Here is a 57,671-nt window from a genome sequence, read left to right on the forward strand (position 1 = left end):
ATTTGCGGGTGTTTGCGGTGGTTCGGGGGTTGGTGTTTTATGCGGCTGGGAGGACTTTTGAATAAGCCTCTATATTTCAGCCTTATTTAGCAGCAGAAAGCAGAATGCTTCAGATTGGTGCTGCTCTTGAGGCGTTGGGATACGCTATTTGGCTCTATGACGAAAATGGAGGAGAGGCTCCTACTTGCGGTAAAAGATTTTGCAAGGGAACTCTGTCTAGTTGTCAGATGCCAGGTTGCAATAAACCGAATGCTGCCAAGTATTTTGAGAGAGTATCAGAAGATATTCCCTTGACGGAGTTAGGTATTGCCCCAGAAGAGTCTGCTGAGACTTGGTCGCAGGCCTTCAACAAAGTTTACAAAGGGTGTAAGCATGCAGATAATTCCTTGCCAGATGGAGAGGAAGCTTATTTTCGAGCAAAACAGGGATTGCAAGTTATTCGTTGTTGGTTGGCGAAGAGGCTTGGTGTCTCAGATATAACGCTAGTTTCAAATAAAAAATTCTTATAATTGAATGTGGGTGTATTCGAGGTCTTCAGATACGCCCACATTCAACTTAAAATAGTATTATCTCAGCTTAGGATTAGGCTTAAAAATGATCATGTTCAAATCCTCAGAGGAGTAACCAGCAGGTCCCCGTTCTGAATTAGCAACTTTAATCATCCGGCGCAAGGGTTTCCCTTGCAAATCTTTACCATCTAAATTAAAAAAATTAATTTGCTCTCCATATTTTGATTTTCCCATAACCATTAGTGAATAATTATCTACCCCCTTCAACACATTGCGCACTGTTGGCAACAAGGAGACTAAGTCTCGGATCGTTAATCTACGCACAACAGAATCAGGTACTAGATCACCATGAGTTAAAGTAATATATAAATATTCCCTTTGTTGAGCATAGCCTTTTGCAATATTATCGAGCTTTGCCTGTTTCTTTCTTCTCAGAAATTTCTCTGCTCTCCACATTGCCCCTAAATAACCTGCGACTTCAAAAGCATTTCTAATCAGTTCGATAATATCTGGTGTCGGTCCACCTGCAGCGGCACCCATTCCAGGCATCTGTATATGAACAACTGGGTATGATGAGGTAGCCTGAATTTCTTTTATTAGTCGTTCTTCCCAAATCTGAGAGGCATCATTTCTAGTGGAAGATACGTGAACCCCTATATGCCCATCGGGAGTAATTTTAGTTGTCACCATACGCTCCTTATAAATTTCGTATTACTCGATCAATAGGTTGGATACGCATCCAATTATCATTCCAAGTATCTGGGAAATCTGCACTCAGCCTGTAGACCCCCTCCACCCAGGCCTCTCTCAAGTCCGTAAGGTCTCCAGGATAGTTATCTATTTCTGCCAAATTGATATCCCGAAACAAGTTTGGAATCCCTTCAATCATTCGCATTTTCAAATGATCTATAGAATTCGATCCGTCATGAATTTCTGCAGACTCGCCAGCAAGATATATTATTTCCGTCGCAATTCTCGTGGTCTCAAATATGCTGGATAACCCCAAGTCAAATATATTTCTATACGATTGAGCATTAATGAAATCAGCTAATGGTTGCGTTAAAGCGGTTGTAACTATTTCCTTATCCTTAGGAATACCTCGATGCACCATCCTATATAAAGAATCTACTACAGTAATAATCGTTTGGCTATTCTTTTTAACGGGCCAATTTAGAGTGTACTGCAGTACGTATTCAACCATATTAGGAAATTGATGCAAAAAATTTTTAACCCCTCTTCGAGCCTCCCATGTATTAGGTATATTTACAGCAAAGAGAGATTGAGCAATTTTTTGATACTCACTTATAGATAAATCGTTTTGAACAGCCTCAAGAAAATTCCCAATTTCATAGATGCTATTCTCATAATTATTCTGAACCCTCTGCGGGAAAGAATCTATATAGTGCAAAACTGCTAAATAATCAAGTTCCTCAGTCTTCTCTAATGAATCGGGATTACCAGGAAGAGGGATACTTAATTGACTTCTAATTTTCTGCAAGGCAAGGTCTTTAAGTGGACTGTTCTCCCACTTGTCTACTAATAATAAATATTTACGTGTTGTTTCCAAATCAAGTTCGGCAGACAATCCTTCAACGAAACTTTGATGCGCGGCTTGATCCACAGTTCTTGAAGCGGCTTTCGAAATATCCTTAATTTCATGTAAAACACTAAGCTGTGTAAGCTGTAATTCCTTGAAAGAATTCTCGTTTTTCTTGGAAAACAAAAATAAGGCGACGGGAATTGCTATTGTAGCGAGAAGTGTCCAAGCCATTAAAGCAGTATCTGAATTGGCACTAAAAAGTTGATTTGGGAAAGTGCAGAAAAAGTTAATTATTGACCCCCAGAAGTTATTCCAAACTTCTTTAATCACGACTTCGACCAATTAACTCAGAAATCAATATACTACGAACTTGAGATAGATTCTGATTTTCTCTTATTAAACTACTTGCAAAATCAGATAATAAATCTAGAGAAGATTCGCGATGGGAGAACTCATATGAGTTTAAATCTGACCATTTTGTGCGGGGCATGCGGGTTCCGTTTGAAGAATTTGTAGCATGCGCAATCAATGAGTCACTCGAAAGAACCTGTAACGCTAGTTGTTCATATCCCGGCTTGGGTCTAATAACGATGATGTCTGTAGAGCAAATCCCGTCCACAGGAGCAACTACAACCTTGTGAAAATATGGACGAAGTTTCCCAAATAAGATATCTCCCCTTCTAAACCGAGACTTATTACTAGTAACTTCAGCGCCGGTGCCCCATTGAGAAAGCCACACATTCCGGCGTGGCAGGTGTTCAAGACCCACGTAGTTCTCGTTATCGCTTATCTGAGAAGAAGTGACGCTCTCGCGAATTTCTGTGGCAATATCTGAAATATATAACGATTTATTTCTCTTCAACGAGTTTCGAAGAAAATCTAAACGTAGAATTTGATTTAAAGAATTTAGGAGTGCATTATTGGCTTCGATTTTGTCATCAAGAGAACCAAGAATATTTGCAATCCGTTTTTGATCCTCTACGGGAGGTAGTTCAAATTCAAAATCAAGTATTTTCTTTGGGCTCGTGTGTTTTACAGTAGAACCTGTCGAATTATTCAATATAAAATCATGATAATCTTTTTGAAATAAACGATAATAAATATATTTAGGAATAACATAACTCAAATCTTTGAAATGAAACCTACCAATTCTTTGATTATGTAAATAAGTTTTGTTATTTTTTGGAACGATTCCAGGATACCCAAGAGTATCTCCAGATTTGCTTAGATCTGTCATTGTAATTACGACATCACCAGCAGACAAGATATATCTAGGGGGGATTTCGCCTGAGTAAGTTTTTATTTTTGCTTCCCTAAACCCGCCTCCAACTTTGAAATTTCCCGGAGTCATAACAATAGGTAATACGGGATTATCTGAAAAATTTTCGCCCTTGAATGCATACCCGTGAGAGATGGAAAGAATATCTCCTAACTTCACTCGCATAATCTTATTCTCCCTCGTTCAAGATATTTTCAACAGGAACCTCAGGCAAATTCAACGACGCCAAATTCTCCTTCACCACCTGTGCCAAACGCTCAGACTCAGCAAACTGCACCAGCAACTGCTCACGCAGGCGAGCAATCTGAATATCAAGTGGCTCGCCGTCGTCCTCAACTTCAGCCGAACCCACATAGCGCCCGGGAGTCAATGCCCAGTCCTGCGCCGCAATCTCCTCAACAGATACGCTCTTGCAGAAGCCTGCAACATCCTCGAACTCACCAGTATTCAAATCAGAATCTGTGCCCCGCCAAGAGTGCCAAGCACCGGCAATCTGAGCCACATCTTCATCTGAAAACACGCGCTCCGTGCGGTTAATCATGTGCCCCATGTTGCGCGCATCAATAAAGAGAACCTCGCCCTTGCGATCATTCTTACCGCGAACGCCAGCGCCCTTATCCTTAGCCAAAATCCACACGCATACCGGAATCGCCGTGCCGTGGAAAAGATTGGCAGGCAGCGCCAACATAGCCGCCACGGCGCCACCCTCAACCATCGCCTGGCGAATGGTATTCTCGCCGCCAGTGTTGGAACTCATCGAACCGTTAGCCAGCACCACAGCGGCAGTACCACCCGCATTCAACTTATGCCAAATATGCTGCAACCACGCATAGTTAGCATTCCGAGCAGGAGGAACCCCAAAACTCCACCGCGGATCATCACTACGGCGATCCCACTCCTTCAAGTTAAAGGGAGGATTAGCCAGCACATAATCAAAATTCACACCAGCATGCTTATCCGTGGAAAAGGTGTCAGCCCAACGATCACCAAGATCACCAAAAATACCGTGAATCGCCAAGTTCAAACGCGCCAACCGCCAGGTTTGATCGTTCAGCTCCTGACCATAAACCATTAGGGCTGGTTCAAAACCCTTCTCCTCTTTAAAGTTTTTACCATGCGCCTCAACAAAACGCTCAGACTGCACAAACATGCCGCCTGAACCACAGCAAGGGTCATATAGCTTGCCATTGACCGGTGCCAAAATATCAACCAGCGTACGCACTACCGAACGAGGAGTATAAAACTCACCGCCCCGCTGCCCCTGCTTAGACGCAAACTTGCCTAAGAAGTACTCGTAGACTTCACCGAGCACGTCCAAAGACGAACGACCGGTCTGTTCCCGCATACCTTTGAAATCTGCATTTGAAAACAAGTCAATCAAACCGGCAAGACGGCGCTGGTCCACATTTTCCTTATTGTAGATTTCAGCGAGCGCACCTCGCAGTCGATCGTTCTGTTCCATAATGGCACGCATCGCAGCATCCAGAACCGCACCGATACTGTCTGTCTTTGCGAAATCAGCGATATAGTTCCAGCGGGCTTGTTGAGGAACAAAATAAACGCTCTCACCATAAAACTCATCAGGATCATTAAGGCGCTCAGCCAGTTCTTCGTCGAAAGCGTCGCCTTCAAATCCTTCTTCACGAACTTCTGCTGTAATCGCTTCTGAGCGCTCATCAAAACTATCGCTCACATATTTCAAGAAAATTAGACCCAGAACAAAGTTCATGTAGTCAGATGCGTTCATGGAACCACGAAGTTTATCCGCAGCTTTCCACATTAAATCGCGCAATTCCTCCGGAGAAGAAGCTGTAGTCTTAGTAGACTTTTTAGTAGCCACAACAAATTCCTTTCAGGTGTAGTAGCCGTAAAGGGCTACTTGGATTACATCTAGATTCCCACCTAAAAGAGAGCTATACAATCACCAATGTTGATACGGGGGCGTATCACTATCCCTTGGTATTAATTTCTAAAGTTCCTTCTGCAAAGCCTTTAAGTGTATTGCTTTCTATAGCATTTAAAGCATCAATTTGAGCTTGCAGAACTTGTCGGTGAGCCCGGATTTCATTCAGTTCTTTCTCCACCTCTGCCCATTCTGAAGCATGGTGCTCAAATATGGCTGAATAAGCGGAAGCTCCCAACCTCACCCTCAGCCAGGAAGCTCTAGGGCCCAAAGAGGTATTCTGAACTTGTAGCTCCGATAAAACGATTCCAGCAAATATCTCTGCTAAATGCGTAGAAGAAGGCAGAGATTCATATCTTCGACGAAGCGTGAAAACCGGGCTTTGTGGCACAACCAACCCGTGATGCTCCGATACCACCAAGACAGAAGGCTGTTCACCCTCATACACTAGAAGGTCACCCACCTGAGCAGGCTCAGCCCGCCCAATCGAGCTTAAATCCGATACGCTCACTTCAAAGTACTCAGCAGGTAAAGAACCTGTCTCTCGCACCCGTTGCATGGCTTCGACATCGATAATCCGAATGCCTAAAGAATCAGCTTCTTCTTCCGTGGGTTGAGCAAAATCAGCTAGCTTTTCCCTTGCTGCTCCGGGGATCCGCTTTACCTTGCCGTTTTCTCGAGCTTCCTGCAAAGTCAGAATATTCTCGCCCTGTCCCGCTTTCACAGGCCAGTCCAACCGAGCAGGAGAGTAATCCACAGTATTTACTACTCGCAAACTTTCATTAATTGTGACCATCAATCGATTCGCGCTCTGCCGTTGCATGGAAGAAATCCACGCAGACGAGAACCCGCTCTCAGCTAATTGACGAGAACGGGCTCTTACACCGCTCGTCAAAATGTGCTCGCCAGAAACCACATGAACCGAATCCAATCGATTTTCAACAAGCACAGTATGTAAATCATGAAGAACCGGGGCTGAGGCGTTACCCGGTTCAACTTTCGTAGCCGAGGATGCGTCCAACAGAGCCGTGTAAGGGACTAGCCCTTCATCAATACGGCGGTTCTCAAAAATGCCCAGCATCAGCTGAACACCAGACTCCCCCAAAACATGCTTGGTTCCGAGATCTACAAGAGCTATTAGGTGACCATATTCTGCTAAATAGCTGTGGTCCGAACCAGGTTCTGCCTTGGTACCCAGCACATCCGCCCGGCCCACTACAAATATTGGCCGGCCCACCGGTGAATCAGAAACGACAGAATTAATCTCTGCCCACTGACCTATCGAATCAGTGTAAGAAGCATGAAGAGGAAGGTGCACCCACACCGAAGTCAATTCGATATCATCTTCCAGTGTCGCCACCGGAGAATGATCCTCCAGTAGCTGCTCCTCATTCGACAGCAAAACAATCAATCGAAGTAACACAGCAGTTCTGTCATTAGAACTACTAACGTGGATACGCCGCTTTTCGTCAACATCTCCTACCAAAGTTTGAAGAAGTTGCACCGTCACGAGTTGTCCAAACGGTGCACCCCCACGCATATGCATACGCTCTGCAAAAGGAGATGCGACCCGTGCAAGAAACTCCAACAGGCTTACAGAAAGCTGTTCCTGCCCACGATCTTGGGATGCCAACAAATAGGTTACCCGTTGAAGATCGCTCAAATAATCGGAGGAATACTCGGCAACCGCCCCAGCGACTCTTCCCAGCACTCTAAATTGTTCATCTGACATACCTAAAAGCTCAGATTCTATGTGCTTCAAGAGAGGTCTTGCAGCTACCGAGCCAGCGCATCTGCGCAACAGCCCAAGAGGGCGTTCATCTTGCCTATACTCAACACTGCGGTACATCAAAATTAATGTTGAGAAGCGAATAAGAATCTCCTGAATAGGCAGGTTCAAACCCTTACATGCTTCAACATTTCCTTCAATTGCAGCTAAATACACCATTTCATCTACCGAACGAGTCACCGTGTCTCGTGCCGAAGCCCATTCGATGAGCTTCGCTGCCTGATAGTACGTATGGTTGTTCCGGTGTTTATCGATGGGCTGAGGAAAATCTGTATGCCGACTCACCCATGTAGAGATAACCGGACGCTGCACACCGAGCACGCGCGCTGCTTGCGTTGAGTTTAAGGAAATGTCCTGCAACAGCGATATAGCTAACGGGGATAGTGCAGAGTGATTCTCGCGCAAGGGTGATGACATGCCCCTATCTTATGCGAGAAGATAAACAATCGACTGGGGTCTTCTCATAATGAAATCCCAACCTTCTCCCTCCCCCATCCTGGTAAAGCTCCGCCGTCCTGAGTGAGAACCCAGGACGGCGGATTTGTGTGCAGAGAACTAAGAGGATCCTCACAATGACGTTGGGGCCTTCATACGGTCCCCAGTCAGCGCTTTACGCTGAGATGTTCCCCGCTCGCGTGCGTTTTTCAGGAATCTCGATTGGTTACGCCATTGGGTCGATTTTTGGCGGCGCATTTGCCCCCATGATCGCCGAGATGCTTCTGACCGAGACAGGAAAATCCTGGTCAATCGGTGCATATATCGCCATCGCCGCCGTTATCTCACTGGTAGCTGTCAGCATGGTTCCTCGATCGATTCAGGACATCAATCTTCACCCCGAGAAGGCACGCTAGCAACTCCCTGCCCCCACAAAGTACACCGTTTCCGCAAAAGTACAACCTAGAGCATGTATTTTTGCGGAAACGGTGTACTTTTCTTACCCTTACCCTTACCCCAAGATATTGACTCACATCACATTTATTTGAGATTATTTATTGAACGACCATTCAGTAAATCAGCGTAGTCACTCGGCGAAAGCATGTGAGCTGCATTCCAACAAAGGAGTTTGGATGAGTACCCCTGAAGCATTCCTCATCGGCGGATCACGCACCCCCGTTGGGCGGTACGGCGGAGCTCTCTCCTCGGTACGACCCGACGATCTTGCAGCGCTCTGCATCAAAGACGTCATCGAGAAAAGCGGACTCGACCCCGCGGTAGTAGACGAAGTCATTCTGGGCAACGCTAACGGCGCCGGTGAAGAAAACCGCAACGTTGCGCGTATGGCGTGGTTACTCAATGACTACCCCGACACCGTTCCCGGCATCACGGTCAACCGCCTGTGCGCTTCAGGCATGTCCGCTATTACCCTGGCAGCACAAATGGTTAAATCCGGCGCAGCAGATATCGTGATTGCAGGCGGCGTGGAATCCATGTCACGCGCCCCCTGGGTGACCGAAAAACCCACCAAAGCATTCGCCAAGCCCGGGGAAACTTTTGACACCTCTATCGGCTGGCGCTTTGTAAACCCCGAATTTAAAAAGCGCGACAAGTTCACCTACTCCATGCCTGAAACCGCTGAGGAAGTAGCAAAGCTAGACGGCATCACCCGAGAGGAGGCCGATGCCTTCGCCGTCCGCTCACACGAACTAGCATTGGCGGCTATCGAGGCAGGCAGGTTCAAAGATGAAATCGTGCCGGTCACCATTCGAGACCGCAAGGGTAACGAGACCGTGGTGGACACCGATGAAGGCCCCCGACCCGGAACTACCACAGAAGTTCTCGCTAAGCTGCGCCCCGTCGTCGGCGGAGGTTCGGTAGTAACGGCGGGTAATTCGTCGTCGCTCAATGACGGCGCCTCGGCAATCATTGTCGCTTCAGAAGCTGCAGTGAAGAAATACGGACTAAAAGCTCGTGCACGATTTGTGGATGGCGCTTCCGCCGGTCTTGCCCCTGAGATTATGGGCTTAGGCCCGGTTCCTGCAACCGAGAAAGTGCTAGAACGCTCCGGCTGGTCAATAGATGACATTGGCGCGGTAGAACTCAACGAAGCCTTTGCCACCCAGTCGCTGGCGTCCATGCGGCGTTTGGGAATTAACCCGGACATCGTGAACCGCGACGGCGGCGCGATTGCTTTGGGCCACCCACTCGGTTCGTCGGGCTCCCGCCTCTTGATTACCCTCCTTGGTCGCATGGAACGCGAAAACGTAGATAAAGGTCTAGCTACCATGTGCGTTGGTGTGGGTCAGGGCGCGGCAACCCTGGTGGAGCTTGTCTAATGCTCACCACCGACCACTTTCAAGCCTTAACCGTAGACGAGCGCGAAGACCGACTGCTGGTGCGCATGAACCGGCCCGAGGTGCGCAACGCCATCGACGCCGCCATGGTGAGTGAACTACACGAGGTATGCCACTATCTAGAACGCACTCCTAAAATCATGATTTTGACCGGGTGCGAGGCTAATGGGCGCGGTATTTTTGCCTCCGGCGCCAATATAGCCCAGTTGCGTGAACGTCGTCGAGAAGATGCCCTCCTCGGCGTCAATTCGCAGATTTTTGACCGCATCCATAAGTTGCCCATGCCGGTGATTGCGGCGATTGACGGGTATGCCCTCGGCGGAGGCGCCGAACTTGCCTACGCCGCAGATTTTCGGCTGGGAACCCCTTATATCAAGATGGGTCAGCCCGAAACCGGGCTAGGTATTATTGCCGCAGCCGGCGCACTGTGGCGGCTCAAAGAGCTGGTAGGTGAACCCGTAGCGCTGGAAATTCTCATGGCGGGGCGCATTCTCAACGCCGAGGAAGCGTTGGAACTCAAACTCGTCACCGAAATTCACGAACCGGCAGAGCTACTCGACGCCGCCCACGCATTAGCAGACCGCATTGGCGAACAGGATCCGCTCGCCGTGCGCATTACCAAGCGCGTGTTCTCGGCACCGCCGTCGGCACATCCTCATATTGACGAGCTTGCCCAGGCAATTCTGTTTGAATCAGAAGCTAAGTTCGATCGCATGCAAGCATTTCTTGACCGCAAAAAGAAGTAGGTAAAACTTATGACTGAAAAGACGGCTCTTCCCTCCAAAGTAGGTGTACTGGGCGGCGGACGCATGGGCGCAGGTATAGCCCATGCCTTCCTCATTTCGGGGTCGCAAGTGACCGTGGTGGAACGCGATGCCCAGTCGGCTCAAGCTGCCCGCGAGCGCGTGGAATCTGATTTAGCAAAGTCTCTGGAACGTGGAAAGATTGATGGAAATCTGGACGTATGGGTAGAAAGCCTGACGGTGACTACTAGCTACTCCGATTTTGCCGGGTGCGAGTTAGTGGTTGAGGCAGTTCCTGAGATATGGGATGTAAAGGTTGAGGCACTCACCGCAGTAGAAGCTGAACTCGGCGAGGAAGCCTGGTTAGCTTCAAATACGTCCTCGCTTTCTATTGACGGGCTGGCAGAGGAACTTCAGCGGCCCGAGCGCTTCTTGGGGCTGCACTTTTTCAACCCGGTTCCGGCATCCAAACTGGTGGAAGTCGTTCAATCGAAGCATACGGGCGAGGAGCTTCGTGCCCTAGCACCACAGTGGGTTGAGAGTCTCGGCAAGACGCCGGTAGTGGTCAATGATGCCCCGGGCTTCGCGTCGTCCCGACTCGGCGTTGCGATTGCACTTGAGGCTATTCGTATGGTGGAGGAAGGTGTAGCTTCGCCTCAGGATATTGATAACGCGATGGTGCTGGGCTACAAGTTCCCTATCGGCCCTCTGGCGCTGACTGACGTTGTGGGGCTGGATGTGCGTCTGGGAATTGCTGAATATTTGGAGTCCCAACTGGGCGAGCGATTCGCCCCTCCCCAGCTGATGCGCGAGATGGTAGAGCGCGGTGAGCTCGGCAGAAAGTCGGGCAAGGGTTTCTACGACTACAGCTAAGGTTTCAGCAGGGTATACGAAAAGGGCGGTTGGATTGAATCATTTCGTTCCAATCGCCCTTTCCCGTTTCTCAGTTAACGAGTTATCAACTTAATATTTTGAAGGTTTTAGAGCAGATCAGCCTCTTTAAGGAGCTTAAGAATCTCGGTATTTTTAAGTTTCTTATCTATCAGTAAATTACTTAGTGCTCCTCCTGGAAGCTTTGTTCGCTCACCGTCAGCAAGGCTATGGGCTGCATCTAGTAAGACTCGAACATCGTAGGTTGAGTTATACACTTCGGGGATTCCTCGTTCTATCCCCAGGAGAGCATATACAGACTCCATAGCAGTTCGCACCGAATACTCGGTAGTGAAGATACAGTCTCGAGTAGCAGATTGGGCGAACTGACCGATAAAGGCGAAATTCTGGGAACCTTCCGGAACTACAGCTGGACGGTCTGTGTGCTTACGCGGCATAAAGAACGAAGTGACATACGGCATCATAACTGGGACGCACTTAGCTCCCGTAGCGGCCAGCTCCTCAATTTCATCAGTAGGAACACCGAGGTGATAGAGCCATTCCTGGACTATTTCCTCCCCGGTGCATTCCTGCAAAGATTTCTTAACATAGTCTCCGGGTACATCGCTAAATAGACCATAGACCCATACAACCACCTGATCCTTAGGCTGTTTTTTGAAATGTGGTTGACGGTTGACTGTCCAGGACATTAACCAGCTTGAATCTTGTGCAGTGACGATTCCACCCGTTACTACACGGCCACTCAGAGGGTTACGGTGAGAAATCTGCTCAATATAACGCGGGATACGCTCATCCAGTGTGGTAACGGTAGCAGACTCCCATTTAGTTTCCTCAATATTGGAGCAAAAAACTTCTGGTTTACCGAAAGCAGGATCCTTCTTCGCAATTTTTTTCCATAAGTCCCAGGCTGGAGCAGGACCTTCATTGAGTTGTGCCGCAGTATGATGATCGCCCTCATCAGAATTATCTACGAGGGAACCGATAGTTATGAAGAGCAAATCATTGTCGGTAAGGGGAATATTTTCTTCTTTCCCCTCCCGAATTACATGGATAGCCGTGGCGCGCTTAATCCCTTGGGGTCGATTATCCTCAAAATCTATATCTGTAACTTCAGAATCATAGGAAAATTGAACGCCGTGATCTTGCAACCATTTGACGAGAGGTAGAGTCAGCGATTCATACTGGTTATACTTGGTAAACTTAAGGGCAGAGAAATCCGGTAAGCCATCAATGTGGTGAACAAATCGATGCAGATATAGCTTCATCTCAAGAGCAGAGTGCCATTCTTCAAAGGCGAACATCGTGCGCCAATACATCCAGAAATTGCTCTTTAGAAATTCATCAGAAAAAACTTCATTGATTCGTACATCTTGAAGCGAATCGGCGTCTCGCAAGAAAAGGCTCATCAATTCTTTCTGCGCCTTTTTGCTGAGGGTAAATTTGCCGTTAGTTGGCCATTCCTTACCCTGTTGGTAAGTAGCGCGGCACAAGGAGTAGTTAGGGTCGTCTTTATTGAGCCAGTAAAACTCATCAAGCACGCTAGCATCTTCGATTTCAAGCGAAGGTACGGATCGAAAGAGATCCCATAGAGTTTCAAAATGATTTTCCATTTCGCGACCGCCGCGTATTACGAACCCTTTGTCAGGTTCTTCAATTCCGTCTAGAGCACCGCCCGCAATCATGGACTTTTCGTAGATGGTGATTTTGGAGCCATCCATATGCCCATCTCTTATAAGGAACCCCGCAACAGCTAAACCTGCTAATCCGCCACCCACAATATGAGCGGTTTTATGGTCGATGTCCTTAGGCTTCCGCGACCTTGCGAAAGCTTCGTAGTTCCCTGCAGTATACTGCACGGTAATCATCTTCTTTCAATCTACTCTTATTTGATTATAAGCTTGATTACTTTAATGATAGTACCCCTTGGAAGCGCAAGAGACAGTAATAGTTGCATATTACGGTTTATGAAAATCGTAAGAAATCTCCACTCTTAGCAACTAAAGTTATTTGATGAAGTTAGTAATTCTCATGGTGCACAGACGCGCGCCGTCGTCATTGTGGGTAATAACTACTTCGTGGGTAGTGAGGGAACGTCCTAGGTGGATTGCCGAGGATGTCGCCGTCACACTTCCATCTTTCGAAGATTTATGATGCGTGGCGTTCACGTCTACCCCGACTGCAACCTTCCCCATCGAAGAAGCATGGATGACCGCGCCCCATGATCCCACTGCCTCCCCCAGCGCCAGCATTGCCCCACCATGAAGCAGCCCCAGCGACTGGCGGTTTCCTGCAACCGGCATGGTTGCCACTACACGTGTAGCAGATTCTTCCAGCACTTTTACGCCTAATTTTTCATCTAGCTCACCCAGCGTAATTTTCCAGAGTTCGCGCTGGGTAGATGATTCTTGTGCTTCGTTCATGAAAACCCTTCAGAGGAATAAGTGACGTGCGTTATAGTAAGAATAATAACTGAACGAACGGTCGGAAAGTTTGTTTTGTTCAATCTTCGGAAGGATACTCATGACTAGCCCCGCGCTCATTCCCAGCTTCGTCAAAGGCAACTGGTGGACGCCATCCAACCCGCAGAAGCTCTCAGAAATCCAAGATACCTCAACCGAAGAAGTCATCTTCACCGCTAGTACCGAGGGAATCGATACTGCGGGAGCAATCGAGTACGCGCGCATCGCTGGGCAGAAGAATCTGGGTGAGCTCACCATTCACGAGCGCGCTTTGAAGCTCAAAGAGTTGGCTATTTACCTCAACGAGCATAAGCAAGAACTCTACGATATTTCGTTCGCCAGCGGTTCCACTCAGCGCGATCACTATATCGATATTGATGGTGGCATCGGTACCCTCTTCACTTTTTCTTCCAAAGGACGGCGCGAGCTCCCCAACTCGAACGTGATTATTGACGGCGCAACCGAGCCGCTTTCAAAGGACGGTAGCTTTGCCGGTGAGCACATTTACACCCGGCTGCCCGGAGTCGCAGTAGAGATTAATGCCTTTAATTTTCCAGTTTGGGGCATGCTGGAAAAGTTTGCACCGGCGTTTATTGCGGGCATGCCTTCGATTGTGAAACCAGCGACGGCAACCGGTTACGTGACCGAGGCATGTGTACGCCTCATGCTAGAAGCAGGCGTTTTACCCGAAGGCTCCATTCAGCTCATTTCCGGCTCTGCTCGCGACCTTCTGGATTACCTGGATTACCGAGACCATGTGGCATTCACAGGCTCCGCTAGCACCGCACAAACCCTGCGCGCCCATCCCAATATACAAACCAAAGGTGTGCGCTTTACCGCAGAAACCGACTCTCTCAACGCAGCAATTCTTGGTCCCGATGCTGAAGTTGGCACACCTGAATTTAATGCTTTCATCAAGTCTGTATTTGTGGAGATTACCGCTAAGGCAGGTCAAAAATGTACGGCAATTCGCCGTGTCATTGTGCCGGCGGGTCGCCGTGACGACGTCATCAAGGCGCTGGCAGAAACAATCTCCAGCAAGGTGAAGATAGGGGACCCTCGGACAGAGGGAAGCACCACTGGTGCTTTGGCATCTTTGGAACAAAAGGGCGAAGTGTCCTCCTCAGTTGAAAAACTCACCGCTGCCGGAGGCACTATCGCTTTCCAGAGCGAAGCTCCCAGCGAAGGCGCCTTTTACCCCGTCACAATTTTGACCTTTGATGACCCCCGCAATGAGGCCGTCCATTCGGTTGAAGCATTCGGGCCAGTAACCTCGGTCATTGAATACAGCGACTTTGGAGAGGCTATTGAACTGGCGAACCTCGGCGAAGGCTCACTAGTAGCTACCGTGTGCACTAACGACCGCGAAATTGCCCAGCAGGCAGTTTTAGGTATCGCTGCTCATCACGGTCGCGTTTTGGTCTTGAATAGGGAAGACGCAAAAACTTCCACCGGACACGGCTCCCCGGTTCCGCATCTAGTGCACGGTGGCCCCGGACGCGCAGGCGGCGGCGAAGAACTTGGCGGTGTGCGCGCTGTCAAGCACTATATGCAACGCACTGCCATTCAAGGTTCCCCCAATATGCTTACCGCCATTACCGGCGTGTGGCATCAAGGAGCTGATGCGCGCACCGTAACGCGCGAATCGGTAGATATCGGCGAAGGCGTCCACCCCTTCCGGAAGTCACTGGCTGAGCTAAAAATTGGTGACCAGTTCGTCTCTCCCCTGCGTAAAGTAACCTTAGAGGACATCACCGCTTTCGCAGATTCCACAGGAGATCAGTTCTACGCCCATACCGATGAAGAGGCCGCCGCCGCCAACCCATTCTTCCCCCGTCGGGTTGCCCACGGTTACCTGCTGGTCTCCTGGGCTGCAGGTCTGTTTGTGGATGCCGCCCCTGGGCCAGTACTTGCAAACTATGGATTAGAAAATCTGCGATTCATCACTCCGGTAACCTACGACGATTCGATTCGAGTCACCCTCACCGCAAAGAAGATTACCCCGCGCGTGACTGATGAATACGGTGAAGTCGCTTGGGACGCCGTACTACATAACCAGAACGACGAAATTGTGGCGACGTACGACGTTCTGACTCTAGTAGAAAAGAAGTAAGCGGCTGCCCCACCCCAAGTTTGTATCAGATTTCGCACTCTATGCCACGAGGCACCCAGTAAAGAACGCAAAGTTTGATACAAACTGGCCAGGGGGGTATTTCATGGCGATAGGCTACATTGAAAGTGCATTTTTCTAGGAGTTGCCATGGTTCGCTATAACGAGTTTGAACAGCCTATTGGCCATGAGGTTTCCGGATGGGCGCCACGCCCACGCCCCGAACGAGTTACGCTCAACGGTCGTTTTTGCACTATTGAACCGCTCTCTACCGAAAAACACGGAGCTGATCTCATCGAAACGCTTTTGCAGCGTTCTGAGAACAGCATTTGGACGTACATGCCCGCCGGCCCTTTTGAGACCACAGAAGACTTTATGGAGTTTCTTCGGGTTCAAGAAAGTTCAGCAGATCCTCTGCATTTCACGATTATTGACCACGAACTAGGCAAAGCAGTCGGCACTTTCTCGCTCATGCGCATGACTCCTGAGCATGGCACTATTGAGGTTGGGTGGGTCATATATTCACAGCTTCTCAAACGCACTGCAACCGCTACCGAAGCGCAGTATCTCCTCATGAAATACGCCCTGGAAGATTTGGGGTATCGGCGTTACGAGTGGAAGTGCGATGCTCTCAATGAGCCTTCCCGACGTGCTGCACGTCGCCTGGGCTTCCGGTTTGAAGGAATTTTCCGCAACGCTCTCATCTACAAAAATCGCTCCCGTGATACCGCCTGGTTCGCTCTCACCGACGAGGATTGGCCGCATCAAAAGCAAGCTTTCGAGAAATGGCTGCGCCCAGAGAATTTTGATAATCGGGGGCAGCAAAAAGAAGCTCTAGAGCGACCTAGCGAGCTGTAGCTGAAGTAGCCGTCGAATCGGCCATACCATCAAAAGCCATTTGGACGACGGCGTCGGCGAGCTTTTCAACGTTCTCCCCGCGCTCCGGGCGATACCAGGTTGCGAGTGAGTTAATCATGCCAAAAATCAGTCGAGCGATAGTTCTGTCTGAAATATCTTGCCGGATTTCTTTTGCCTCCTGTGCCGTTTTGACCAGCGCGGATAACCTGTTGGTAAGTTCCCGACGTCGTTCTAACGCCTCGGTTTCTACCTGCGAGTTACCCCTGAGCCGCAAGAGGAGAGTTACATTATCAAACTGTTCTACCAGCGCATAGACAGTCTGGCGAGTCACGAATTCCACCGCTTCAGCAGGGTTAGAATCCTCTAAGGATTCAGCGGCATCAAAGACTTCTTCAAGGGACACCAGCGCCCGGTTAAGGGCATATTCCAAAATTTCCTCTTTGGACTTTACGTGATGGTAGATTGCCGATTTAGTAATTCCGAGGGCATCTGCCAGCACCCCCATTGAAGTGGCTTCATACCCATATTCATTAAAAGCACGAACGCAGATACTGAGAAGTTCTTCTCTCTCGTAGCCCGGTCTGCCGCGCTTAGTAGAGGCGGTATGTGATTGATTAGCCATGAGATCCTCAGAAAATGGTTCGCAATAAAATGAGCTGAGATACCCTGTCGTTGGGGCATCTCAGCTCATTTTATGCTGTCTGGGCGAGAAGAGTCTGATTTATAGCAACGTGAGACTCAACGCGATGTCTTAGCTCTCGGTATTCTTGGGGCGGTGATCGTAAATACGACGAATCTTTCCCATCGAGCGGGGCAGAACATCAGGGTCAAGTACCTCAATACGGCAGGAAGAGCCAATCTTAGTTTTAATGTCATGTTGCAAACGCTTAGCTGCATCCTCAGCCTGTTCAAGAGTGACGTCCTCTCGACGTTCGATGCGAACGGTCATTTCATCCATACGATGGGGGCGAGTAATCTCCAGCGCAAAGTGCGGGGAGAGTTCGGCGTGACGAAGTGCAAGTTCTTCCACCTGGGTGGGGAAGAGATTGACGCCGCGCAAGATAATCATGTCATCGCTTCGACCGGTAATTTTACCCATGCGGCGGTGCCCTGGACGCGCGGTACCCGGTAGAAGACGGGTGAGGTCATGCGTGCGGTAGCGAATAATGGGTAGTGCCTCTTTGGTAAGCGCCGTGAAGACAAGTTCACCAGGGTGACCCAAAGGCATGATGGAGTCATCGAAGGGATCAATGATTTCGGGGCGGAAGTGGTCTTCCCAAATATGCGAGCCATCCTGCGATTCAAACGACTCGCCTGCCACACCGGGACCCATTACTTCGGACAGTCCGTAAATATCACAGGCTTTGAGGGTGCCAAAGGTCTGTTCAATTTCGTGGCGCATTTCAGCCGTCCACGGTTCTGCACCCAGAATTGCGGTGCGCAGCGAGGTCTCTTTGGGATCCACGCCCAGCTTGCGGAACCCATCTGCAATGGTGAGCAGGTAAGTGGGGGTAGAGAGAATTGCCTGAGGTTCAAAATCTTTAATCATCTGAACCTGCTTTTCGGTTTGACCGCCGGACATCGGAATGACGGCGCAACCGAGACGTTCAGCGCCGTAGTGCGCGCCCAGTCCGCCGGTAAAGAGACCGTACCCGTAGGCGTTGTGCACCTTATCACCGGGCTTAATGCCGGAGAAGCGGAAGCAACGAGCCACCAAGGTTGCCCAGGTCTGCAAATCGTTTTCTGTATAAGTCACCACGGTGGGCTGACCGGTGGTACCAGAAGAGGCGTGGATTCGGCGTATCTCGCTCATCGGTACTGCATTCGCTTTGAAAGGGTACGCCTTACGGAGAAATTCTTTATCGGTGTATGGGAAAATCTTCAGGTCGTCGAGCTCTTTGAAGTCACCAGGATGTACCCCCGCCTCATCGTAGAGCTCTTTATAGGCAGGTACATTTTCATAGGCGTAATGGAGGGTCCAGCGCAGTCGCTCGAACTGGAGCGATTCGATTTGATCACGGCTCATCAGCTCTTCGGGGTCCGGTTGGGAACGGTCTGCGGCGACAGGAGCCACGCTGTAGGGATTTTTTACACTGCAAGAAGTACTACTCTGTACTGTCATTTTTCTTCCTTTGGTTAGTGCAAATGTTTATTTACTGGGCAGTTGGACGGGCGATGGTGCGGGAGCGACCGCGAAATTCTGCGATAGTGCGCCCGTCCTCGCCAGTGACTTTGATGTCGTAGAGACCGCTACGGCCATACTGTTCACGGACCTCTGCGGTGGCTGTTAGTTTTTCGCCTGCTTGCCCTGAGGAGACAAAGTTGATGTCTGCGCCCGATGCCACGGTGATGGTTTCAGGGTCACCTTCTGGCTTATTGCAGGCGAGCGCGAAGGCAGTATCGGCAAAGGCAAAAATCATGCCACCGTGGGCTATTCCGAAGCCGTTGAGCATTTCTTCACGCAGTCTCATGGTAATGGTTGCGTACCCGTATTCCGCATGAAGAATTTTGATTCCCATCCATTCGGTGGCGGGGTCGTTTTTAAGAATGACGTGAGCTAATGTCATAATTCCCCTCACGATTTACTGACCGAATGTTCGGTCAAACTATGCAGTCACAGCCACTTTGCCACAAATTTTGTGAACTGCGCAACATCTTGACTGAAATTTAGGTACAATCTTATACTGAACGAACGGTCAGTAAATCATGCGTCGGTTTCTCATCCCTACCGGCTTCACGCAAGGAAATTCTCATGAACGCACCTCAAGCAGACCATCTGAAAGCAGTATCAGATGCCGCGCTCGGCGAGGACGAGCAGGCAGCCCAAAACTACTTTGACCAGCTCATTAGCGAAGACTCCCGCGTGGAGCCTCGTGACTGGATGCCCGAAGGCTACCGCAAGACCCTCACCCGCCAGGTGTCTCAGCACGCTCACTCTGAAATTATCGGCATGCAACCCGAAGCCAACTGGATTACTCGTGCCCCTTCTCTCAAGCGCAAAGCGATCCTCATGGCAAAGGTTCAAGACGAAGCAGGTCACGGCCTCTACCTCTACTCCGCCGCCGAAACCCTCGGCACACCCCGCGACGTCCTCAACCAGCAGTTGCTCGATGGCAAGGCAAAATACTCCTCCATCTTCAACTACCCAGCACGCACCTGGGCAGACATTGGTGCCATCGGCTGGCTGGTCGACGGCGCAGCTATCTGCAACCAGGTTCCGCTATGCCGCGCATCCTATGGTCCCTATGGTCGGGCTATGGTTCGTATCTGTAAAGAAGAATCATTCCACCAGCGCCAGGGTTGGGAAATTCTCTATGAGCTCTCCCACGGAACACCCGAGCAGAAGCAGATGGCACAAGACGCCGTCAACCGCTTCTACGGTCCCGCGCTACAGATGTTTGGTCCGCCCGATGAAGACTCCCCCAACTCCAAGCAGTCGATGGCGTGGAACATCAAACGGTTCTCCAACGACGAGTTGCGCCAGCGTTTCGTTGACATGATGGTTCCCCAGGCAGAAGCACTCGGGCTCACCCTGCCTGATCCTGATTTGAAGTGGAACGAAGAACGCGGCCACTACGACTACGGCAAACTCGACTGGAACGAATTCAAGTCCGTCATTTCCGGTCACGGCCCCTGCAACGTCCAGCGTATGCAACGCCGTCGCGCCGCCCACTCCGAAGGTGCCTGGGTTCGCGAAGCCGCCGCAGAATACGCCCGCAAGATGGAAGCCCACAACGCAGAACTCATTGGAGCATAAACATGTCTGACACCACCCAAAACACCCGCGAATGGCCCCTCTGGGAAGTTTTCGTACGCTCATCCCGCGGGCTCTCCCATGTACACGCTGGATCACTTCATGCGCCCGATGCCACCATGGCTCTGCGCAACGCACGCGACCTCTACACCCGCCGCAACGAAGGAACCAGCGTGTGGGTAGTGCCCTCCGATGCCATCCTCTCTTCTGACCCCGACCATAAAGGCGGGTTTTTCGAATCGGCGCAGGGCAAGAGCTTTCGCCACGCAACCTACTACACCAAGAGTGAAGGGGTGAAGCACCTATGAGTTTTGCATCCAACGACTCCGCCACCAAGCAGAGCGCCGGCATCGCAATTACCGCCGAAGAAATCGCCGAAAAAGGCATCACAGCGAGCGAAGACGTAGCCCGCTACGCCCTCTACCTCGGCGACGATGCCCTCATGCTCGGCCAGCGACTCTCCCACTGGATTTCCCGTGCGCCCGAGCTAGAAGAAGATATCGCGTTGGGCAACATCGCCCTCGATTTGGTCGGACACGCACGATTCTTCCTCACCTACGCAGGAACCGCCTGGGGCAAAACCGAGGACGACCTCGCCTACTTCCGCGACGAAGAAGAATTCCGCTCCTGCCGCCTCGTCGAACAGGAAAACGGTGACTTCGGGCAAACCATCGCCCGTCAACTCATCTTCTCCTACTACCAGCACGAACTCTACTCAAAGCTCGTGGAGTCGCAGGACGAAACCCTGGCAGCCATCGCCGCCAAAGCGCTCAAAGAAATCCAATACCACCAGGACCACGCCGCCCAGTGGCTACTGCGCTTAGGCATCGGCACCGAAGAATCCCACCGCCGCATCCAAGAAGGGCTCTACTACATGTGGCCCTACATCGACGAGCTCTTTCACGACGACGACGTCACCGCCGCTCTACCCGGCATCGCCGTCCAACCCTCCAGCTTGCGCGAAAACTTCGACCGCCGCATCGCTGAGATTATCTCCGAAGCAACCCTCGAACTACCCCAGGTAGATCAAGCCTGGGGAGGGGACCGCTCCGGCGAATTCTCCGAAGCCCGCGGGCATATTCTCGCGGAAATGCAGGTTCTGGCGCGGCAGTTCCCCGGAGCCACCTGGTAAAAACACCTTTTCTCATAATCAGCCCTTACAGGCCAAGGAGGTGACCCATGAAATTCGGGTTCGATGACATGCAGCGCGAAATGCTCAAAGACATGCCTGAGCAGAAGTTTCAGCGTCTCAGCGCTGAAGAACTCGCCGAGCAGGCTCCGCCTGCCCCCAAGGGTTCTGATATTGCCATGTGGCAGGTCGCCTCCACGGTCTGTGATCCGGAAATTCCCGTATTGACCGTAGCTGACCTAGGGATTCTTCGAACGGTAGAAAATGTGAACGGCACCCCCGTCGTCACGATTACACCCACCTATTCGGGATGCCCTGCGATGGAAACTATCACTGCTGACCTGCGCACAGCGTTTGTAGAGGCAGGCTACCCGGAACCGCGCGTCGAGCTGGTGCTCACCCCGGCGTGGAGCACCGACTGGATGAGCGAGATTGGCAAACAGAAACTGGACGAATACGGCATCGCCCCGCCCACCGGCAAAGCAGCCGCCGGCCCGGTAAGTGTGGGGTTAGCCGTCAAATGCCCTCACTGCCACTCTCTCAAGACTCAAGAGATGACCCGGTTCGGTTCCACCTCTTGTAAAGCTCTGTACCAGTGCAAAAACTGCAAAGAACCCTTTGACTACTTCAAAGTTCATTAGATTTTTAGACACAGACCCACGAGATTCAAGGTTTAATCATGACTGAAGCAACAACAAACCGCCGTCGCGCGACCTTCAACACCTTGAAGGTCAAACAGGTTCGCAAACTTACCGCCGATTCGGTAGAGGTGGTCTTTGAGGTCCCCACTGATCTCGTGGATGACTACAACTACGTTCCGGGACAGTACGTTGCCCTCCGCGCAACTATCGATGGGCAAGAAGTTCGCCGCTCTTACTCCATCTGTTCTGAACCTATCCCCGGTGAAGTTCATGTCGCTATCAAAAAAGACTTCGGCGGCCTGTTCTCTACCTGGGCGAATACAGAACTTAAAGAGGGTGACGAAATTGACGTCATGAATCCCCAAGGTGCGTTTGTTTCCAAAAAGAACATCACCTCCATGAACAACCCGGAAGAGGTAGCAAAGGACGCTGTCGCTGAAGGCAACCTTAACCTGGTGGCCTTCGCCGCCGGCTCGGGCATTACCCCCATCATGTCGATTGCACGGTCAGTTTTGCGCCAGTCTACCGATTCCACTTTCGATTTGGTCTATGCCAACAAGTCAGCCATGGACGTCATGTTTGCCGAAGAAATTGGCGACCTCAAAGACAAGTACCCGCAGCGCTTTGCCGTCCACCATGTGCTCTCTCGTGAACAGCGTGTTTCCCCGCTCATGAGCGGTCGTATTGACGAAGAAAAACTCAATGAGCTTCTTGACCGGGTTATCCGCACCGAGGCTACCGATGAGTGGTTCCTGTGTGGCCCCTTCGAGCTGGTTCAGCTGTGCCGCGACACCCTCAAGGAACGCGGTGTCGCTGAAGACGACGTCCGCTTCGAACTCTTTACCACCGGTAAGCCTGAACGCCCTGCTGGTCAGCAAGGGCGCGCAATCGAGGTTGATCCCAGTGGGAACAATTTCGTGATCTCCTTCAACCTAGACGGCACCTCATCCCGGGTTGAGTCCCCCGCCTCTGCCCATGAGACGCTCCTCAACGCGGCTCTGCGTGTACGCTCAGATGTCCCCTTTGCCTGTGCCGGTGGAGTGTGCGGAACCTGCCGTGCCAAGGTGATTCAGGGCGATACCGAAATGGATGAAAACTATGCGCTCGAGAAGGAAGAAGTCGATGCCGGTTACGTGCTGACCTGCCAGACCCGCCCGTGCTCTGAAAACGTCAAGATCGATTTTGACGCATAGTCTGTTAGAGAGAACCTCATGATTGAACTATCTATTAATCAGGGCGTAGCTGAGATCGTTTTGAACGCCCCTCAGAAGATGAATGCTCTCAACGAAGAAGCTCTTGCTGAGTTATCGGCCGCTTACGATGAGGCGGCTCAGGCGGGAGTGCGCGCACTTATTATTCGTGGAGAGGGTCGTGGTTTCTGTGCCGGTCGAGATATCGCTGGTCTGACGCCTTCCACTGATGATGCTTACGCCTACCTTGCAGAAAAAGTTACCCCGCTGTTGAAGAAGATGGCAGCTTTCCCTGCTCCTACTTTTGCAGCGGTGCAGGGCCCTTGCTTGGGCGTGGGGCTGGGCCTGGCCATTGCAACTGACGTAGTTTATGTTGCCGAAAATGCAAAGATTGGCTCGCCTTTTGCGAACCTTGGGGCAACCCTCGACTCGGGTGGTCACTCGCTGTTTGTAGAGCGGCTGGGCACGCATCGCACGCTCGATTTGATTTACACTGCCGACCTCATCAGCGGTGAGGAGGCGGTGCGGGCGGGGCTTTTCTCGCGGTCTGTGCCCGCCGACGAGTTGCTAGACTTCACGCGCGCGACGGCGTCCCGCGTGGCGTCCGGGGCAACGGGTGCGTTTAGGGCATCCAAGGAGCTCGTGCAGAAAATCCGCGACGAGCGTTTAGGCTTGTGGGAGTCCGTTGAGTTGGAGAATAAGGCACAGGGGGCGCTGTGCTCTTCGGAGGATTACGCCGAAGGATTTGCCGCGTTCACAGAGAAGCGTAAGCCGGAATTTATGGGTCGTTAGCAGAGTTTCTACCAGATTTTCCTTGTCGTCCTGAACATTCTCTTATCAAACAAAGAGTCTATATAAAACTACATCAACCCGGCGCAGTCGCTGGGTTGATGTAGTTTATATGAATTCGCTCAGAATCATTAGCAACGGTTAATGCCACCGGGGGAGTCTGAAGAATCACATACCTTAGTGCTGGGTTGATACATCGTCAGTGTTTTGCTTACACCGTTGACGGTGTAGGTAAGATAAACAGTTCTATCCATGTAAATGGTGCGTTCAGCATTAGCTGCCTGCAGAACATTGGGGTAAGAAACATTAAACTGAGGTGTATTAAGCTGTGGTAAATCAAGGCAGCCCGTAGTGGCATTCTTCTTAAGCTGTGCCGTAGCAAGCTTAGGGTCGCCAATAAACTGAAACTGCCATGCTTTTGCAGTGACGGTAGAACCGTCGAGCTTCTTAAACTTATGGTCCACCCAGTTAGCAGTAACAGCGGCTTTCGAAGTGCCGGAAGTGAATACTGGACTGGCGGGGAATTTTGAGTTATTACTCAACGGGGTCGATAGACCCGAGTAGGAGCAGCCCGTAATAGTGCTGTAGCTTGTTGTACAGGTTCCTGCAGTCCTGGTGGAAGCTTTGGAGTTACCAGGATCGTAAATACCTGGACCGTGGCCACCAGATGACCCATCGGGGTTAGTAATGCTATCATTACGGCTCTGAATCCAGTATTCAAAGCGGATATCAGTAATTACAGCTCCAACAGGTAGCCCAGTAGCGTTCATGGCGACTACAAGGCTTAATTTCTGAGTAGTGGTGCTAGAAGTCTTAGGGTCGGTAGCCACAACTCCCCAGTTGTAATCAACAGATCCCTCTGCATAGACAGAAGGGGTACATTGAGAAGCTGCGTAGGCCGGGATGGCTGAAGATGCGATGACAACGGGGGCTGCCCACGCTGCACCCTTTGCAAGGTTGCGTCGTGAAATCTGTGACATGAAATTTTTCCTAATTTGCGACCGGGGGGTCGGTACGGGTTATACCACTCCCTCAGTCTAGGGGATAAAGATAACCTCTTCAAGGGACACAGAATCCCTAAATGTCGTGTATCAGATGCGAAACAATTATCTGTTGTTTTACAAATCTGAAATAGCTTTTATTCTTTCCATTTCGGTGTCACAACTCACTTAAATAATATTTAAAGACACACCCAACCCATCAACCTGGGGGGGCAACCCGGGGATTGGCAACCAAAACGGGAAACCTAAAACGTAGGCTGGGGAATCTATACTGATTTCATAGATATTCCATCCCCGCCCAGCCATCTCGAAACTTCACGGCTGTGGCTCAGGCCGATCGAACACAACGATGCAGTATTTTTGGAAAAGCTTTACTCCGATTCTCCGGTTGCCCGCTATATTGGCGGATCGAACTTAAACCACGGCGCCGTAGTGCACCAAGTAAACGTGTTTGTGAAGGTATGGGAAGAGCACGGCTACGGGCAATCTGTGGTTGTAGATAAAGCAACCGGTAAAGCAATAGGACGGGTAGGTCTTCATCCGTGGGTGGAGTGGAACGAGCTAGAAATCGGCTGGGTTATTGCCACTAGATGGCAACGGCAAAAAAGAGCAACTGAGGCGGCCCAAGCGTGGTTGGCCTGGGGTAGAGATTATCTAGCTGAAGAATACTTAATAGCAGTGGTTCATACTCAGAACACTGCCTCTCATCAGTTGGCACAGAGTTTGGGGTTCGTCAAAGCCAGAGACGATCAGACGCCGTGGAACCCTGTTGTTGTTTGGCGTTATGACCTTCATTAAAAAGGAGTTAGATGTTCACTACTGCTCATAAACCCCCGTATACAGCAGTGATTTTCACTTCGGTACGTCCTGTGGGAGAGACCGCCCAAGTGGATGGGTATTCAGAGGCTGCTCAACGCATGGACGAACTTGCTCGCGAGCAACCGGGGTTCCTTGGCAACGACTCCGTACGAGACGAGAACGGATATGGAATCACCGTGAGCTATTGGAAAGACGAACATTCGGCTCGCGCTTGGAAACAAGTCCAGGAACATTTACATGCCCAATCGACAGGGCGGAAAAAGTGGTACAAAAATTACAGCGTGCATGTTGCAACGGTAAACCGGGCATACTCTGGATGAACTATTGATTTGCGAGGGATATTGAAGGCGAGAGCAAATGTACTTACGTTTTGAAAGTTGCGTGCCCAATTCTAAGGGGCGTTTTCCGGGAGTTTACGCCTTGGCTAATGGATTAGCACATACGGGACGGCTGACGGAGACTGAATACAACCAGTGGAAGCTCACCAATGCCTGTCTCGACGGCGCCTATACGTCGCCTGGAATCTACAAAGAAATGCCCGATGTCGGTTTGACGTCCTGGTATATCGAAGACTCGGCACCGCATTTGCTCGATTCCATGAGTTTCTATACTGATTTACTTGATCGTTATAGAGTCCCTTGGCGAGAAGTGCGCTCGTCATACCCCGGTGAAGTGGTGTATCGCGACGACGTGCAGGTAGTCGTCCAGCCGTTTACTTACCAGGCAGATTGGGCGCTCTGAACTTACGCTTACCCCCGTTCCCCACCGTCGTCACCCCCCGGGATCAGCCGGGGGTGGGATTGGCACCCAAATCAGAAAACCAGGAACAGAGTCCGTGGAATCTATACTGATTTCATGAACTTTGCACCCACCCCCGTCCTGCCAGCCCTGGCTGGCGCAACCCGCCTCGCCGTCGTTGGTGACAGCATCGCTTACGGTCGTTCGGACCCTTCCGGTGGCTGGGCACAGTATCTTGCCGCCGCGCACATCAGTCGCGACGAACTCAACAACCGCTTCTACAACCTCGCTATACCCGGTAAAACCTTGGCTGGTCTGTATAAATACACCCCGGCGGAGGTCGCCACGCGCAAAGTAGACACCGTTATCATCAGTGCGGGAATCAATGACCTCGCAGGCGTCGATGGCACACCCGTCACTGCCGAAGAACTCCTAGAGCACCTCAAGATTCTCTGCAATCAGCTAGAGACCGGCGGCCGCACCGTCATCCTTTTGACTCCTCTCTGGCTCGACCACATCGCTGCCCGCCAACAGATGGGCTTCAACGTGGTCCCCGCCCAGGTGAAAAAGTACCGCAATCTCCTCGTGACCTGGGCAGACGAAACCCAGCACACAGTTATTGACCTTTATCCAGTCCTAGAAAACAGACCGGAGAGATTGGTCGATGGAGTCCACCCCGACCCTGAAGGTCACCGCCTTATCTGGGAAAGTATGATTGCCGCCAACGACTAACTAGCCAGCTGATCCCTTAACCTGGAGGTAACCTAGAAGGAAAGAGATCGTCAAGCGAAGGAGCTAGAATGCCGGCGAGTATTGCCATTGTGGGAGTTGGGCCGCGCGGAGTTTCGGTCATCGACCGAATCGGTGCGTTGGTATCTGAACAGTTCAGAGCCGAGCAACAGCTTAACCTTCACTTGATTGACGATTCTCAGCTAGGCGCTGGTCGTATCTGGAACACGTCGCAGACTAGAACCTTATGCATGAACACACTGGCAGGAGCTGTAACGCTCTTTACCGAACCGAATTCTACGGTGACGGCGCCGGTGCGGCCAGGTCCCAACATGTTTGAGTGGATTCAGCTCACCCTGGGCAATGAAATCGAAGAACAACCCACTCGGCGTGAAAAAACTGCCCTGTTCAAGAAGCATCCCCAAGAACCGCTCCCTGATTTTGAAGAAGAAATGCGCGCTACCGTGCCGCATTCGAACCCCTCACGTGCACTCTACGGCGAGTACATTAACTGGTGCTATCGTGTGGCGCTGGCGGAGCTTCCAGAGAACGTCGTGGTGACCGAACATCGCGCAAAAGCGGTGGGGGTGACGGCGTCCTCCGACGATGCTTTCGACATTATCGAGCTCTCCGACGGCACCATCTGCCGCGCCGATTCAACCATTATTGCTAGTGGCTGGACTATTCCCGCGCTCAACCCCCAGGAGCAGGAGTTCGCAGCATCGGAAGCAATATGGGTTCGCCCCAATTCCCCTGCCGAACAGGATTTTTCGGCGCTCCCCGCCGGCGAGGACGTGCTGGTGCGCGGTTTGGGCATGAGCTTCTACGACTTCATGGCGCTGGTAACGATTGACCGCGGTGGCCGTTTCGTGGAGGATCCCACCACCCGTGCAGGTATGCGGTATGAGGCGTCGGGGCAAGAACCGCATCTTCTTGTATCATCAGGGCGCGGCTATCCCTTCCTACCCAAGTCAGATTACGGTTCACTACCACCGAAGCCAGTAAATCACCGGCTCATGGCAACCATCGAGAAGCTCAAAGATGCAGAACGTATCGATTTCGGCATCGAGGTTCGCCCCGCTATCATCAAAGACGCCTACGAGGCTTACTACTGCAAACTTGCCAAGCTTCAGCCCGAAGCCATTACCGCGTCCATCGAAGAAATCCTGGACATCATCAAAAAAGCTACCCCCGAATCCATTGCCGAAGACATGGCAGATGTTGTGCCCAACCCCGAAAACCGCTTCAATATTGAGCGATGGCGCCAGCCGCTAGCCGGGGTGGAAGGAAGCATCGAGGAAGTAACCGAGCATATCGCCCAGTATCTTGAACAGGATATTGCGGACGCCGCAGCAGGGCACGATAGCGCCTTCAAAGCGGGCATGTGGTCGGTGTCCTCTGCTCGTACGCCCGCTTCAATCTTGGGGTCGATGGGCCGCTACACTTGGGAGTCCCGCCAAACCGATTACAAGAACTTCGATGCTCTAGGTCAGATGGTAGGCTCAGGGCCGCCGCTCTTCCGCTGCCGTCAGCTGCTTGCAGCGATTGATGCAGGAGTTGTGCAGTTTATTGGCCAGCGCCCCAAGGTTCGGGTTGACGGAGATGAATTTGTTACGATGTCGCCCTCCACTCAGCAGGAAATTCGCACTAAGTATCTTGCCGATGCTTTTTTGCATTACCCCGACATTCGCCACGTGGCGGAGCCTATCTATGCTTCGCTCTCTCAGCGGGTGCGACCGTTCTGCGAGATAGATGAAGAGGGCCGCGAGATTGAAACTGCCTCCCCGGAGGTACACCCGGTAACTCGCGCCGTTATTAACCCGGACGGTTCGCAGGACCCTCGCGTGCACGTCATCGGCATACCTACTTTCGCGCAGATGGCTGATACGACTATTTCCCCTCTGCCTGGAACGGATGCGCTAATGCTTCAGGAAACTGATAAAGCGGCGGTTCACGCGGTCCAGGTGGCGTTTGGCTCCTAAGGTAAATCTTTAGGCTTTTGAGCCGGCGCCGTCGTAGTACGAAGCACCGAAGGTACGTACTGCCGTGTAGTAGGTCTGTGCTACCCCGCGGCAGGTGCTACGCATCAGCCCTGCCGAATATGCCCGCTCGCATTCGCGTAAAAGCGATGCCCAAAAGACGTTGTCGCAGTCTAAACGATTGGTGGTACTACCGACGGAATAGCAGATGTCATGGGCATCGCAGGTGGGCTTGAAAGACGTGACTAGTGTAAACACACCTCTCTCCCTGGAGCACTCACCGCCGAGAATCAGCACGATTCCACAGACCACAGACCCCAATGATAATTTGTGTTTACGCAGGTGTTCCATGGCCTTCACCCTAACCGTTATTTATGCTTACCGTCGTTGCGCGAAAGTTCCAGGAGCTGCCGAAGGATGACGGCGCTAGCCGACGGATCCTCCGTGTAGTCTCGTAAGGCATTGTCGCCGTGAACTGACTTGTGCAACCGTTCCATCCGCTGATCGAGCTGGTCTGCAACCACCGCCGCGTTGAACAGTTCTTCGGTCAGATGCTCGGGAACCTCGCGGTCGTACTTATAAAATATTTTGTGTTCCAGCGCCGCCCAAAAATCCATGGCGATAGTACGAATCTGCAGTTCTACCGGGATTTTCTTAGCGCCGGTAGAGAGAAAAATGGGGATTCGCACAATCACGTGCAGGCTCTTATACCCATTCTTTTTAGGATGTTTGATGTAGTCCTTGACTTCAACCACTTCAATGTCGTCCTGAGAAGTCAGCGCGCTCATCACACGGTAGCAGTCACCAATGAAACTGCAGGTAATGCGCACTCCAGCGACGTCATAGATATTGTTCGCCACCGATTCTGAACTCATTTTCACGCCCTTACGTACCAGCTTTTGTGCTAGTGATTCAGGGGTTTTTACGCGGGACGAAACGTGCTCAATCGGGTTGTAGCGGTAAAGGTGAGTGAATTCCTGGCGCAGAATTTCCACCTTGGTGAGCACCTCGTTAATAGCAAACTGGTACTCCATGAGCATACGAGAAAAGTCCTGCCCAAATTCACGCATGGTAGCGATGGCGGGCAGAATGGTTTTCTCGAAGTCCTCCGCTGAGTGGCTCTGCGGTTCCACGATTTATGCCTTGTACCAAGTGTCAAAAATTGTGACGGGCGTGGTGCGTTTGTGCCGACTGCGCAGAAATTTTCCTTCGAGATTTTCGGCGGCTTCGGCAGGGATTTCTTTCCCTTCGAGGTAGTCGTCAATCTGATCGTAGGTAAGACCCAGCTCGTCTTCGTCCGTGCGCAGAGGCTTACCGTCAAGTAGGTCGGCAGTGGGTACCTTCTTCCATAGGCGCTCCTCGGCACCTAGAACCTTCAGCAGTTCGCGATTTTGTCGTTTATTCAACCCGTAGAGGGGCAAAACGTCGGCGCCGCCATCGCCAAATTTGGTAAAGAATCCGGTGACCGATTCTGCGGCGTGGTCGGTTCCAATCACCAGTAAGTTCTTCTCCCCCGCCAGCGCGTATTGAGCAATCATGCGAGCGCGCGCCTTCACGTTGCCCTTGTTGAAGTCTGCGATGGGGCGCCCTACGGCGTCTTGGAATGCCGATTCGAAACCGTCTACGGCTGGTGCAACGTTATAGGTTACCGTCTGATCAGGTTGGATGAAGCGTAGCGCAGCTTGGGCGTCGTCCTCGTCTTTTTGCACCTGATAGGGCAGTCGGACGGCGATGAATTCAGCGGTGATGCCTTCGTCGGCAAGCTGTTCGACGGCGAGCTGGCACAGGCGGCCAGCGAGGGTGGAATCGAGTCCGCCAGAGATGCCCAGAACAAAGCCGTTAGTGTGCGTAATTTTGAGGTAGTCGCAGAGAAATTGCACGCGTTTGCGTACTTCTTCTGCGGGGTCAATGGTGGGGTGTACGCCCAGTTCGTCAATGATTTTTACCTGTAATTCACGCATGTGTTTATTCTACTCCGGCGTGGGCAAACCCCGATGAAGAAAATCGTGGGAGCTTGCTGGGAGCTAGAGGCGCGCCAGTAAATCTTTGACTAATCGGTCGATATCGTCGCGTAGCAGATCCATGCGTTCTTCGCCCTCAATACCGCGCGTGGAGGGCTCGTCGGGGTTCCAGCGTTCTACTTTGGCGGCGTTCTCTGGCGAGAGAGTACCCAGGTCTGCTCCACCGACGACGACGATGCGGTCGGCTTCTGCGAGTAGTTCGGGCGACATGGGTTTTGAGTAACCGCTACTCATATCGGCACCAATTTTTGCCAGCGATGCGGCGGCTTCAGCATTCACAGATTTGCCTTCTTCAGCTTTCACTCCAGCGGAGGTAGAGCGGATTGCCCCCTCAGAACGCAAGTCCATGAGCGCCGCAGCCATCTGGGACTTTCCGCGATTGCTGTTACATACAAAGAGAATGGTGGGCTGATTGGTCATCGTTCTATCTTTCAAAAGTAGGTGCGTTGTTAAAAAGTTTAGGTCCCAACCAGCGCAGAACATAGACCAAAGCAATCAGTACAGGAACCTCAATAAGTGGCCCAATAGTACCTGCCAATGCTTGCCCCGAATGCGCACCAAATGTACCGATGCATACCGCTATGGCAAGTTCAAAATTATTACCGGCGGCGGTAAACGCCACGGTGGTTGATTGGGCGTATCCCATATGGAGTGCTCGGCTCGTAAGAAGCCCCAGGAAGAACATCAACACGAAATAAGCTAGAAGTGGTAGTGCCACGCGTGCCACTGCCGAGGGTTGTTCCACTATTCGCGCTCCTTGAAGGGCAAAGAGCAACACAATGGTGTATAGCAAGCCGATAAGAGCGAGTGGGGAAATTTTTGGTAGGTATTTTTGCTCGTACCAGGTACGCGATTTGAAGTGTTCACCCAGCACCCGGGATAGGAAGCCTAGGAGCAGGGGTATGCCCAAGAAGACCAGTACGGAACTAACAATTGCCCAGAAAGAGAACTCAGCGGACGTCGTGGGTAAGCCCAGCCAGCTAGGAAGTATTTGCAAATAAAACCAGCCGAGTACTCCGAACATAATTACTTGAAACAAAGAATTAATTGCAACTAGGGTGGCGGCGGCATCACGGTCCCCACAGGCTAAATCGTTCCAAATCAGCACCATGGCGATGCAGCGAGCAAGGCCCACAATGATTAAACCGGTACGAAATTCAGGAAGATCTGGGACAAAGATCCATGCCAGCGCGAACATGAGCGCCGGTCCCAAAATCCAATTCAGTACCACAGAAACAATCATGAGGCGTTGATCGGCAAGTAGCTGGGCGCTCTTGTCATAGCGAACTTTTGCCAGGGGCGGATACATCATCACGAGTAAACCGATGGCAATGGGTACAGATACTTGGCCGATTTTCCATGCTTCCAACGCGTTACTCAGACCGGGAACAAGGTTGCTCAGCAACAATCCTGCCGCCATCGCTAGAAGAATCCAGAGAGCCAGCCAGCGGTCCAAAAAACTCAGACGCGAGGACGGCGGGGTTGCAGGTGGGTTCTCAACGGGTGTACGTAGGGGGTTTGGCACAAGCTTCCTTAATATATCGAAGATTATCAATATATAAAGAGTATTTCGAATTTGAGGCATCTGTCAAGGTATCGTAGATGCATGGATTTGAATCTGCCTCTTGCCGAAGTTTCTGTCACTTCAGATTGTTGCTCCCTAGCCACCGAAGTGCTCTCTACTCACGATGCTCTGCGCTACGCCGAAATTTTCAAGCTCCTAGGCGACGCCGGCCGCCTCCGTATCCTCTCACTCATCGCCCGCGAAGGATGCGCACCTATCACCACTACCGATCTAGTGAGCGAACTTGACCTTTCGCAGCCCACTATCAGCCATCACCTTAAAAAGCTGACCGAAGCGGGACTACTCACCCGCCAACAATCCGGTCGCAAAGCGTACTACACGATAGTTCCCAATCTTTTTGTCCAGCTACGCACCGTATTAGAGCTGGGATAGCCCTCCTCCGGCAGGGGGATATTTTATGTAATTTCAAAAGTTTTAATGAAGTCGCAGCGGTGTCCTCTATACAGTAGAAGAAACACTCACCCGCTGAATCAAGGACGGCAATGTCTCAATATCCCGATACCCCCAACAACGACTTCAACAACCAAAACCCCCAGCAGCCATCTGGCTACCCCCAACAGCAGCCGCACCAGCAGTACGGTCAGCAATACGGCAACCAGCAGGGTTTTCAACAAGGCTTCCAACAACCTCATGATTTTGATGCCTACGGCAACCCTATTGCCCCCGATGCCAAAACGATGTCATTGCTTTCCCACCTGTCATCGCTCATTCTGAACATCGTCACCGCCAGCACGCTGAGCTTTCTTGGACCCCTCGTCTTCTGGTTCATTTTCAAAGACAAACCCGGTCATAAGTTCACAGCGGCGAACTCGGCACGCGCATTCAACTTCAATTTCACCCTCTGGCTGGCGAACCTCGTCGGATGGGCAATCCTGATTTTCACGCTGACTCTAGGCGCTCCCATTTCCCTGTTGATTTGGGGCGCAACGACCGTCCTCATGTTTATTTTCCACATCATCGGCGCGGTGCGTGCCAATCGTGGCGAGGTGTATGACTACCCCATGCAGATTAGAATCCTCAAAGACTAAAACGAGTTCAAAAAGTTTGGTCAATTTTTAGGCGTTTTGGGCTTCAAAACGATTCAAAATTGACCAAAGTTCAGAACTCTCGCATGAAAAAACCCGCTGCCCCGAAGATGATTCGGGGCAGCGGGTTTCTTGCCAGTGAAATATTTAGCTCAACTTAGTGCTGAACATTCTTGTCATAACGATAGATGAACGCAGCCATCGCATCGCGGTGAATAGGAGAAACCGGGCGGAACGTGCCGTCGTCCCAACCGTTGGTCACACCGACCGACGCCAGCCAAGAAACTTCTTTATAGAACTGGCTGTTGACGGGGACGTCGGAGAATCGTGCCTTGCTCGGTGCGGTGTACTCCGGTGAGCCAGCCATGCGGTAGAAGAACGCCGCCATGGCATCACGGTTCACGTCATCTTGCGGGCGGAACGTACCGTCGGCAAAGCCGGTGGTGATTCCCTGTTCCTTCATCCACGCGATTTCTTTGTAGAACGGGTGGGTAGTAGGAACATCCTTGAAAGGAGAGACAGCCGGCGCGGTGTAAGCAGGTGAACCAGCTAGGCGGTAGAAGAAAGCCGCCATGGCTCCTCGCTGAACATTCTCCTGGGGGCGGAACGTACCATCGGGGTATCCGGTAGTAATTCCCTTGGTAGCCAACCAGGCGATTTCGTTGTAGAACGGGTAGTCCGCAGGTACATCGGTGAAGCGCGGGTTAGTAACCGGCTTGGTGGGCTGAGAAGGAGTAGCTGCCGCTAGTTCAACAACCTGAGACCTGCCGCCGTCTTCACCCTTCTTGATTCCAGCAAGATCGCCGGTACCGTTGTGCATATGCAGGAACAGCGCAGCAGCGTCCTTGGAGGAGTCACGGTGAATCTTGAGCTTGGTTGCCGCTGAATCCTTATACAGGACGTCGGTGGCAGGCTCAGCGCCGTCAAACCAGACAGCGGGCTTGAGGGGGTTGTACTTAATCCAGTCGGTGGAGTCGGTTGCGCCGTCCACATACCAAGAGTAAGTGTCTACCTTGTAGCTGACCTTATCCGCGTTATCAGCGGTGATACCCAAGTCAGCAAGCAACACCGGCAGCACCATGGTGTTGGAGTCCATGAGGTTGGTATCGATATCTCCCAGCGCACCATTGATGGGTTGCATGGATAGCACGGTAGGTTCACCGTTGACGAATCCACGTAGAACCGCCAAAGGCATATCGAAGCCCTCCACACGGTCTACGGTGAGGAAAAAGTCGGGGCGCTGGTTGGCGTCGACGTCAATAGAAACCTCGGTGGCATAAGCCCAGCTCAACACATCCCAGTTAGCCCAGGTGGAGATGCCGAAGCCGAGCATGGCATCAGAAGTATCTTTCCCTGCGGCAGCAAGTATCGGTGCGTCAGAGCTTGCACCAACATACTGCAAGTCAATTTGCTGCAGTGAAGGGATGGGTAGCGAGGTGCTCTTCATGCGATCACTCTTAGCACCCAGTTCAAAAGCACCGAGCATACCGGTATAACCGCCCTGGTTGAGTTCGGTTCCGCTGAGAGTTACCGGCGCGGTAGTACCGTTCTTTGCCAGTTCAGCGGCATCAACCTTGGCGCTCATATCGGAAACAGGCTTAGGAGCAATCTGCACAGGAACTCGCAGTTCGGTTTTAGCCTCAGTCAGCTTGATGCGTCCAGATTCCTGAGCGATAAACTGGCGCGCCTGATTCAGCTGTATAAGCTCCAGGGCGGGGTCTGCAGTCTTTTGAAGGGCCGAAGGGTCAACGGTGGCGGTAACGGTAAATTCAGCCTTCTTACCGACTCCCACAGAAACCATGGGGTCAACGGTAATGCTCACACCGGGCATCATGACCGACGAATCGTAGGAAAGATTATAGGTGTGCGCCGCTGAATCGAAGTTATCCACGGTGAACTTGCGCTTGAGCACGAGCTGAGGATCGCCAGGCTTTGCTTCTACAACGCCGAAGGAGTCAGAAACCTCATTGGGGTTATCGGTGTTGTACACCAAAACATTGGTATTAACAGCAGCCTGTGCATCGATGCGGCCGGTGCCCACACGGTCCACAGCATAGGTTGCACCATCTGCAGTTTTGACGTCGTGGGTTGCGGTATTCATAATCGCTGCCTTGATATTGGCAGGTGAGTAGTTCTGATGCGCCTGCAAAACCAGAGCGGCAACGCCAGCTACGTGAGGGGTGGACATGGAGGTACCGGTCATTACGGTTCCTCCGTTGCCCTTGCCTACACCAGCGGACATGATGTTCGTGCCGGGGGCGGCGACGTCGGGCTTAACAAAGCCGTTGGAGCCGTGCTGACCGCGAGCAGACGACGAGTTGAGGGTATCCAAAGCGTTAGTGGGCTTGGAGACTGATTCAATCCATTCGTTCTTCAAGGTAATGTCGAAAGTTCCACCGTTTTCGGTCGCTTTTCGAACCTTGGCGGAGTCTTCGGCGTTGAGGCGAGTACCGGGGATGGTCTCATTACCGGCAATGCCGCCGTCTTCCATCATCACGTTAGAGGTAAGGACGACGCCCTTGCCGCCCGCTGCTTCAATGTTGTCGAAACGCTTTTTGGAACCGCAGGGGAAGGATCCGGGGCCGTCATACCAGTCAATCAGAACCCATTTGCCGCCGAAATCAGTGCCAGCGGGGAATGCTTCACAGGCGTACTTGTTTTCTTCAGGAGCCGCCACCACAGTGCCCGAAAGCTGTTTGTCTGATGCTGCCGCGTAGTTGAAGTCGCGGGAATAATCACCGGTGACCCTACCCTTGATGGATTCGGGAGCGGTAATCTCTGCCTGGTCAACAAAGTAGTTTGAGCCAATCGAGTTAGCCACGGTTAGAGCCGAGACAGTATTCGCCGGGTTACCCAGGTTGGAGTAAGTATCTCCCACACCGCCGTAGCCGTTGGCGTTACCTGCAGCGATAACCGAGAGAATGCCCTGACGGTTCAGAGCGTTGACAATGTCATTTTCAGGGTCATCAATCGGTCCGAAATCAGAACCCAGCGAAAGGTTCACGATGTTCGCGCGGTCTGAAAAATCGCCGTCGCCGTTAGGATCCAGCGTGCGGTCTAGTGCTTCACCGGTCACGTTGGTGGTGCCTTCGCATCCGAAGACGCGCATGCTGATGAGCTCTGCTTGCGGTGCCGAACCGGGGCCAATCTTCATTTTCTTGACATCTTCAGCAGAGAGCTTGGTGTAATCGCCACGGAATGTTTTTCCGTTTTCGTCCACACCAAAACCTGCAGCAGAACCAGCCACGTGCGTACCGTGACCACCTTCGCGGCAGTCAAGGGGGTTAGAGTCAGGCTGAGGAATCTCGCTACCGAACTCGCCACCTGCGTCATAATTATCGCCAGCGAAATCGTAGCCACCTATAAATTTAGCGGGGTCATAAAGGCCTGATTCCTTGGAAGGAATATCAGTAGAAGACTTGGCTTTCTCGTAACCTTCTTGAGTGCCGGGGCCACCAAAATCAGCGTGCGTGTAATCCAAGCCAGAATCCACCACAGCGATGCGGACACCCTTGCCGGTTCTACCCGCATTGGTCCAGCTGGCAAGAGCAGCGGTATCAACATCGGTAGCAGCGTTAAAGCGTTCTTTAGGTACGATCCGCGAAATTTTGACGACGTCCGAGCGCTTCGCCAGATTACGCAATGCCTCGGCGTCGGCAGTCAGTGCCACACCGCGCAATGCATTATGGGCAGTGTAAAGAACCTGCCCGTTGGTCTCCGAAGCAACTGAAGCAGCCTTACCCTCAACATCTGCCTGAACAGCTTTAACCGCAGCCACAGCCTTAACCGGATCCTGCTGCCCAGTGCGCACGCCCGATGGCTGAGTCGCCTCAAAGGCACCGGGGCCCCTGAACTGGACGAACGAAGAAACAGTGCCTTCTGCATTGCGCATTGACGCTGTCAGCGTTTTATCGCGATGCGCCGACGAGCCCTGATACATATCAGGGTCAGTCGCCGCATACGCAGGTGCGCCCAGCGAAAAAGCTAGCGCAATACCGAGCGAGCCAGCCAAAACAGCCTTGCCCGCCCGGTGCGGAAAATAATGAAATTTTGTCATAAAGGGTTCCTTGTACAGTGTGAAAACCGTGGAGTGTGTAACCACAGAACCCTCTAGAAATGCGAGTGCTATAACGATTTCTGGGGGAGAAATCAGAATAAGGATTTGCTTCCAAAGGGAGGAATTAGCTTTGTGTCGCCAGAACGCTCCAGCTCAAACATTGCTCGCTTCGCTTCACAAAACTTGCAAGTCGTGTTCGACGGCACACGCTATACCCCAGCCTTGAGATAAGCCCTAAGTCCGGCATTCACAACCCATCAAAAATGTATCTGACTAGTGTAAATACCGACTTTTATGCCCCATACTACGTTTTACTGGGGCAATGTGTGAAACTATTACAACCCACAACCCCCCAAAATGTGGCTTGAGACACAGTAAATTTCTAATATTTCTGCTTATTACCCTTGCCGACGCTGCGCGGGGCAGGAGTGCACCAAAGCAGCCAGTCAAACGAGCCATTCCAGAACCAACAAGGTTTGGTGCCGTCCAGTATTTTGAATAGCACTGTGCCACACCTAACCAGACAGGGTATTCTTGAACTTGGTGTTTTTTGCCTAAATTAGCCAAAACCCACCGCACCTCCGTGGAATCCGGCAGGTGTACGCGCTCATAAGGAGTAAATTTTCATGCCAGCGATTGTGATTGTCGGAGCCCAGTGGGGCGACGAAGGAAAAGGAAAAGCAACTGACCTCCTCGGCGGTCGAGTTGACTACGTCGTCAAACCTAACGGTGGCAACAACGCCGGTCACACCGTCGTCGTCAACGGTCAGAAGTTCGAGCTCAAGCTACTTCCCGCTGGCATCCTCTCCCCTAACGCGGTGCCCGTTATTGGCAACGGCGTGGTAGTGAACCCCGAAGCCCTCTTTGAAGAAATTGACGGCTTGGAAGCGCGCGGGGCGGATACCTCAAAACTTAAAATTTCAGCTAACGCTCACCTGGTGGCCCCTTACCACCAGACCATGGATAAGGTCACCGAACGCTTTCTCGGCAAGCGCGCCATCGGCACTACCGGGCGCGGCATCGGCCCCACTTACCAGGACAAGGTAGCGCGTCTGGGTATTCGTGCTCAGGACATTCTGGATGAGTCCATCCTGCGCCAAAAAGTCGAAGGTTCACTGCGCCAAAAGAACGAACTTTTGGTGAAGGTCTACAACCGCCGCCACGTTGAAGTAGAAGAAATCGTTGAATACTTCATGGGCTTCGCCGAGCGCCTCAAGCCCATGATTGTTGAATCAACCCAGCTTCTCAACAACGCGCTGGACGAGGGTAAAACCTTGTTGATGGAGGGTGGTCAGGCGACCTTCCTCGACGTCGACCACGGTACTTACCCCTTCGTGACGTCGTCGAACCCGACGGCAGGTGGCGCATCCGTTGGTTCGGGTGTTGGTCCGACCCGTATTTCGCGTGTAATCGGTATTCAGAAGGCATACACCACCCGCGTGGGTGCTGGCCCCTTCCCCACTGAGCTCTTTGACGAGATGGGCGAATTTCTGCAGAAGACAGGTGGCGAGTTCGGTGTAAATACTGGGCGTCCGCGCCGTTGCGGTTGGTACGACGCCGTGCTGGCGCGCCAGGCTGTACGCATCAACGGTTTTACCGACTTGTTCATTACCAAGCTGGACGTTCTCACCGGACTGGAGAAGATTCCCGTGTGCGTTGCCTACGATGTGGACGGGGTGCGTCAGGACGAAATGCCCATGACTCAGACCGAGTTCCACCACGCCAAGCCTATCTTTGAGTACTTTGACGGGTGGACCGAGGACATCACCGAGGCAAAGTCGCTGGATGATTTGCCTCAGAACGCGCGTCTCTACGTGGAGAAGCTCGAGGAACTGTCCGGTTGCCGTATTTCAGCAATCGGTGTGGGCCCCGGTCGTGAGCAGACCATCGTGGTACGCGACCTGATCGAAGACTAGACGCGGCGTCCCGGCGTCCCGGCGTCCCGGCGTCCCGGACAAAAATGTGCCTCAAAGGCAAAATTTATACACCCTAGGGTTCATAAATTTTGCTTTGAGGCACAAAACTTTTTAAGGACAGAAAGACGACGGCGCCACCGGCGAATAGCTACTTGTTGGTGCGGAAGGTAACAAGCAGGCTCATCGCCGGACCGATAATCGGTACCAGCAACGAAATAATCAGCAGGAAGATTTTGTGTTCGGGAGCGAGCCATTTGTCGAACCCCACCCGAAAAATCACCGCAAGCAAAAGGACCACATGGATCATTCCGACCACAGTGATGAAGAGTTCCCAGCCCGTAGGTAGTAGAGGATTCATAGTTTCAGTCTAGCCAAAACTATGGGCTGGGTCCGCCCCCTTACCCCTTCGTTCGGATAGGTCAGGTAAAATCACCCGAAGAGCTCATCATGTCACTACTTTGGGGGGAATTTTCACTTGCCACGCATCCTCGTTCTCGCAGATCTAGGCAGAGAAAATTACCATGTAGGCGACGAAGCCATGGGCATCACCGCAGCCACCCAGCTCGTCGACCGCGGTTTTGAGGTCCATATAGGAACCACGGACCTAAAACACTCTGAAAACAATATTGGGGTGGCTCACGGCTATATCCATACCCTAGAATTTCCCAGCTCCCCTGCCGAACGAGAACAATATCTAGAAGAAGTCCGCCAACACCTTCTAGGGCAACCAGCCCGCCCTGAAATAGAAGAATTCACCCAGGCGATGACTGAAATAGATGGCATTCTCATTGCTGGCGGCGGAAACATGAATTCAACCTACGGGTGGTTACTTTACGAGCGAGCCGCCTATGGGCTCATTGCTCAAACCTTCGAGATCCCCCTCGTTATCTCTGGGCAATCGCTTGGCCCTGTGCTCACAGATAAAGACTCCGAGATTCTTCAGGAGTTACTTTCGGCATCCCGCCTGGTAGGCGTAAGAGAAATTAGCTCCTACCAGTGGACTCAAGACCATAATGTTCCTGCTCATCACATGATTGATGACGCCACTTTCTACGTCTCCGAACACAGGCAGCTACCCGGAGAAACAGTCCCGGACCTCCCCGAGCAATATATTTGCGCTACCTTCGTGGGGTTAGATAACGAGCAGATTCAACACTTGGCGAAGGCACTCGATGAAGCCTACAAGGTTCATCATCTTCATACGGTTTTTGTTCCCCACAAGGGCACCCCTGGCAGGAAAGATGAAGACTACCTCGTCCATGCGGCTATCGCCCGCCAGATGAATTCAAAACCAATCGTGCTCCCCATCCTCCATGCTGATGCGGCTGTTTCGATTCACCGCAACGCTTATGTTGCGATAGCTAACAGATACCACCCCGGCGTATTTTCTCTCTCATCAGGCGTCCCATTTATAGGGCTGATTCCAGATGCCTTTACCGATATGCGCCTGAGAGGAATGATGTCCCACTACGGGGCGGAAAACTACACAATCCCTCTCGATTCCGCCGATGCTACCGTCTATTCCTCTGCGCTGAACGAAATAATTCGCTGGCACGACGACATTTCTTCGACCCTTTTTCAGCGAACCTCTCAGCTGCGTTCTTTCTCTGAAGCATGGTGGAACGCCGTAGAACAAGCCCTGACAGGTTCTGCCGACCTACACAACAAACTGCCAGCCCTCGCGCCAGCTGTTTCTTTGACGCCGCAGAGCTGGGCCCCCGTTACTGCGGAACAGCGGAATCGCATCTACCGCCGTTCTTTAGAAATCGCACAAGGCTACGCCGACCAAGACCGCGAGCAGTCATGGGAAAGGGACTATCAGAACCGCCGCGACAGGATGGAACCCATCAGCGATGAAATCCGCCGGGCGGTCAAACAGAACCTCACCGATGCTCCCTTGGCGAGCGTCGTCATACCTACCCTCAACGCCGCCGACGTCATAGGGCACCAGCTAGAATGCCTGAGCCGTCAGGTAAATGCCCCCGCTTTTGAAGTCATCATCAGCGATAACGGAAGTACCGATGCGCTGGCTGCGGTAGTTGATGGATTCAGGGACCGGCTCAATGTGCGTATAGTAGATTCCTCAGAAATTCAGAATGTCTCCTACGCCCGCAACGTAGGTATCGAGGACGCGCAAACCGACTTTATTCTTATTTGCGATGCCGACGATTTCGTCTGTGAAGATTGGGTTCGCTCGCTCTACACCACACTCAAAAATCACCCGAATTCTTACGTGCTGGGTCAATACCTCAATGTTGCAGATACCGGGGACTTATCCCTAGAAAACCGGGAAATCTACCAGCTCTTTACCCAGCCCAAATGGCAAAATCTCTTTATCCAGGAACCCAATCCTCACGAAAAAATTGAGGTTCATTTCTTTGTGGGTGGAGCATCTTTCGGTGCCAGAAAACATGATCTTCTTGCGCTGGGAGGATTCGATTCATCCTATAAACGTGGCAGCGACGACTGGGACTTTTGGGCACGAGCCCGCAAAGCGGGTATGCAACAGGTTGAATCCTACGGTGCCGCCGTCCTTTATCGAATTTCGCAGTCTCCCCGCAAGCAATTCCGCAGAAATTATTTCTACGCTCTCAACGATGTACTCGTGACAGTGCGCTACCCCGAACAGGTGCAGAGGGATATTTCCCTGCTCAAACAGGGGTTTGTGTTAGCAAAAACGCCTTACCGGCTCTTCAAATACAAGGACGCGCAGAGTCGCCTCAAGACTTTTTCTGAAGGAGGGTACGCACTAGGGGCGGTGGCTGGTTTCTTGAAATACAAGCTCCTCCGCCAAGTCCCTACACCCCTTCTGATGAAGCGCAGTTCATAACCATACTGCACCAGAGATAAAAACAATTACTGAAGAAGTAATTTTATTTTTCTCTTCGCTGTGCCAACCGCTGTAGTTTAGTGCTGATGGTACGAGCTCGCCCCCGTACGCTTAGCGCCCGTTCAACTCGTTCTAAGCGCGCAGCTTGTTCGCGTTGGGTAGCTTCGATTCGTTCTAACCGATTCAGGACATCGAGGAGCAACTCGTGGCTGTGGTGAACCGCTTCCTGGACCTCATTCGCCAAGTGCGCGTTGTAAAGATAAGGAGCCAGATGCCCGCCTTGGGCGAGGTGCTCCCGAACCGCGTCGCTTCGTACTCGCGCGTCAAAGAATTTGTGTTCTTGCGCCGCCGCGTACACGCTATTGGAGTCGGTTCCAGTAGCGTTCAAACGCTTGGACCAGTGGGCAAGGTTCTCGTGAAGAAACAGAACCTTATGTTTGGAAGCAACGCGCACGTTGAACTCCCAGTCACCGACCACCGGTAGGGTTTCGTTGTAGTAGCCGATTTCATCGAGCAGACGGCGGCGGTAAAGAATGCCAATCGGTACTGCGCGGTTAATGCGGAAGAAATCAACCACGTTCATGCCCTGTAGGTTTTCCCAGAAGGGGCGTGATTCTACGAATTCGAAGCCCGATTCGGTAATTTTTTCGAAGTATTCGTCGGTGCGCACAACCACCATGACGTCGTCGTTCTCTTCCAGCGCCGCCACAGTTTTTTCGAGGAAGGTGGGTTCCCAGAGGTCGTCGTCGTCATGGATTGCGATGAATTCCGATGCACAGGCGCGAATGCCAACATTGGAAGCGGCTTCCATTCCTCGGCTAATCTCGTGGTGGATAACCTGAACGTTTGAAAGCGCAGAGGCCTCAATCAGACGGTCGACGGTAGCAGTGTCCCCGCCGTCATTGACCACAACGGTCTTCACCTGCGGGTAGGTTTGCGCCGCAATATTCGCCAGTGCACGTTCGAGAAAGCGAGGACGATCCTTGGTGCGTACGATGATTGCTACGGAATTCTGCATTCTCTTCTTCCCGGGGGTCGGTTGAGATTTCTTTAAAACTCTATCGTTAAAGAGGGAGGGCTACCTGGGCGAGTGGCGGCGGAATTCGCGAGCATCGCGGGCGCCCATCACGGCAACAGAGACCGCCATTAGTCCCGCCCAGATCCACCATGCGCCGGGGAAACCACCGGCTTGCGCTAGCGCGCCTAACGCTAGCCCGCCCAAGCCAGTGCCCAAATCGAAGTTCGCGTTCCATGCCACAGAAGCGCGGGCGTTATGCGCCGGGCCGGCGTCGTTGAGCGCGCGGACCATCGTCACCGACTGCAAAAAGCCGTAGCCCGCACCGACCAATAGCACGCCAAGCAGAAGCAGTATGGATCGTGTGTTGCCCTCGGCGCCAGCGGCGGAAAACCCAATAAGGACGGCGCCCACCGCAGAAAGAGCCAGAACCGGGGTCATGAGCACTCGGGTACCGAAACGATCCGATAGGGAACCGCCCCAAAAGCGTGTGGGTGCGGCAGTAATCGTCAGAACAAGGAGGGCAATCGAGGCGACGAGCGCGGAGGGGGCAATATCTATAGCGAACGTCATGAACGCCCCGCCCGCTGCGGTAATCAGGGTCAGAGTGAGCAGAGCAGGCCAGATAATACGCAAAACTGAACCGGCACCTGCCCCCTGCTGGGATGCAGAGGCGGGGGCTTGCGCCGTCCGAGCGTCCACCAATTTACCCAGATGCCAGGCGAAGGGCGCGCCCAAAACCGCAATCAAACCCAGGCACAACACCGGGCGAAACCCCAGTACCTCAATGAGCCAAGGAGCAAGAGGAGTAAGAATCATTTGCGGAACGGCAGCAGCTAGACCGTAAAGCCCAACTGCCTGCCCGCGTCGTTCGGCAGGGATTAAAAGAGACAGTGCCATCGAGCCGCACACCGTCACGATACCGAAGCCCACGCCGCGCAAAGCCGAGCTGACTAGTGCTAACGGAAGGTCAGGGGAAATCGCTTGAAGGGGCGAACCCAACCCCATGAAAAGCGTTCCAGCCACCAGAGTCTTTTGCCAACCAAACCGAGCAAGAGCCGGGCGAACCGCGAAAAGTTGCGTAGCAACAGTTACCGCCATCAGCGCCGCCGTCACCGACCCCGCGCCCATCGCTCCGGCACCACCGGAAGCTACCCATGCAGGGGACGCCGGCAACAGCAACGAAAGGCTCGAAATAACCGCCGCGAAGGTAGCGATAATAGAGATCATGCCCGGCATCTGAATAACTTTTTGCTGCACACGCTCTCCTTACGAAACCTTCATAGACACCGGCGCGGCACCGCCCCCATAAATTCTGCGGAATGTGCGCACATCACCGCACCAGATTACCAGTCGCCCATAGCACGCGGGTTAATATTAACCTCATGCCGATTCTTGTAAACACGCTCAACTATCATGACGGTTCCTCCACTGAATCAAAAACTTTGGACGAAACGTATGCCGCTCTCAAAGAGCGCGACGACGTTAACGCATTTGTAGGTATTAGCGACCCTACAAATGACGATATGCACGCTCTCACTTCCCATTTCGGCATGAATGAGTTAGCAGTAGAAGATTCCACCGAAGGTCACCAGCGGGCTAAACTTGACCGCTACGGTCATACTTATTTCCTGGTGCTAAGACCTGCAGTGTATTTAGACAAAGAGGAAGAAATTCACTTTGGCGAGATTCACCTTTTCATGGGTGAAAATTTCATGGTGGCTATCGTGAAAGATTATCTGCGTAAAGAGTCAAATGTTAAAGCGTTATTGGAAGATATTGCCTCCAAGATAGAGAATCTTAAGACTCCGTGGGATATGGTTCACGCCGCTCTTGATTCGGTAGTAGACCGTTATTTCCCTGTAGTTGAAGGGCTGGAGAATGATAGTGACGAGATTGAGGACGCCCTTTTCTCTCCTATGCCCACCGATACCGCCGGCGTCTCCCAGCGTATTTACGCGCTACTCAACGAGATTGCCGATTTTAAGCGCGCTTGTAAACCGCTGCTTGGGATGCTCGATACTTTAATGGAGCGGATTCGCGCGACGGCTGATACTGATAACCCTGAAGATAAGCAAGAAGCTATTCATGATGTGCGTCAGTTCCGAGATGTTAAGGACCACGCGATTCAAATTAATGATCGTATTGATGACTTACGGAGCACTTTGCAGAACGCTCTTGAAGTGAACAGCATTCTGGTGGCCGAGCAGCAAAATGACGACATGAAACGCATTTCAGCGTGGGCTGCGATTTTGGTAGCACCGACGATTATCGGATCCATCTACGGCATGAATTTCGAAAATATGCCTGAACTACAATGGCCGTGGGGGTATCCCGCTTCGCTTTTGTTGATGGTGGCGGTGTCTACAATCCTCTACCTAGTATTTAAAAGAAAAAACTGGATGTAGCGAAGCGTGTGAGAGACGCGGCTTGCCGAAGATACGGCATCGACCGACTAACCTCTAGTACCCCAGCTTCGCGTTTTTCAGGACAGGCACTGCTTGCTCGGCCTTTTCGATGATATCGAGATCCAAACGAACCACTTTGAGGTCTTCGCCTTCGCCTAGTTCAATGAGGGGTTGCCCGAAAGGATCTGCCACCACGCTAAGGCCAACTCCGGTGGGTGCTTCCGTTTCGACGTCGGGGCCACCGACTACGGGGTTCGCTTGATCGACGCCGACGACGAAGCAGTTGGAATCCAGTGCACGAGCGCGGGTGAGAACCTGCCACTGTTGTTTTTTGGTGGGTCCGGCTGCCCAGGAGGTGGGCACGACGATAACTTGTGCACCGGCGCGGGAGAGTTCTGCGAAGAGTTTGGGGAATCGGATGTCGTAGCAGATGGCAACGCCAACCGTTACGTTTCCTACTTTGAAGGTGCAGAGTTCTTCGTCGGCTTCGACGGTGTCTGATTCGGAGTAGCCAAAGGCATCGTAGAGGTGCATTTTGGCGTAGGAGTCGCGCGTGCCGTCGGGGCTGTAGATTCCAGCGACGTTGCGAACCCTCTCCCCCGCTGGTTCGAATTCGCCTACCACGATGGTGATGCCATGCTCTTGGGCGAGATTTGCCAGGCTTTTTTGCCAGTGGTCAGAGTGCTCGGACGCGGCGCTGAAGATGTCGGTGCCGAATGCGGACATGGTCGCCTCAGGAAATACCACCAGGTCAGCCTGCTTCTGGGCGCTCTCGCGCACGAAGTCGGTGACTTTCTGCAGGTTGGCGGCGACGTCTTCACCGCTACCAATTTGAGCGAGTGCGATTTTCATGGGGTCCTCCTGGGTTGGTTAGTTAGAAATCTACAGGATGCCGGCGGGGGATGTGCCTGAAACGCTCAAATTTAGTACACAAAAAGCGTTGAATGCTCATCTTGTTCGGTGAGCATTCAACGCTTTGAGTGTACTTTTGGGTCAGCCTGCCGGGCAGCCACGCGGCGACCTACTGTGCCGGACATCCTTCTTCTCTAAAACAATCCGTTTGCACTAGATAGCGCACGAGGTACCAGAACATTTCCCAGTACGGTGCGCGCTATCTGCTACAAACCTAATCCAGCAAAAACCGAAGGACACTATGCCCCAGGAGCGACATACGGCGATGGTCCTGCAAGTGTGCGGAGAGGTTTCTCGAAGTTACAAAGCTTCATGAAGCGCACATACATTACGCATAGACAGACGCATAGATTTTTGAAGAGGTCTATAAAAGAATCCCCGTTGGATGAGGCTTGGAGTCTGCGAAAGTTGCAAGTTCTTCTTACCTCCGGGTTTAATATCGCGGCTTCTAGGCGGCGTTGCCGCATTCCATCATTTTCCTCTATAGCTACTTCACGGTTGAAACAGCTGCTTAGGATCCGCACGTATTCTTGTTGGCTTTCATGCGTCTTACAGTCGTTACTTATCCCTGACCGCAAGAATGGCGGGAGCACAAGGATTATTAGGGTAGCGGCTAGAAGTATAAGGAAGATAAGAAATGAAATTTGCTGGTAAAAAGCTATCCAGCTGATTTCTAAGAGCATGAGTAATCCAAAAATATACAGTGTGAAGTTCAGGAGAACAAACAATCCTTCGAGGAAGAGCGACGGCCCAAAATACGGCATATGAGTTATCTTCTGTTTCATCACTGCAGCGTAGGGAACCTTAAGAAGATTTCTTTGCACCATACTCTGATAGCGAGTTTCTTTTAGTACCTCTTTTTCCCATCGGGCAGCATCTGCCGCATAGTTGTAATTTTCTAATAGATGCTCTGTTAGTTCTTCGGAGTCGTCAGAGTTCTTAGCCTGGTGGTAAATATTTGCCGAGATTTCGAGCCGCTTTAAAGCCGGAGGTGTTGCCTCGTTTGTGTTTTCAATAGTTCGGCGTGAAATCCACATAGAGACAACAGCAGATATGAGGACTGTAAAGAGCGGACTAAACAGGCTAGTAAAGTTCTTGAATGCCTCTGAGCTCAGGAGGTCTTGCATAACGTGGTCCTTTCACAATACGAGCTCAGTGTAGAAATAGGCACTGACAAGATAAGCCTTCTTTACGAACGACCTTGTAACATTTCGCCTATCGACCATGACCTGGCAGCTACCGCTTCTCAAAGTCACCGAATTCTCTCGGCATGTTCTACATTTAGAGGTAGGTATTTGCACTTCTGAGAGTTAGGTTTCCCTCCCCTATGGCGAGTTCGCTGAATTATTCACAGTTCATTTGGAATGTTGCTGACGTGCTGAGAGGTACTTATAAGCAGCATCAGTACGGCGACATCATTTTGCCGTTCACGGTTTTGTACCGTCTGGACGCTGTGTTGGAACCGACTAAAGATGCTGTTTTAACCGCGATTTCTGGTTATGACGCGGACGCCGAGGTGCCTTTGGCGATGCTTCGTGCGCGAGCGAAGCATGAATACAGTTTTTACAACTCGTCGAAGCACACTTTGAGCTCGATTAAGGGCGATGCTGATACTTTGGAGCAAAACCTACGCTCCTACATCAACTCTTTTTCGCCTAACGTTCGCGATATTTTCGAGAAGTATAAGTTTGAAGACACCATTGCCGAGCTGGCGGAGCACGACCTGCTGTTTCAGGTCGTCCAGCATTACAGCAAAATCAACCTTCACCCAGATAACGTCTCTAATGAGGAGATGGGCAATATCTTTGAGGAGCTCATTCGTAAGTTTGCGGAAGCTTCAAATGAGACTGCCGGTGAGCATTTCACTCCTCGTGAGGTGATTGAGTTAATGGTGACTCTGTTGCTCACGGATGAAGAGGATTTGATGCGCCCGAATATTACTCGGGATGTTTATGATCCGACGGCGGGTACCGGCGGCATGTTGTCTGTGGCGGATGAAAAGATTAAGAAGTTCAATGATACTGCCCAGGTGAATCTGTTGGGTCAGGAGATTAATCCTGCGTCTTACGCTATTTGTAAGGCGGATATGGTGGTGAAGGGTCAGGCGATTGAGAATATTGCGCTGGGTAATACGCTGACTAATCCTGCGTTTGAGAATCGCACTTTTCACTATGGTTTGAGTAATCCTCCTTTTGGTGTGGATTGGAAGGGCGCTAAAGCAACTGTTGAAGCTGAGCACAAGATTGCCGGTTTCACAGGCCGTTTCGGTGCGGGCCTCCCCCGGGTTTCTGATGGTTCACTGTTGTTTTTGCAGCATTTGATTTCTAAGTTGCGTGAACCCAGTTCAGGTGCGAAGCAGGGTGTTGCTGATACCGGTGGTCGCGGTGCCATCGTGTTGAATGGTTCGCCCTTGTTTACTGGTGGTGCCGGTTCGGGTGAGAGCAATATCCGCAAGTGGGTTTTGGATAATGACTATCTGGAGGCAATTATTGGTTTGCCTACGGATATGTTCTATAACACCGGCATTTCTACTTATATTTGGATGCTCAATAAGAGCAAGAAGGTGGAGCGCCGCAATAAGGTTCAGTTGATTGATGCAACTGAGATGTTTGAGAAGATGCGCAAGTCGGTGGGTTCTAAGCGCAAGAGGTTGAGCGAGGATCATATCAAGGAGATTGCGCAGCTTTTTAAGGCTTTTGAGTCTGCTGATGATAAGCGGTCTAAGGTGTTTGCTCGTGAAGAGTTTATGTATCGCACGATTACGGTGGAGCGTCCGTTGCGCCAGAATTTCGCGTTTACCCAGGAGCGGGTAGAGGGATTATTGGCGTCGCGTGAGTTGGCTAAGTTGAAGTTGGACGACGCTGTTGCCGCTGCACTGCGCGCAGCTTTGGAGCAGCGTGTGGTTGAGGCTGGCGGTGTAGTAGAGACTGACCGCTTGGAGTTTGAGAAGCAGCTACGAGAAGTATTTGATTCTGCCGGCGCGACTGTTAAACCTGCCGCGCTCAAGAAGCTGGCGGATGAGCTTTCGGCTCGTGATGAGACAGCCGAACCTGTAGTAAAGGCGGGTAAGCCGGTTGCCGACTCGGCGTTGCGTGATACAGAGAATGTGCCCTGGGACGAGGATATTCATGAGTATCTAGAACGTGAAGTGAAGCCGTTTGTTCCTGATGCTTGGGTTGATGAGTCGAAGACGAAGGAGGGCGCGGAGATTCCGTTTACGCGGCATTTCTATGAGTATGTGCCGCCGCGCTCCCTGGAGGAAATCGACCGCGATCTTAACGAGGTGCTGGGCAGAATCCGTGAGCGTTTGGAAGGATTGGGGAAGTAGATGAGTGAAAATTTACCACGAGAAATCTCATGGATGGGCTCAATCCCTGAGGACTACACAGTTACTCGTCTAGGCAGGCTCGTAGAACACGTAAAAAAGAAGAATAAAGGTCACCTTTCACGGAATCTGTTGTCCCTTAGCTATGGAGAAATTAAGCAAAAAAATATAGATACAGCCGATGGCTTACTCCCTGAATCTTTTGAAACTTACAATCTAATTGAAAAACACGATATTGTCTTACGTCTTACGGATTTACAAAATGATAAGAGAAGCCTGCGTTCCGCTATCTCAACCCAAGACGGAATTATAACTTCTGCCTATATTACTATTCGCCCGACTAAAATTTATCCAAAATTTTTAGCTTATTATTTGCGACTACTTGATAACGCAAAAGTTTTCTATTCATTGGGAAGCGGACTTCGGCAATCTTTGAGCTGGGACGATGCAAAACTCATACCTGTAGTGGTACCTCCGTTGGAGAAACAGAAGAGAATCACAAACCAGCTTGACCGCGAGTTGACCGAAATCGATAGTGCCCTTTCGGATTTTAATTTTGTCGAGAAACTGGTTGCAGATAAAAGAAAAGCATTCATAGATTCATTTTTTACCAAAGAATCTTCACAACAAAAAATTCGTTTACGGCATCTTGTTACACTAAACCCAGCTGTTGATAGTAATTTAAGAGATTCTAAAGATACAGAATGCACCCTTTTACCAATGGAAAGCATCCAATTCTTTACTCCTCCTAAATCTGGGGTGACCAAGAAATGGAGTGAGTTAATTTCCAGTTATTCTTATATAACCCCAAAAGATATAGCCATCGCAAAAGTAACTCCCTGTTTTGAAAATGGCAAGGGATTATTAGGGGCAGATTTATCTAAGCCAGTTTTTGCGACCACAGAAGTTACTGTATTGAGACCCAATATTGAGTTAATACACCCGAACTACTTGGCATTGTTTATGCAATCTTCTCTTTTTCGTGAACCAGCGATAGCTTCTATGACCGGAGCGGGCGGATTAAAGAGAATATCTGAACAGGAGGTTTTAAATACAAGAATTCCGCTACCCACTCTCAAGAATCAAGAACAAATTGTAAAGACCAACCTAGAAGAAATAAGTAAGTTAAAATCACTGGTAACAGATATAAATATTTCGAAAAGAATTTTACAAGAAAGAAAGGTTTCACTTATCCAAAATTTACTCTCCATGTCCCAATAAAAAATTATTTAGAATAAAACTTTATGCAAATAGAAGAAATAACTAAAATCCTCGTATCCCTGACCGGCCTAGGCACTGCTCTTATCCCCGTCTTGGAAATATTCCGCAACCCCGTCAACAAGAGGGAAAGTCTGCTAAAACTCTTAGAAATTCGTGCACAGTACCCTGCAAATGATCCTATGGCAACGGATATCGATAATTTCATCAGAACCGAGATGAATTCTATTTATTCGGAATCCCAAGCAACTAGATCTCCTATTGGAATATGAATTGGAATTTCTTTTGTATTAGTGGCGACTTTTATAACCCTCAACACCCTAAACTGGACTAGTAACTGGAGATGGGTTGCAATTGCTATAGCAATCTTTTTATTCATTCTCGGTATAGCCGGTTTTAGCCAAGATTCAGCAAAACTAATCCGAAACAACAAGGGGAAACCTGTTTAAATATTCAAATAAGTAAAAATCTCCACTTGCTAATTGGTCTCCAACTGGCACGACTTATGAATTTACTCCAAGAGTATTTACAAAGGGAAGCAACAAAAACAAACCCCCAGTTACAATCTTCGGGTTTTGTGCAATAATTTGAGGTACCTTATTCTTCTCCCGAAGGTGGTTCGTCATGCCTGTTTCACTTCCCTATTCAGAGGGCGCGCACATCATTCAGCCTAATCAAGCTGCGGAATACTTAGCCCTCATGGACATCGATATTGCAGATATCCACGAAAGCCTGGCTGCTGGCGAGACTGCTTCTGCCAACACGCGCACAAGTGCGCCCGTCACTGCAGCAGGTTCACGTCGCTGGTTCGATACCACAGAAGTGCTCCGAGACCATCTCCGCACCAAACACAACTGGAACCTTACAGACCCGCAAAATAGGCCTCTAGCCTCTCACCCTATTAAGAAGTACACCCTAGGAATTATCGGTGGTAATGAAGATACTGGAAACCCTGATGTTCTAGCGAAACCACGTGCTAACCGCGCAAAAGGAAAAGCCACAGAACAAGCGGTCAACAGCGGTGACCCTGTTCTCTTCGTTCTTAATGCTCCAGAAGACCAGAAAGCTACTTCTGTAACTAATACCCCGCCCGAAGGAGACTGGTTCCTGCTCTACTACCGTGCAGAAAATGAACTACGTTGCGAGGTTTCCCTTCCTTACCCAAACTTCAAAGATGGACAATTTGGCGACTGGCAAGTACGCGTCCTCCTTCAACCCATACCCTTTGACACCGCAATCGAAAACATTAGAGACATCGGCGGCGGAGAAATCGACTTCAAAATTGCCTAACCTACTCAACCCAGACCGCATCTCCCTCGCCCGCAAACGGCGAGGTCACACCCGCGCGTCCCTCTCACGTGAATTGGGCATTTCAAGTCGTACCGCCGAAAAATACGAAATAGACGGTGCCCCACTCAACTGCGCCCTGAAACTTGCTGAAATTTTAGAATTTCCGGCATCCTTCTTCGGCCTTCCGGGCGCTCCAGAAATCGAAACTGACACCGTCAACTTTCGTGCAGGTAGAAATACCACCCGCAAAAATAGAGATGCAGCAGAAGCCGCAGGTGCGTTCGGCGTTGAAATCGCGCACTGGATTGGAGAGCGATTCATTCTGCCCCGCCTCAACCTTCCTACCTTCGCCCATGAAACCCCGCACATGGCAGCTCAACTACTGCGCGACCACTGGGGTCTCGGCGTCAAACCCCTACCTAATCTCGTACAACTTAGCGAATCAAAAGGCATCCACGTGTTTGGTCTACCCCCATTGGCGATGTCGGTAGATGCCTTCTCTTTCTTCCATAAGGCTCAGCCCTTTGTTTTTTTAGCGCGCCATAAAACACCCGAGCGTGCTCGCTTTGACCTCGCCCACGAACTAGGGCACCTCGTCATGCACAAACATTCCTGCGCCGAATCAGCCGCACAGCAAGAACAAGAGGCGAACCAATTCGCCTCTGCCTTCTTACTTCCTGATTCAATGCTCGCTGAGTACATGCCCCATAACGCTAAAGTTAACGACATTCTCTACGCCAAAGATGCCTTCAAAGTCTCAGCAATGGCGCTTACCTACACCCTGCACAAAAACGGCAGGATGACCGACTGGATATACCGCACCACTTGCGCAGAACTCACTAAACGCGGCTTTCAAAAGGGTGAGCCAGGTGGAATGTCTACCTACGAAATGTCCAAAGTTTATCCGCAGGTATATGCCGCAGATAAGAGCGGACCGGTAACGGTAGAACGTATCGCGCGAGAGCTCTCGCTCCCGGAAGATGATGTGAACGTTCTAACCTTCGGCACTAAGCTGAGGGTTATTGAGGGCGGTTCTACCAACAGCCGAGATGAAGCAAAAATTGTCACATTCAGAAAGCACCTTAGCGCAGTGAAATAAAAGTAACTCAAGTTACAGTGGGTAAAGAAAAAGAAGTAGCATCGAAGGAAACCGCCCGCCCCAGGAGCCACCTTGGAACCACTTCTACTCGCTCTCGTTGTCCTGCTTACCCTCACATTGGTCGGGCTCGTCTTCTTCTACATGCAATGGAAGAAGGCGAGTGCTAGCACGCCCCAACAACTCGAATCGCTCGAGCAGAACCTTGCGCTTCTTGAGGGGCGCATTCACGACTCCAACACCACGCTGCTACACCAACTCCAAAACGCACCCAGTATAGAGCAACTTCGCGTGGCAGAAAACCAGCTTGCTGAACGCGCCTCCGCAAACCAAGAACTTGAAGCGAAAGTTCTCGAGCAAACTCAGCAAATCAAAAAGCTAGAAAGCCTCGATGACCGGGCTGAAGTTCAACGGCTCACCAAGGAACTGGCCAGCTTCAACCGGCAACTCTCTACCGAGCAATACACTCGCAAGACCATCCTCGATTCCTGCAAAGAAGCAGGACTCCACGGCGTCCTCCTCACCAACCTCACCTTCACCACCAGCGACGGCGTACGCCGTCAAATCGATCACCTCATCATCACGCAAAACACCGTGCTCGTGATTGAAAACAAGTATTGGTCAGGCAATATCTGGCACCTCAAAGTCCCGCACAAAGGTTCATCACCGCAAGAAGCGCTCATCCACCACCGAGCCACACCAGAGGGCCCCAAGACCAACATCTATTTTGAAGAACACACCGATTCCTACGCCGTCTCCCCTGGTAAACAAGCACGCATACAGGCAGTGCATCTCAGAAACTACCTCAATACGCAGTCCCCACTGCACAGCAAACTCTTTATAGAAACTTTGGTGCTGTTCTCGCACGCCAACTCTTACTATCGGCAGAGCAATCTACGCGCCCTATCCCAGCAGACCATTTACTTTAGTCTGCATAACTCCGCTCAGGGCAACAGTCTCAAGGATTTTCTTCTCTCCATGACCTCCGCGAAGAAGCACAAGGTAGTAAACATCGAAGAGCTTCACCGCGCACTTCAACCATTGGCTTTAGTAAACGACAGATTTTAGCTTTTCTCCGTTACTTTTCATAACCAATCGATCGCAACCAATCGCTAACAGATTCCTCCATCGAATTGATAGTACGAATGCTGGAGAGGAAAGCACGTGAAATAGGTGTCAGCGCAGAGGAAAGCTTAGGCATCTGAATCGCAATAGATTCAATCTCTGCGACCCCTTCGAGTTTTTGGAGAGTATCCCGAATTGAGGCAATATCGTGAATAAGAGAATCTGGAACATCTTCAACTGAAGCTTCACTCAGCAAATGAACACCACGATTGAGTTTACTAATGAGTTCAGACCACTTTTTAGAAGCTTCCTGAGATTTTTCCTCTGTTTCCTTGGCTAATGGAGCAAGCTCTTTAGCCATCTCTTTCAATAGCTTCTGTGTCTGAAATGGGTTTGATAACGCTTGCTCATTGAGCTTTCCACCGCTCTCTTGAAAGCCCAATCCTAACTGAGTAAAGGCACTCATAAAACTTTCAAGGGATGACTCAACCTGTGGGTAGGTTTCCTCAATCTCTGCTAAATAATCGAAGGCGCCCTTAGCTACTTCCTCTTCTTCAGTTGAAGTCGATTCGCTAATTTCAATTCCCTGTTGCTCCCTCTCTTCAATCATCTCGTTGATATATCCAGCAAGCTCTTCAACCTTCTGGCGGTAGCCACTTGCGCTCCGGTCGAGTGTTCTTATCTCAGAAACATCTTGATACAACGTTTGCTTCACGCGTTCAACAATCAAGCTATTGCCGGTATTTCGCTTAAAAGCAGGAGGAGTAATCCACACCAGTGGAAGCATAAGTTGCTTCTCTGCGCCGGCGCGCTCAGCAGCGTCCAAAAACTTCTGAAACTCATCCACGCAAGCCTTACTATTCAAATAGCGAGGAGTAATAAAGGGCATGAAAAAGGTAGAACGTTGAATTTCAGCGTCTAGACGATTCCATAAATGTTCTCCCCAACGCGCCTTATCAGTGTCAAGGAACAAATCAACTGAACGCCCAAACAAGCTCTCAAGTGCCTCGGCAATATCTCTACCAAACTGGCGCATATCTCCGCCAACCACGGAATCAGCATCCTGATGGGTATAGCTCATAAAAATCTGAGTATCGGACATATCTTCCCCTAACATTTCGATCTCATCTTGAGCTTCTTCACCATCAGCTATCTGCGGAGGGATTTGAAGAGCGAAATCCCCCTCCCAGGAATCTCTTGACCCCAAATATTCAATAGGTATCGCCCAAATATCTTCGCTCACTCTCATAACTTCAGGATTATGCGACACCAAGAAACCCCTGTGAAAATCGTCAGGATATAGCTCCTTAAAAGCCCGGATTCCCTTCAAATGATCCGCCTTAAACCGGGTGGAAGATTTTACCTCAATAGCAACCAATCTGCCTTGACGATCTCTAAGTACTAAATCAACTTCAGCAGGCTTCTGTTTGATTGATTGACGCCAATGGAAAATATCCACCTCCAGTTCAGACCAACCGGCATGCGCCCTCATCTGTTGAACAACATGTGCTTCAGTGAGCCTGCCCCGAATATCAGAATCATCTAATCTTTTATCGCTCTGACTGGTAATGACATGAGTGGATAATGCTAAATCTGCTGGAAAAAATTTCGCTGAGCTCCGAAGAGTACGTTTGGAGGGGCGGTGAAAGTTTGGAACCTCGTACACCAAGAACCTTTTTTCTAACGCATTGATATAGCTGTCTACAGTTCTACGATCAATAGATAGATCTCTTCCAGCTTCAGACATATTTAACTCCGATGCTGGATGGCGCAGAATGTAAGCCAACAATTCATAAGCTCTTTGCTGGTCAAAAATTTCGCCCGGTTTTACACGCTCTGTCAGAATACTTCGAATACCTTGCTCAATAGCAGAGCGTAAAAGCCCCGGGCTTTTTGTGGTCTCAGAAACTCTGTACTGTGGCATACCACCGCGAGTAAAAATCTCGTTTTGACTAGGAAAACCTAGAGATCTCTCAGTATCAGAAGGTTCTGCTCTGAACATCTCATCAATTATTGACCAAGGAGCAAGAAGTTGCTCGCCGGCAAATATTTCAGCCTCGGATAAAGGCTCCAGAGTAATTCTGAACGCCCGGCGTGCTAGCGGATCAGAGCCTCCAAAGTTTGTCTGGGTTTGCCCGATACTCGATGAACCTGTAAGAAGAACTCTGATTTGGTCACTGTTTTCATCCAAGATTGTTTTAAGAGCTAGCGGAAGGTCAGGGACGAGCTGAGCCTCATCTATGGCGCAGGGCCAGGTTCGACCGCGCAACCAAGCTACCGGGTCGTTTTCAACTGTCTTCCTTAGTTCTACATCCGTCATAGAGTAAACCGCTGTTAGCAATCCATCTGTGCGTAGTTTCTGCACGAGACTGGTTTTACCGACTGCCCTGGCACCCTCAACGATAAGCACAGGAGTAACAGCTAAATGTTCACGGATAGTGGGTTCTATAAAACGAGGATACAAGACCATATATAAAATTGTACATTGGATGTACAAATGAATGTACATTCAATGTACAAGTTCATATTTTTAGCCAGTTTCAGGCCAGCAAAGTACAAATACCCTCCATACAGCGCGTAAAATTTTACACATTGTATGTTGGATATTTGCACTCGTGCACCAGACCATAGGCTTCACCTCATACACTGAAAGAGAAACTTCTGCACCTTCTCCCCAGGAGCCTCCCATGCCCCGCGCCCACCTCGAACGTCCTTTCCAGCAAGAAATCTGCGAGTACCTTGCAGCAAACGGATGGGAACACTCCCC

51 protein-coding genes and 1 pseudogene (1 of these 52 running past the window's edge) are annotated in these 57,671 nt (G+C 51.0%); 29 read left to right on the plus strand and 23 right to left on the minus strand.

Going from position 1 to position 57,671, the window contains the following annotated elements; translation table 11 throughout:
• Positions 1-104: 104 nt before the first annotated feature.
• Entirely contained in the window at positions 105-509 is a 405-nt protein-coding gene (locus ACFR81_RS00235) for a HEPN domain-containing protein (protein WP_343875776.1), read from the plus strand.
• Positions 510-566: 57 nt separating this feature from the next.
• Here the strand turns inward: ACFR81_RS00235 and ACFR81_RS00240 are convergent, their stop codons facing one another.
• From ACFR81_RS00240 to ACFR81_RS00260, 5 genes are all read right to left on the minus strand, one after another.
• Positions 567-1,196: a hypothetical protein gene (locus tag ACFR81_RS00240; RefSeq protein ID WP_343875778.1), complete on the minus strand. Its 630-nt coding sequence runs from the start codon at positions 1,194-1,196 to the stop codon at positions 567-569.
• Positions 1,197-1,206: 10 nt separating this feature from the next.
• Positions 1,207-2,379 (minus strand): hypothetical protein, encoded by a 1,173-nt coding sequence (locus ACFR81_RS00245; protein WP_343875780.1) that lies wholly within the window; start codon positions 2,377-2,379, stop codon positions 1,207-1,209.
• A complete protein-coding gene (locus tag ACFR81_RS00250) occupies positions 2,372-3,487 on the minus strand; it encodes a restriction endonuclease subunit S (RefSeq protein ID WP_343875782.1) in 1,116 nt (371 codons plus the stop codon). Before ACFR81_RS00250 ends, ACFR81_RS00245 begins: the two co-directional genes overlap by 8 nt.
• Before the next feature lie 10 nt (positions 3,488-3,497).
• Complete coding sequence (locus tag ACFR81_RS00255; protein ID WP_343875784.1) at positions 3,498-5,168, minus strand: type I restriction-modification system subunit M; 1,671 nt, start codon at positions 5,166-5,168, stop codon at positions 3,498-3,500.
• Between the two features lie 109 nt (positions 5,169-5,277).
• On the minus strand, positions 5,278-7,437 hold the full coding sequence (locus ACFR81_RS00260; RefSeq protein WP_343875786.1) for a hypothetical protein: 2,160 nt from the start codon (positions 7,435-7,437) through the stop codon (positions 5,278-5,280).
• Positions 7,438-7,583: 146 nt separating this feature from the next.
• Between ACFR81_RS00260 and ACFR81_RS00265 the strand changes: the two are divergent.
• The 4 genes and pseudogenes from ACFR81_RS00265 to ACFR81_RS00280 all read left to right on the plus strand — a co-directional run.
• Positions 7,584-7,871: pseudogene (locus ACFR81_RS00265) on the plus strand (MFS transporter); the annotation flags it as partial.
• Between the two features lie 216 nt (positions 7,872-8,087).
• The gene (locus tag ACFR81_RS00270) at positions 8,088-9,293 is read left to right on the plus strand and encodes a thiolase family protein (RefSeq protein ID WP_343875788.1); all 1,206 of its coding nucleotides are present in this window, start codon (positions 8,088-8,090) and stop codon (positions 9,291-9,293) included.
• Positions 9,293-10,057 (plus strand): enoyl-CoA hydratase/isomerase family protein, encoded by a 765-nt coding sequence (locus ACFR81_RS00275; RefSeq protein ID WP_343875790.1) that lies wholly within the window; start codon positions 9,293-9,295, stop codon positions 10,055-10,057. The genes ACFR81_RS00270 and ACFR81_RS00275 overlap by 1 nt, the downstream gene beginning before the upstream one ends.
• Positions 10,058-10,066: 9 nt before the next feature.
• Complete coding sequence (locus ACFR81_RS00280) at positions 10,067-10,927, plus strand: 3-hydroxyacyl-CoA dehydrogenase family protein (protein ID WP_343875792.1); 861 nt, start codon at positions 10,067-10,069, stop codon at positions 10,925-10,927.
• A 107-nt stretch (positions 10,928-11,034) separates the two neighbouring features.
• On the opposite strand, the gene ACFR81_RS00285 is transcribed toward ACFR81_RS00280, so the two are convergent.
• Both ACFR81_RS00285 and ACFR81_RS00290 read right to left on the minus strand, forming a co-directional pair.
• On the minus strand, positions 11,035-12,801 hold the full coding sequence (locus ACFR81_RS00285; protein WP_068170955.1) for an oleate hydratase: 1,767 nt from the start codon (positions 12,799-12,801) through the stop codon (positions 11,035-11,037).
• Between the two features lie 147 nt (positions 12,802-12,948).
• Entirely contained in the window at positions 12,949-13,365 is a 417-nt protein-coding gene (locus tag ACFR81_RS00290; RefSeq protein ID WP_343875795.1) for a PaaI family thioesterase, read from the minus strand.
• A gap of 100 nt (positions 13,366-13,465) precedes the next feature.
• Here ACFR81_RS00290 and paaZ point away from each other — a divergent pair, with 100 nt between their 5' ends.
• Both paaZ and ACFR81_RS00300 read left to right on the plus strand, forming a co-directional pair.
• Complete coding sequence (paaZ, locus tag ACFR81_RS00295; protein WP_343875797.1) at positions 13,466-15,517, plus strand: phenylacetic acid degradation bifunctional protein PaaZ; 2,052 nt, start codon at positions 13,466-13,468, stop codon at positions 15,515-15,517.
• Positions 15,518-15,664: 147 nt separating this feature from the next.
• The gene (locus ACFR81_RS00300) at positions 15,665-16,372 is read left to right on the plus strand and encodes a GNAT family N-acetyltransferase (RefSeq protein ID WP_343875799.1); all 708 of its coding nucleotides are present in this window, start codon (positions 15,665-15,667) and stop codon (positions 16,370-16,372) included.
• Here ACFR81_RS00300 and ACFR81_RS00305 read toward each other — a convergent pair.
• The 3 genes from ACFR81_RS00305 to paaI form a co-directional block, all read right to left on the minus strand.
• Complete coding sequence (locus ACFR81_RS00305) at positions 16,359-16,994, minus strand: TetR-type transcription factor C-terminal domain-containing protein (RefSeq protein ID WP_145176672.1); 636 nt, start codon at positions 16,992-16,994, stop codon at positions 16,359-16,361. The two genes, ACFR81_RS00300 and ACFR81_RS00305, sit on opposite strands and share 14 nt — an antisense overlap.
• 129 nt (positions 16,995-17,123) lie before the next feature.
• Positions 17,124-18,494, minus strand: a complete 1,371-nt coding sequence (locus tag ACFR81_RS00310) for a phenylacetate--CoA ligase family protein (protein ID WP_343875802.1) — start codon at positions 18,492-18,494, stop codon at positions 17,124-17,126.
• Positions 18,495-18,525: 31 nt separating this feature from the next.
• Positions 18,526-18,939: a hydroxyphenylacetyl-CoA thioesterase PaaI gene (gene paaI / locus ACFR81_RS00315; RefSeq protein WP_068170864.1), complete on the minus strand. Its 414-nt coding sequence runs from the start codon at positions 18,937-18,939 to the stop codon at positions 18,526-18,528.
• Between the two features lie 185 nt (positions 18,940-19,124).
• Here paaI and paaA point away from each other — a divergent pair, with 185 nt between their 5' ends.
• The 6 genes from paaA (at position 19,125) to ACFR81_RS00345 (ending at position 23,878) form a co-directional block, all read left to right on the plus strand.
• Positions 19,125-20,129 carry a 1,2-phenylacetyl-CoA epoxidase subunit PaaA gene (paaA, locus tag ACFR81_RS00320; protein WP_190617285.1) on the plus strand — a complete coding sequence of 335 codons (1,005 nt, stop codon included), beginning with the start codon at positions 19,125-19,127 and terminating at the stop codon, positions 20,127-20,129.
• 2 nt (positions 20,130-20,131) lie between these two features.
• On the plus strand, positions 20,132-20,434 hold the full coding sequence (paaB, locus tag ACFR81_RS00325) for a 1,2-phenylacetyl-CoA epoxidase subunit PaaB (RefSeq protein WP_068170870.1): 303 nt from the start codon (positions 20,132-20,134) through the stop codon (positions 20,432-20,434).
• Complete coding sequence (paaC, locus tag ACFR81_RS00330) at positions 20,431-21,258, plus strand: 1,2-phenylacetyl-CoA epoxidase subunit PaaC (protein WP_343875807.1); 828 nt, start codon at positions 20,431-20,433, stop codon at positions 21,256-21,258. Before paaB ends, paaC begins: the two co-directional genes overlap by 4 nt.
• Before the next feature lie 176 nt (positions 21,259-21,434).
• Positions 21,435-21,896: a 1,2-phenylacetyl-CoA epoxidase subunit PaaD gene (paaD, locus tag ACFR81_RS00335; RefSeq protein WP_343876006.1), complete on the plus strand. Its 462-nt coding sequence runs from the start codon at positions 21,435-21,437 to the stop codon at positions 21,894-21,896.
• Between the two features lie 38 nt (positions 21,897-21,934).
• On the plus strand, positions 21,935-23,089 hold the full coding sequence (paaE, locus tag ACFR81_RS00340) for a 1,2-phenylacetyl-CoA epoxidase subunit PaaE (protein ID WP_343875809.1): 1,155 nt from the start codon (positions 21,935-21,937) through the stop codon (positions 23,087-23,089).
• Between the two features lie 18 nt (positions 23,090-23,107).
• Entirely contained in the window at positions 23,108-23,878 is a 771-nt protein-coding gene (locus tag ACFR81_RS00345; protein WP_343875811.1) for an enoyl-CoA hydratase/isomerase family protein, read from the plus strand.
• 128 nt (positions 23,879-24,006) lie between these two features.
• Here ACFR81_RS00345 and ACFR81_RS00350 read toward each other — a convergent pair whose 3' ends face one another.
• Positions 24,007-24,855 (minus strand): hypothetical protein, encoded by an 849-nt coding sequence (locus tag ACFR81_RS00350; RefSeq protein ID WP_343875813.1) that lies wholly within the window; start codon positions 24,853-24,855, stop codon positions 24,007-24,009.
• A 342-nt stretch (positions 24,856-25,197) separates the two neighbouring features.
• Between ACFR81_RS00350 and ACFR81_RS00355 the strand changes: the two genes are divergently transcribed.
• From ACFR81_RS00355 to ACFR81_RS00375, 5 genes are all read left to right on the plus strand, one after another.
• Complete coding sequence (locus tag ACFR81_RS00355) at positions 25,198-25,674, plus strand: GNAT family N-acetyltransferase (RefSeq protein ID WP_343876007.1); 477 nt, start codon at positions 25,198-25,200, stop codon at positions 25,672-25,674.
• 11 nt (positions 25,675-25,685) lie between these two features.
• Positions 25,686-26,015, plus strand: a complete 330-nt coding sequence (locus ACFR81_RS00360; protein WP_343875815.1) for an antibiotic biosynthesis monooxygenase family protein — start codon at positions 25,686-25,688, stop codon at positions 26,013-26,015.
• Positions 26,016-26,115: 100 nt separating this feature from the next.
• Entirely contained in the window at positions 26,116-26,436 is a 321-nt protein-coding gene (locus ACFR81_RS00365) for a hypothetical protein (RefSeq protein WP_343875817.1), read from the plus strand.
• A gap of 114 nt (positions 26,437-26,550) precedes the next feature.
• Positions 26,551-27,165, plus strand: coding sequence for an SGNH/GDSL hydrolase family protein (locus tag ACFR81_RS00370; protein ID WP_343875819.1), 615 nt, complete (start codon positions 26,551-26,553; stop codon positions 27,163-27,165).
• 68 nt (positions 27,166-27,233) lie between these two features.
• Complete coding sequence (locus ACFR81_RS00375) at positions 27,234-29,144, plus strand: FAD/NAD(P)-binding protein (RefSeq protein ID WP_343875821.1); 1,911 nt, start codon at positions 27,234-27,236, stop codon at positions 29,142-29,144.
• A 9-nt stretch (positions 29,145-29,153) separates the two neighbouring features.
• Here ACFR81_RS00375 and ACFR81_RS00380 read toward each other — a convergent pair whose 3' ends face one another.
• From ACFR81_RS00380 to arsB, 5 genes are all read right to left on the minus strand, one after another.
• Positions 29,154-29,399, minus strand: a complete 246-nt coding sequence (locus ACFR81_RS00380; RefSeq protein WP_343875823.1) for a phospholipase A2 — start codon at positions 29,397-29,399, stop codon at positions 29,154-29,156.
• A gap of 110 nt (positions 29,400-29,509) precedes the next feature.
• Positions 29,510-30,274 carry a GTP pyrophosphokinase gene (locus tag ACFR81_RS00385; protein WP_318275220.1) on the minus strand — a complete coding sequence of 255 codons (765 nt, stop codon included), beginning with the start codon at positions 30,272-30,274 and terminating at the stop codon, positions 29,510-29,512.
• Between the two features lie 3 nt (positions 30,275-30,277).
• Positions 30,278-31,102 carry an ammonia-dependent NAD(+) synthetase gene (gene nadE, locus ACFR81_RS00390; protein ID WP_190617299.1) on the minus strand — a complete coding sequence of 275 codons (825 nt, stop codon included), beginning with the start codon at positions 31,100-31,102 and terminating at the stop codon, positions 30,278-30,280.
• Between the two features lie 63 nt (positions 31,103-31,165).
• Positions 31,166-31,582 (minus strand): arsenate-mycothiol transferase ArsC, encoded by a 417-nt coding sequence (locus ACFR81_RS00395; protein WP_343875827.1) that lies wholly within the window; start codon positions 31,580-31,582, stop codon positions 31,166-31,168.
• Positions 31,583-31,586: 4 nt separating this feature from the next.
• On the minus strand, positions 31,587-32,687 hold the full coding sequence (gene arsB, locus ACFR81_RS00400) for an ACR3 family arsenite efflux transporter (protein ID WP_343875829.1): 1,101 nt from the start codon (positions 32,685-32,687) through the stop codon (positions 31,587-31,589).
• Between the two features lie 81 nt (positions 32,688-32,768).
• Here arsB and ACFR81_RS00405 point away from each other — a divergent pair, with 81 nt between their 5' ends.
• Complete coding sequence (locus ACFR81_RS00405; RefSeq protein ID WP_343875831.1) at positions 32,769-33,119, plus strand: ArsR/SmtB family transcription factor; 351 nt, start codon at positions 32,769-32,771, stop codon at positions 33,117-33,119.
• A gap of 110 nt (positions 33,120-33,229) precedes the next feature.
• Positions 33,230-33,775, plus strand: a complete 546-nt coding sequence (locus tag ACFR81_RS00410) for a DUF4870 domain-containing protein (protein WP_190617304.1) — start codon at positions 33,230-33,232, stop codon at positions 33,773-33,775.
• Between the two features lie 154 nt (positions 33,776-33,929).
• Here ACFR81_RS00410 and ACFR81_RS00415 read toward each other — a convergent pair whose 3' ends face one another.
• Entirely contained in the window at positions 33,930-37,829 is a 3,900-nt protein-coding gene (locus ACFR81_RS00415; protein WP_343875834.1) for a S8 family serine peptidase, read from the minus strand.
• Between the two features lie 626 nt (positions 37,830-38,455).
• Between ACFR81_RS00415 and ACFR81_RS00420 the strand changes: the two genes are divergently transcribed.
• Positions 38,456-39,745 carry an adenylosuccinate synthase gene (locus tag ACFR81_RS00420; protein ID WP_343875836.1) on the plus strand — a complete coding sequence of 430 codons (1,290 nt, stop codon included), beginning with the start codon at positions 38,456-38,458 and terminating at the stop codon, positions 39,743-39,745.
• A 148-nt stretch (positions 39,746-39,893) separates the two neighbouring features.
• Here the strand turns inward: ACFR81_RS00420 and ACFR81_RS00425 are convergent, their stop codons facing one another.
• Positions 39,894-40,103 (minus strand): hypothetical protein, encoded by a 210-nt coding sequence (locus ACFR81_RS00425; RefSeq protein WP_343875838.1) that lies wholly within the window; start codon positions 40,101-40,103, stop codon positions 39,894-39,896.
• 117 nt (positions 40,104-40,220) lie between these two features.
• Between ACFR81_RS00425 and ACFR81_RS00430 the strand changes: the two genes are divergently transcribed.
• Positions 40,221-42,575, plus strand: coding sequence for a polysaccharide pyruvyl transferase family protein (locus tag ACFR81_RS00430; RefSeq protein WP_343875840.1), 2,355 nt, complete (start codon positions 40,221-40,223; stop codon positions 42,573-42,575).
• Positions 42,576-42,618: 43 nt separating this feature from the next.
• Here the strand turns inward: ACFR81_RS00430 and ACFR81_RS00435 are convergent, their stop codons facing one another.
• Positions 42,619-43,593 carry a glycosyltransferase family 2 protein gene (locus ACFR81_RS00435; protein ID WP_343875842.1) on the minus strand — a complete coding sequence of 325 codons (975 nt, stop codon included), beginning with the start codon at positions 43,591-43,593 and terminating at the stop codon, positions 42,619-42,621.
• 60 nt (positions 43,594-43,653) lie between these two features.
• Positions 43,654-44,850 carry an MFS transporter gene (locus tag ACFR81_RS00440; RefSeq protein ID WP_343875844.1) on the minus strand — a complete coding sequence of 399 codons (1,197 nt, stop codon included), beginning with the start codon at positions 44,848-44,850 and terminating at the stop codon, positions 43,654-43,656.
• Between the two features lie 125 nt (positions 44,851-44,975).
• On the opposite strand from ACFR81_RS00440, the gene ACFR81_RS00445 reads away from it, so the two are divergent.
• Positions 44,976-45,998: a magnesium and cobalt transport protein CorA gene (locus ACFR81_RS00445; protein WP_190617312.1), complete on the plus strand. Its 1,023-nt coding sequence runs from the start codon at positions 44,976-44,978 to the stop codon at positions 45,996-45,998.
• A 54-nt stretch (positions 45,999-46,052) separates the two neighbouring features.
• Here ACFR81_RS00445 and ACFR81_RS00450 read toward each other — a convergent pair whose 3' ends face one another.
• Together ACFR81_RS00450 and ACFR81_RS00455 are read right to left on the minus strand one after the other, a co-directional pair.
• A complete protein-coding gene (locus tag ACFR81_RS00450; RefSeq protein ID WP_343875846.1) occupies positions 46,053-46,850 on the minus strand; it encodes a carbon-nitrogen hydrolase family protein in 798 nt (265 codons plus the stop codon).
• Positions 46,851-47,149: 299 nt separating this feature from the next.
• Positions 47,150-48,037, minus strand: coding sequence for a hypothetical protein (locus ACFR81_RS00455; protein WP_343875849.1), 888 nt, complete (start codon positions 48,035-48,037; stop codon positions 47,150-47,152).
• Positions 48,038-48,237: 200 nt separating this feature from the next.
• On the opposite strand from ACFR81_RS00455, the gene ACFR81_RS00460 reads away from it, so the two are divergent.
• The 5 genes from ACFR81_RS00460 (at position 48,238) to ACFR81_RS00480 (ending at position 54,907) form a co-directional block, all read left to right on the plus strand.
• Positions 48,238-50,238: a type I restriction-modification system subunit M gene (locus ACFR81_RS00460; protein ID WP_343875851.1), complete on the plus strand. Its 2,001-nt coding sequence runs from the start codon at positions 48,238-48,240 to the stop codon at positions 50,236-50,238.
• The gene (locus tag ACFR81_RS00465) at positions 50,239-51,456 is read left to right on the plus strand and encodes a restriction endonuclease subunit S (protein WP_343875853.1); all 1,218 of its coding nucleotides are present in this window, start codon (positions 50,239-50,241) and stop codon (positions 51,454-51,456) included.
• 621 nt (positions 51,457-52,077) lie between these two features.
• A complete protein-coding gene (locus ACFR81_RS00470; protein WP_343875855.1) occupies positions 52,078-52,743 on the plus strand; it encodes a hypothetical protein in 666 nt (221 codons plus the stop codon).
• On the plus strand, positions 52,736-53,842 hold the full coding sequence (locus tag ACFR81_RS00475; protein ID WP_343875857.1) for an XRE family transcriptional regulator: 1,107 nt from the start codon (positions 52,736-52,738) through the stop codon (positions 53,840-53,842). Before ACFR81_RS00470 ends, ACFR81_RS00475 begins: the two co-directional genes overlap by 8 nt.
• 72 nt (positions 53,843-53,914) lie before the next feature.
• Complete coding sequence (locus tag ACFR81_RS00480; protein ID WP_343875859.1) at positions 53,915-54,907, plus strand: nuclease-related domain-containing protein; 993 nt, start codon at positions 53,915-53,917, stop codon at positions 54,905-54,907.
• 10 nt (positions 54,908-54,917) lie between these two features.
• On the opposite strand, the gene ACFR81_RS00485 is transcribed toward ACFR81_RS00480, so the two are convergent.
• Positions 54,918-57,374, minus strand: coding sequence for a DUF4143 domain-containing protein (locus tag ACFR81_RS00485; protein ID WP_377148584.1), 2,457 nt, complete (start codon positions 57,372-57,374; stop codon positions 54,918-54,920).
• 217 nt (positions 57,375-57,591) lie between these two features.
• Here ACFR81_RS00485 and ACFR81_RS00490 point away from each other — a divergent pair, with 217 nt between their 5' ends.
• On the plus strand, positions 57,592-57,671 hold the 5' end (the start) of the coding sequence (locus ACFR81_RS00490; protein WP_343875863.1) for a type I restriction endonuclease subunit R. Its footprint extends 3,076 nt past the window's final position; 80 of the gene's 3,156 nt are visible here — the first part of the coding sequence; its start codon is at positions 57,592-57,594; its stop codon lies off the right edge, out of view.

Origin of the sequence: Rothia amarae (genome assembly GCF_042677725.1) — a bacterium.
GTDB lineage: Bacteria > Actinomycetota > Actinomycetes > Actinomycetales > Micrococcaceae > Rothia > Rothia amarae.

Coding starts and splice junctions, on each gene's coding strand:
- ACFR81_RS00235 (WP_343875776.1), top strand. CDS start 105: ATGCTTCAGATTGGTGCTGCTCTTGAGGCGTTGGGATACGCTATTTGG.
- ACFR81_RS00260 (WP_343875786.1), bottom strand. CDS start 7,437: ATGTCATCACCCTTGCGCGAGAATCACTCTGCACTATCCCCGTTAGCT.
- ACFR81_RS00270 (WP_343875788.1), top strand. CDS start 8,088: ATGAGTACCCCTGAAGCATTCCTCATCGGCGGATCACGCACCCCCGTT.
- ACFR81_RS00275 (WP_343875790.1), top strand. CDS start 9,293: ATGCTCACCACCGACCACTTTCAAGCCTTAACCGTAGACGAGCGCGAA.
- ACFR81_RS00280 (WP_343875792.1), top strand. CDS start 10,067: ATGACTGAAAAGACGGCTCTTCCCTCCAAAGTAGGTGTACTGGGCGGC.
- ACFR81_RS00290 (WP_343875795.1), bottom strand. CDS start 13,365: ATGAACGAAGCACAAGAATCATCTACCCAGCGCGAACTCTGGAAAATT.
- paaZ (WP_343875797.1), top strand. CDS start 13,466: ATGACTAGCCCCGCGCTCATTCCCAGCTTCGTCAAAGGCAACTGGTGG.
- ACFR81_RS00300 (WP_343875799.1), top strand. CDS start 15,665: ATGGTTCGCTATAACGAGTTTGAACAGCCTATTGGCCATGAGGTTTCC.
- ACFR81_RS00305 (WP_145176672.1), bottom strand. CDS start 16,994: ATGGCTAATCAATCACATACCGCCTCTACTAAGCGCGGCAGACCGGGC.
- ACFR81_RS00310 (WP_343875802.1), bottom strand. CDS start 18,494: ATGACAGTACAGAGTAGTACTTCTTGCAGTGTAAAAAATCCCTACAGC.
- paaI (WP_068170864.1), bottom strand. CDS start 18,939: ATGACATTAGCTCACGTCATTCTTAAAAACGACCCCGCCACCGAATGG.
- paaA (WP_190617285.1), top strand. CDS start 19,125: ATGAACGCACCTCAAGCAGACCATCTGAAAGCAGTATCAGATGCCGCG.
- paaB (WP_068170870.1), top strand. CDS start 20,132: ATGTCTGACACCACCCAAAACACCCGCGAATGGCCCCTCTGGGAAGTT.
- paaC (WP_343875807.1), top strand. CDS start 20,431: ATGAGTTTTGCATCCAACGACTCCGCCACCAAGCAGAGCGCCGGCATC.
- paaD (WP_343876006.1), top strand. CDS start 21,435: ATGTGGCAGGTCGCCTCCACGGTCTGTGATCCGGAAATTCCCGTATTG.
- paaE (WP_343875809.1), top strand. CDS start 21,935: ATGACTGAAGCAACAACAAACCGCCGTCGCGCGACCTTCAACACCTTG.
- ACFR81_RS00345 (WP_343875811.1), top strand. CDS start 23,108: ATGATTGAACTATCTATTAATCAGGGCGTAGCTGAGATCGTTTTGAAC.
- ACFR81_RS00350 (WP_343875813.1), bottom strand. CDS start 24,855: ATGTCACAGATTTCACGACGCAACCTTGCAAAGGGTGCAGCGTGGGCA.
- ACFR81_RS00360 (WP_343875815.1), top strand. CDS start 25,686: ATGTTCACTACTGCTCATAAACCCCCGTATACAGCAGTGATTTTCACT.
- ACFR81_RS00370 (WP_343875819.1), top strand. CDS start 26,551: ATGAACTTTGCACCCACCCCCGTCCTGCCAGCCCTGGCTGGCGCAACC.
- ACFR81_RS00375 (WP_343875821.1), top strand. CDS start 27,234: ATGCCGGCGAGTATTGCCATTGTGGGAGTTGGGCCGCGCGGAGTTTCG.
- nadE (WP_190617299.1), bottom strand. CDS start 31,102: ATGCGTGAATTACAGGTAAAAATCATTGACGAACTGGGCGTACACCCC.
- ACFR81_RS00395 (WP_343875827.1), bottom strand. CDS start 31,582: ATGACCAATCAGCCCACCATTCTCTTTGTATGTAACAGCAATCGCGGA.
- ACFR81_RS00405 (WP_343875831.1), top strand. CDS start 32,769: ATGGATTTGAATCTGCCTCTTGCCGAAGTTTCTGTCACTTCAGATTGT.
- ACFR81_RS00410 (WP_190617304.1), top strand. CDS start 33,230: ATGTCTCAATATCCCGATACCCCCAACAACGACTTCAACAACCAAAAC.
- ACFR81_RS00415 (WP_343875834.1), bottom strand. CDS start 37,829: ATGACAAAATTTCATTATTTTCCGCACCGGGCGGGCAAGGCTGTTTTG.
- ACFR81_RS00420 (WP_343875836.1), top strand. CDS start 38,456: ATGCCAGCGATTGTGATTGTCGGAGCCCAGTGGGGCGACGAAGGAAAA.
- ACFR81_RS00425 (WP_343875838.1), bottom strand. CDS start 40,103: ATGAATCCTCTACTACCTACGGGCTGGGAACTCTTCATCACTGTGGTC.
- ACFR81_RS00435 (WP_343875842.1), bottom strand. CDS start 43,593: ATGCAGAATTCCGTAGCAATCATCGTACGCACCAAGGATCGTCCTCGC.
- ACFR81_RS00445 (WP_190617312.1), top strand. CDS start 44,976: ATGCCGATTCTTGTAAACACGCTCAACTATCATGACGGTTCCTCCACT.
- ACFR81_RS00450 (WP_343875846.1), bottom strand. CDS start 46,850: ATGAAAATCGCACTCGCTCAAATTGGTAGCGGTGAAGACGTCGCCGCC.
- ACFR81_RS00455 (WP_343875849.1), bottom strand. CDS start 48,037: ATGCAAGACCTCCTGAGCTCAGAGGCATTCAAGAACTTTACTAGCCTG.
- ACFR81_RS00460 (WP_343875851.1), top strand. CDS start 48,238: ATGGCGAGTTCGCTGAATTATTCACAGTTCATTTGGAATGTTGCTGAC.
- ACFR81_RS00465 (WP_343875853.1), top strand. CDS start 50,239: ATGAGTGAAAATTTACCACGAGAAATCTCATGGATGGGCTCAATCCCT.
- ACFR81_RS00470 (WP_343875855.1), top strand. CDS start 52,078: ATGCCTGTTTCACTTCCCTATTCAGAGGGCGCGCACATCATTCAGCCT.
- ACFR81_RS00485 (WP_377148584.1), bottom strand. CDS start 57,374: ATGGTCTTGTATCCTCGTTTTATAGAACCCACTATCCGTGAACATTTA.